The 57671-nt window shown below is 59.2% G+C and carries 56 protein-coding genes (2 of these 56 only partly in view); 16 read left to right on the forward strand and 40 right to left on the reverse strand.

Annotation, left to right across the window (positions count from 1 at the left end):
- Positions 1-300: the final stretch of a ribokinase gene (locus AGR1_RS11575; protein ID WP_149146959.1), read on the forward strand. The gene continues 600 nt to the left of window position 1, outside the view; 300 of the gene's 900 nt are visible here — the last part of the coding sequence; its start codon lies off the left edge, out of view; it ends in the stop codon at positions 298-300.
- A 62-nt stretch (positions 301-362) separates the two neighbouring features.
- On the opposite strand, the gene trmB is transcribed toward AGR1_RS11575, so the two are convergent.
- The 27 genes from trmB to sppA form a co-directional block, all read right to left on the reverse strand.
- Entirely contained in the window at positions 363-1061 is a 699-nt protein-coding gene (gene trmB, locus AGR1_RS11580; RefSeq protein WP_080791479.1) for a tRNA (guanosine(46)-N7)-methyltransferase TrmB, read from the reverse strand.
- 171 nt (positions 1062-1232) lie between these two features.
- On the reverse strand, positions 1233-2495 hold the full coding sequence (gene metK / locus AGR1_RS11585; RefSeq protein WP_080791480.1) for a methionine adenosyltransferase: 1263 nt from the start codon (positions 2493-2495) through the stop codon (positions 1233-1235).
- Between the two features lie 190 nt (positions 2496-2685).
- Positions 2686-3105, reverse strand: a complete 420-nt coding sequence (locus tag AGR1_RS11590; RefSeq protein WP_080793244.1) for a helix-turn-helix domain-containing protein — start codon at positions 3103-3105, stop codon at positions 2686-2688.
- Between the two features lie 139 nt (positions 3106-3244).
- Positions 3245-4828, reverse strand: coding sequence for an apolipoprotein N-acyltransferase (gene lnt, locus AGR1_RS11595; RefSeq protein WP_149146960.1), 1584 nt, complete (start codon positions 4826-4828; stop codon positions 3245-3247).
- Between the two features lie 224 nt (positions 4829-5052).
- Positions 5053-6198, reverse strand: coding sequence for a hemolysin family protein (locus tag AGR1_RS11600; protein ID WP_149146961.1), 1146 nt, complete (start codon positions 6196-6198; stop codon positions 5053-5055).
- Positions 6199-6213: 15 nt separating this feature from the next.
- Positions 6214-6720, reverse strand: coding sequence for an rRNA maturation RNase YbeY (ybeY, locus tag AGR1_RS11605; RefSeq protein WP_149146962.1), 507 nt, complete (start codon positions 6718-6720; stop codon positions 6214-6216).
- Between the two features lie 10 nt (positions 6721-6730).
- Positions 6731-7786 carry a PhoH family protein gene (locus tag AGR1_RS11610; RefSeq protein WP_077984425.1) on the reverse strand — a complete coding sequence of 352 codons (1056 nt, stop codon included), beginning with the start codon at positions 7784-7786 and terminating at the stop codon, positions 6731-6733.
- A 40-nt stretch (positions 7787-7826) separates the two neighbouring features.
- Entirely contained in the window at positions 7827-9230 is a 1404-nt protein-coding gene (gene miaB / locus AGR1_RS11615; protein ID WP_149147340.1) for a tRNA (N6-isopentenyl adenosine(37)-C2)-methylthiotransferase MiaB, read from the reverse strand.
- Positions 9231-9331: 101 nt separating this feature from the next.
- On the reverse strand, positions 9332-10126 hold the full coding sequence (locus AGR1_RS11620; protein WP_149146963.1) for a 1-acyl-sn-glycerol-3-phosphate acyltransferase: 795 nt from the start codon (positions 10124-10126) through the stop codon (positions 9332-9334).
- Positions 10127-10156: 30 nt separating this feature from the next.
- On the reverse strand, positions 10157-10585 hold the full coding sequence (locus AGR1_RS11625) for a Fur family transcriptional regulator (protein WP_077984423.1): 429 nt from the start codon (positions 10583-10585) through the stop codon (positions 10157-10159).
- Between the two features lie 64 nt (positions 10586-10649).
- The gene (locus AGR1_RS11630; protein ID WP_077984422.1) at positions 10650-11144 is read right to left on the reverse strand and encodes an N-acetyltransferase; all 495 of its coding nucleotides are present in this window, start codon (positions 11142-11144) and stop codon (positions 10650-10652) included.
- A 52-nt stretch (positions 11145-11196) separates the two neighbouring features.
- Positions 11197-11865: a tRNA (adenosine(37)-N6)-threonylcarbamoyltransferase complex dimerization subunit type 1 TsaB gene (gene tsaB, locus AGR1_RS11635; RefSeq protein ID WP_149146964.1), complete on the reverse strand. Its 669-nt coding sequence runs from the start codon at positions 11863-11865 to the stop codon at positions 11197-11199.
- Between the two features lie 19 nt (positions 11866-11884).
- Positions 11885-12448, reverse strand: coding sequence for a NifU family protein (locus AGR1_RS11640; RefSeq protein WP_077984420.1), 564 nt, complete (start codon positions 12446-12448; stop codon positions 11885-11887).
- Positions 12449-12592: 144 nt separating this feature from the next.
- Positions 12593-13084: a universal stress protein gene (locus AGR1_RS11645; protein ID WP_003503758.1), complete on the reverse strand. Its 492-nt coding sequence runs from the start codon at positions 13082-13084 to the stop codon at positions 12593-12595.
- Positions 13085-13199: 115 nt separating this feature from the next.
- On the reverse strand, positions 13200-14264 hold the full coding sequence (gene trpS / locus AGR1_RS11650; protein ID WP_149146965.1) for a tryptophan--tRNA ligase: 1065 nt from the start codon (positions 14262-14264) through the stop codon (positions 13200-13202).
- A gap of 104 nt (positions 14265-14368) precedes the next feature.
- Positions 14369-14773: a VOC family protein gene (locus tag AGR1_RS11655; protein ID WP_149146966.1), complete on the reverse strand. Its 405-nt coding sequence runs from the start codon at positions 14771-14773 to the stop codon at positions 14369-14371.
- The gene (gene murJ / locus AGR1_RS11660) at positions 14773-16362 is read right to left on the reverse strand and encodes a murein biosynthesis integral membrane protein MurJ (protein WP_080791488.1); all 1590 of its coding nucleotides are present in this window, start codon (positions 16360-16362) and stop codon (positions 14773-14775) included. The genes AGR1_RS11655 and murJ overlap by 1 nt, the downstream gene beginning before the upstream one ends.
- A 4-nt stretch (positions 16363-16366) precedes the next feature.
- Positions 16367-19195, reverse strand: coding sequence for a [protein-PII] uridylyltransferase (locus AGR1_RS11665; RefSeq protein WP_149146967.1), 2829 nt, complete (start codon positions 19193-19195; stop codon positions 16367-16369).
- A 96-nt stretch (positions 19196-19291) separates the two neighbouring features.
- On the reverse strand, positions 19292-22006 hold the full coding sequence (mutS, locus tag AGR1_RS11670) for a DNA mismatch repair protein MutS (protein ID WP_187772122.1): 2715 nt from the start codon (positions 22004-22006) through the stop codon (positions 19292-19294).
- A 127-nt stretch (positions 22007-22133) separates the two neighbouring features.
- Positions 22134-23015: a GNAT family N-acetyltransferase gene (locus AGR1_RS11675; protein WP_149147342.1), complete on the reverse strand. Its 882-nt coding sequence runs from the start codon at positions 23013-23015 to the stop codon at positions 22134-22136.
- 94 nt (positions 23016-23109) lie between these two features.
- Positions 23110-25356, reverse strand: coding sequence for an ATP-binding protein (locus AGR1_RS11680; protein ID WP_149146968.1), 2247 nt, complete (start codon positions 25354-25356; stop codon positions 23110-23112).
- Between the two features lie 55 nt (positions 25357-25411).
- Positions 25412-25900, reverse strand: a complete 489-nt coding sequence (gene lspA / locus AGR1_RS11685) for a signal peptidase II (protein ID WP_149146969.1) — start codon at positions 25898-25900, stop codon at positions 25412-25414.
- Positions 25900-26760, reverse strand: a complete 861-nt coding sequence (locus AGR1_RS11690; protein WP_149146970.1) for an RNA methyltransferase — start codon at positions 26758-26760, stop codon at positions 25900-25902. Before AGR1_RS11690 ends, lspA begins: the two co-directional genes overlap by 1 nt.
- Positions 26757-27890, reverse strand: a complete 1134-nt coding sequence (locus AGR1_RS11695; RefSeq protein WP_149146971.1) for a class I SAM-dependent rRNA methyltransferase — start codon at positions 27888-27890, stop codon at positions 26757-26759. The genes AGR1_RS11690 and AGR1_RS11695 overlap by 4 nt, the downstream gene beginning before the upstream one ends.
- Positions 27891-27983: 93 nt before the next feature.
- Positions 27984-28325 carry a LapA family protein gene (locus AGR1_RS11700; RefSeq protein WP_187772123.1) on the reverse strand — a complete coding sequence of 114 codons (342 nt, stop codon included), beginning with the start codon at positions 28323-28325 and terminating at the stop codon, positions 27984-27986.
- 66 nt (positions 28326-28391) lie between these two features.
- Positions 28392-28718 carry an integration host factor subunit beta gene (locus tag AGR1_RS11705; protein WP_219256707.1) on the reverse strand — a complete coding sequence of 109 codons (327 nt, stop codon included), beginning with the start codon at positions 28716-28718 and terminating at the stop codon, positions 28392-28394.
- Between the two features lie 2 nt (positions 28719-28720).
- A complete protein-coding gene (gene sppA / locus AGR1_RS11710) occupies positions 28721-29674 on the reverse strand; it encodes a signal peptide peptidase SppA (RefSeq protein WP_149147343.1) in 954 nt (317 codons plus the stop codon).
- Between the two features lie 234 nt (positions 29675-29908).
- On the opposite strand from sppA, the gene lptC reads away from it, so the two are divergent.
- From lptC to ptsN, 6 genes are all read left to right on the forward strand, one after another.
- On the forward strand, positions 29909-30574 hold the full coding sequence (gene lptC / locus AGR1_RS11715) for an LPS export ABC transporter periplasmic protein LptC (RefSeq protein WP_149146973.1): 666 nt from the start codon (positions 29909-29911) through the stop codon (positions 30572-30574).
- Between the two features lie 16 nt (positions 30575-30590).
- The gene (locus tag AGR1_RS11720) at positions 30591-31151 is read left to right on the forward strand and encodes an LptA/OstA family protein (RefSeq protein WP_169538607.1); all 561 of its coding nucleotides are present in this window, start codon (positions 30591-30593) and stop codon (positions 31149-31151) included.
- Between the two features lie 9 nt (positions 31152-31160).
- Complete coding sequence (gene lptB, locus AGR1_RS11725) at positions 31161-31970, forward strand: LPS export ABC transporter ATP-binding protein (protein ID WP_080791496.1); 810 nt, start codon at positions 31161-31163, stop codon at positions 31968-31970.
- Between the two features lie 265 nt (positions 31971-32235).
- The gene (gene rpoN, locus AGR1_RS11730; RefSeq protein ID WP_149146974.1) at positions 32236-33786 is read left to right on the forward strand and encodes an RNA polymerase factor sigma-54; all 1551 of its coding nucleotides are present in this window, start codon (positions 32236-32238) and stop codon (positions 33784-33786) included.
- Between the two features lie 235 nt (positions 33787-34021).
- Complete coding sequence (gene raiA / locus AGR1_RS11735) at positions 34022-34594, forward strand: ribosome-associated translation inhibitor RaiA (protein ID WP_077984405.1); 573 nt, start codon at positions 34022-34024, stop codon at positions 34592-34594.
- Between the two features lie 83 nt (positions 34595-34677).
- Complete coding sequence (gene ptsN / locus AGR1_RS11740) at positions 34678-35139, forward strand: PTS IIA-like nitrogen regulatory protein PtsN (RefSeq protein WP_003503792.1); 462 nt, start codon at positions 34678-34680, stop codon at positions 35137-35139.
- Positions 35140-35219: 80 nt separating this feature from the next.
- On the opposite strand, the gene grpE is transcribed toward ptsN, so the two are convergent.
- Together grpE and hrcA are read right to left on the reverse strand one after the other, a co-directional pair.
- Entirely contained in the window at positions 35220-35855 is a 636-nt protein-coding gene (gene grpE, locus AGR1_RS11745) for a nucleotide exchange factor GrpE (RefSeq protein ID WP_149146975.1), read from the reverse strand.
- Positions 35856-35969: 114 nt separating this feature from the next.
- Complete coding sequence (hrcA, locus tag AGR1_RS11750; RefSeq protein ID WP_080791499.1) at positions 35970-37061, reverse strand: heat-inducible transcriptional repressor HrcA; 1092 nt, start codon at positions 37059-37061, stop codon at positions 35970-35972.
- 135 nt (positions 37062-37196) lie between these two features.
- Between hrcA and rph the strand changes: the two genes are divergently transcribed.
- Genes rph through hemW form a run of 3 tightly spaced genes read left to right on the forward strand, consistent with a single transcriptional unit; the run spans position 37197 to position 39780 of the window.
- A complete protein-coding gene (gene rph, locus AGR1_RS11755) occupies positions 37197-37913 on the forward strand; it encodes a ribonuclease PH (protein WP_003503798.1) in 717 nt (238 codons plus the stop codon).
- Positions 37914-37930: 17 nt separating this feature from the next.
- Positions 37931-38575, forward strand: coding sequence for an RdgB/HAM1 family non-canonical purine NTP pyrophosphatase (gene rdgB, locus AGR1_RS11760; RefSeq protein WP_080791501.1), 645 nt, complete (start codon positions 37931-37933; stop codon positions 38573-38575).
- Positions 38576-38580: 5 nt separating this feature from the next.
- On the forward strand, positions 38581-39780 hold the full coding sequence (gene hemW, locus AGR1_RS11765; RefSeq protein WP_149147344.1) for a radical SAM family heme chaperone HemW: 1200 nt from the start codon (positions 38581-38583) through the stop codon (positions 39778-39780).
- A gap of 72 nt (positions 39781-39852) precedes the next feature.
- On the opposite strand, the gene dnaA is transcribed toward hemW, so the two are convergent.
- The 4 genes from dnaA to mutM all read right to left on the reverse strand — a co-directional run bounded on the left by dnaA (position 39853) and on the right by mutM (position 44348).
- Complete coding sequence (gene dnaA / locus AGR1_RS11770; protein ID WP_236760836.1) at positions 39853-41316, reverse strand: chromosomal replication initiator protein DnaA; 1464 nt, start codon at positions 41314-41316, stop codon at positions 39853-39855.
- An 868-nt stretch (positions 41317-42184) separates the two neighbouring features.
- Entirely contained in the window at positions 42185-42451 is a 267-nt protein-coding gene (rpsT, locus tag AGR1_RS11775) for a 30S ribosomal protein S20 (RefSeq protein WP_006310170.1), read from the reverse strand.
- Between the two features lie 195 nt (positions 42452-42646).
- Positions 42647-43420, reverse strand: coding sequence for an enoyl-CoA hydratase (locus AGR1_RS11780; RefSeq protein ID WP_065654587.1), 774 nt, complete (start codon positions 43418-43420; stop codon positions 42647-42649).
- 31 nt (positions 43421-43451) lie between these two features.
- The gene (mutM, locus tag AGR1_RS11785; RefSeq protein WP_149146976.1) at positions 43452-44348 is read right to left on the reverse strand and encodes a bifunctional DNA-formamidopyrimidine glycosylase/DNA-(apurinic or apyrimidinic site) lyase; all 897 of its coding nucleotides are present in this window, start codon (positions 44346-44348) and stop codon (positions 43452-43454) included.
- Positions 44349-44491: 143 nt separating this feature from the next.
- Between mutM and ubiE the strand changes: the two genes are divergently transcribed.
- The 3 genes from ubiE to AGR1_RS11800 all read left to right on the forward strand — a co-directional run bounded on the left by ubiE (position 44492) and on the right by AGR1_RS11800 (position 47959).
- On the forward strand, positions 44492-45268 hold the full coding sequence (ubiE, locus tag AGR1_RS11790) for a bifunctional demethylmenaquinone methyltransferase/2-methoxy-6-polyprenyl-1,4-benzoquinol methylase UbiE (protein ID WP_080791504.1): 777 nt from the start codon (positions 44492-44494) through the stop codon (positions 45266-45268).
- Positions 45269-45304: 36 nt separating this feature from the next.
- Positions 45305-46879 (forward strand): 2-polyprenylphenol 6-hydroxylase, encoded by a 1575-nt coding sequence (gene ubiB, locus AGR1_RS11795; protein WP_080791505.1) that lies wholly within the window; start codon positions 45305-45307, stop codon positions 46877-46879.
- 165 nt (positions 46880-47044) lie between these two features.
- On the forward strand, positions 47045-47959 hold the full coding sequence (locus AGR1_RS11800) for a sterol desaturase family protein (RefSeq protein ID WP_149146977.1): 915 nt from the start codon (positions 47045-47047) through the stop codon (positions 47957-47959).
- Positions 47960-47967: 8 nt separating this feature from the next.
- Here the strand turns inward: AGR1_RS11800 and AGR1_RS11805 are convergent, their stop codons facing one another.
- The 3 genes from AGR1_RS11805 to AGR1_RS11815 all read right to left on the reverse strand — a co-directional run bounded on the left by AGR1_RS11805 (position 47968) and on the right by AGR1_RS11815 (position 51198).
- A complete protein-coding gene (locus AGR1_RS11805) occupies positions 47968-48342 on the reverse strand; it encodes an MmcQ/YjbR family DNA-binding protein (protein ID WP_149146978.1) in 375 nt (124 codons plus the stop codon).
- Complete coding sequence (gene coaBC / locus AGR1_RS11810; RefSeq protein WP_149146979.1) at positions 48339-49544, reverse strand: bifunctional phosphopantothenoylcysteine decarboxylase/phosphopantothenate--cysteine ligase CoaBC; 1206 nt, start codon at positions 49542-49544, stop codon at positions 48339-48341. Before coaBC ends, AGR1_RS11805 begins: the two co-directional genes overlap by 4 nt.
- Before the next feature lie 70 nt (positions 49545-49614).
- Positions 49615-51198, reverse strand: coding sequence for a peptide chain release factor 3 (locus AGR1_RS11815; RefSeq protein ID WP_080791508.1), 1584 nt, complete (start codon positions 51196-51198; stop codon positions 49615-49617).
- A 90-nt stretch (positions 51199-51288) separates the two neighbouring features.
- On the opposite strand from AGR1_RS11815, the gene dut reads away from it, so the two are divergent.
- The 3 genes from dut (at position 51289) to cysK (ending at position 53574) form a co-directional block, all read left to right on the forward strand.
- Entirely contained in the window at positions 51289-51759 is a 471-nt protein-coding gene (gene dut / locus AGR1_RS11820; RefSeq protein ID WP_149146980.1) for a dUTP diphosphatase, read from the forward strand.
- Positions 51760-51846: 87 nt separating this feature from the next.
- Entirely contained in the window at positions 51847-52464 is a 618-nt protein-coding gene (locus tag AGR1_RS11825) for a LysE family translocator (protein WP_080791510.1), read from the forward strand.
- A gap of 141 nt (positions 52465-52605) precedes the next feature.
- Positions 52606-53574, forward strand: a complete 969-nt coding sequence (cysK, locus tag AGR1_RS11830; RefSeq protein ID WP_080791511.1) for a cysteine synthase A — start codon at positions 52606-52608, stop codon at positions 53572-53574.
- 201 nt (positions 53575-53775) lie between these two features.
- Here cysK and AGR1_RS11835 read toward each other — a convergent pair whose 3' ends face one another.
- From AGR1_RS11835 to AGR1_RS11850, 4 genes are all read right to left on the reverse strand, one after another.
- Positions 53776-55320: a YifB family Mg chelatase-like AAA ATPase gene (locus AGR1_RS11835; RefSeq protein ID WP_149146981.1), complete on the reverse strand. Its 1545-nt coding sequence runs from the start codon at positions 55318-55320 to the stop codon at positions 53776-53778.
- 181 nt (positions 55321-55501) lie between these two features.
- Entirely contained in the window at positions 55502-56461 is a 960-nt protein-coding gene (gene gshB, locus AGR1_RS11840; protein ID WP_080793258.1) for a glutathione synthase, read from the reverse strand.
- A 243-nt stretch (positions 56462-56704) separates the two neighbouring features.
- Complete coding sequence (locus AGR1_RS11845) at positions 56705-57217, reverse strand: cupin domain-containing protein (RefSeq protein WP_077983738.1); 513 nt, start codon at positions 57215-57217, stop codon at positions 56705-56707.
- 109 nt (positions 57218-57326) lie between these two features.
- Positions 57327-57671 carry the 3' end of a sn-glycerol-3-phosphate import ATP-binding protein UgpC gene (locus AGR1_RS11850; RefSeq protein ID WP_080791513.1) on the reverse strand. The gene runs 756 nt beyond the window's last position, so only the last 345 of its 1101 coding nucleotides appear in the window; the start codon falls outside the window, past its right edge; it ends in the stop codon at positions 57327-57329.

A 57671-nucleotide genomic window follows, 5' to 3' on the forward strand; every position in this document is an offset into this window, starting at 1 on the left:
AACGAACTCAAGGCCCTTCACGAGAGGACCGGCCAGACTTTGATCGTCACACTTGGCGCAGATGGCGTGATCGCCATGCGCAATGGCAAGGTTTTCAGGGCTTCTGGGCTGAAGATCGAACCGGTCGATACCGTCGGTGCGGGCGATACCTTCTGTGGATATCTGGCCGCCAGCCTCGATCAGGGGATGGATTTCGAAAAGGCGCTGAAGCGTGCCGCCGTTGCAGGCTCCCTCGCCTGCACGCGCGCCGGCGCGCAACCTTCCATTCCGCTGGCAGCCGAAGTGGATGCGGCCCTCTGAGGGATCTTACCGGTAGCGCATTTTGCGGACGTAAAACCGCTGCGTACTTTACTGGAAATGCTTTAGCGGCGAATGAAGGTGAGATAGGCCGAGCTGCGGCCTTCTCTTTTCGCCTTGTTCTCGTAACGCGTGCCCGGCCAGTTGGCGTAGGGCGTGCGCCAGTCGTCAGCGCTCATCGCCGTCCACTCAAAGCCGCCATGCCGGGCGCAATGCTGCAGCGTCCAGTTGACGTAAGTATCGATGTCAGACGCGAAGCAGAACTTGCCACCGGGTTTCAACACGCGATGGAAACGGGCGAGGTTGACGTCTGAAACGAAACGACGCTTCCAGTGCTTCTTCTTCGGCCACGGGTCAGGATAGAGAAGGTCGATATGATCGATCGATCCCTCGGGCAGCCAGTCCAGCAATTGCGTTGCATCATCGTCGTAAAGGCGGATATTCATCAACTCGCGCTCGCGCACGGCGGCGAGCAGCTTGGCCATGGAGTTGACGAAGGGCTCCACGCCGATGAAACCCGTCTCCGGGTTTTCAACCGCGCGGTGAGCGAGATGCTCGCCGCCGCCAAAGCCGATCTCCAGACGGATTGACCGCACATCCGCGGGAAAAAGAGCGGCGAGATTTTGCGGCGGGGCGCTTTCCAGATCGATTTTCAGCAAAGGCAACAGGTTCTCGATTGTATCGACCTGCTGATTGCGTAGAGGCTTGCCCTTGCGTCTGCCAAAAAACGCTTCCGTCGCGCGCGAACGCCGTTCTTCCGTCATCTCATACTCTCAACAACAAATAGATTTAACCCGCACAGCACCACGTTGGGCACTGTGCGGGTTACAAAAGTTGGTGACGGTATCCCTCAATCGCCGCCAAATAACAAGCGCGATATCCAGTTGACGCATTTTCCGGAGATAAAACCGCTACGCAATTTTACTGGAAATGCTTCAAGCGCTCAGAGCTTCCTTGAGCGGCTTCACCAGATCGAGCTTCTCCCAGGAGAAGGAGCCGTCACGGCCGGCCTTGCGGCCGAAATGGCCGTAGGAGGAGGTCTTGGCGTAGATCGGCTTGTTAAGATCGAGATGACGGCGAATGCCCGACGGCGACAGGTCCATGACCTTGCGGATCGCGGCCTCGACCTGGTCTTCGCTGACCTTGCCGGTGCCATGCAGATCGACATAGATCGACAGCGGCTGGGCGACGCCGATTGCGTAGGAAATCTGGATCGTGCAGCGCTCGGCAAGACCGGCCGCCACGACGTTTTTGGCGAGATAACGGGCGGCATAGGCGGCGGAACGGTCGACCTTGGTCGTGTCCTTGCCGGAGAATGCACCGCCACCGTGGGGCGCAGCGCCGCCATAGGTGTCGACGATGATCTTGCGGCCCGTCAGGCCGGCGTCACCATCGGGACCGCCGATGACGAACTTGCCGGTCGGGTTGATGTACCACTGGCAATCGTCAGCGATCTTCAGGTCACCCAGAGCTTCGCGGATATAGGGTTCGACAACGGCGCGAACCTTCTTCGAATCCCAGCTTGCATCGAGATGCTGTGTGGACAGAACGATGGATACGGCTTCCGCCGCCTTGCCGTCGACATAACGAACCGTGACCTGGCTCTTGGCGTCGGGGCCGAGCTTCGCCGCTTCGCCTTCGCCGCTTTTACGGGCGGCGGCGAGCAACTGCAGGATACGGTGAGAATAATAGATCGGAGCCGGCATGAGGTCCGGCGTTTCCTTGCAGGCATAACCGAACATGATGCCCTGATCGCCGGCGCCCTCGTCGCCCTGCTTGTCGGAGGCGTTGTCCACGCCCTGCGCGATGTCAGCCGACTGCGGGTGCAGGAGAACGTCGATCTTGGCGGTCTTCCAGTGGAAACCATCCTGCTCGTAGCCGATATCGCGGATCGCCTTGCGGGCGGCGGACTTGAACTTCGAAGGGTTGATGACCGGATGACCAGCGGCGTCCTTGAGAATCTTGCCGTCCTTGTCCTTCTTCAGAAGCGTATCGGGAACCCGAACTTCACCGGCGATAACGACGCGGTTCGTCGTCGCAAGCGTTTCGCATGCGATGCGCACGGTCCACGGGTCAACGCCCGTCTTGGACGCTTCACGATAGATGAGATCCACGATTTCATCGGAGATACGATCACAAACCTTGTCCGGATGACCCTCAGCCACGGACTCGCTGGTGAACAGGTAATTGGCACGCATGCGGGATTCCCCTCAAAGAACGGTCTTGGAGTTTGTTAGTCATTTCGGCCGTGAAAAACAAGGACACAACCACATAAATATATCTTTATGTGAGAATTCCTTTCTAATCGCTCACAAAAAAACGGTCCTTGCGGACCGTTGAGTGTCCGGCGTCCCCTGCCGGAAATTTTCTGCGTCGTGCGGGCTGCGCCTACTCGGCGTCACCCTCAGCGGCGAGCGCCTTGACGAGGTCCACGAGGCGACGGCGGACCTTCGGGTCGGCGATCTTCACGAAGGCGCGGTTCAGCTGCAGACCCTCAGCCGAGGACAGGAAGTCGACGACATAATTGGAGCTTGACGCCTCCGCCATGCCAGGTGTGCCGCCAGCCTGATCGCCGGGTGCATCTTCGAAGAAAAAGGAGACCGGCACATTGAGAATACCGGAAATATTCTGGAGGCGGCTGGCGCCAACGCGGTTCGTGCCTTTTTCATATTTCTGGATTTGCTGAAAGGTAATTCCGAGGCTTTCGCCCAGCTTTTCCTGACTCATGCCCAGCATGGTTCTGCGAAGGCGAATTCGGCTTCCGACATGAATGTCGATCGGGTTAGGCTTTTTCTTATTCTCGGTCATCATGCGGTCCTGACACTCGGAAAAGGTTGATATCTCGCTTCATTACTATTCGAAGAAATGAGTCGGCAATTCGACAGCGTCTAAACTTGTTTTACGACTGACGTATTCACTATGCAATTACAGGGGTTCCCGGTCAATTCTAGCGCCGAGCGAAACTCAAGGCGGGAAATACCGCAACGATCATCAAGATAGAAAAAATCAACCAGAAATACGTCCGATGTGTGTCGTAAGTGAATGCGTCGTTTGACCCACCACTCAAAGTGGCGTCAACAATTCCCACCCGACCGTAATCGAGCCCCGCAATAATGCGTCCATAAGGGTCTATGACGGCGGAAATCCCGGTATTGGCGCCGCGAATCACCGGCACGCCCGTCTCAACGGCCCGGACTCTCGCCTGCAGAAAATGCTGATAGGGGCCTGGCGTATCACCGAACCAGCCATCATTGGTCACATTCAGGATGGCGGCCGAGCCGGCCAGTCCCGGCGTCATCTCACCTGGGAAAATGATCTCGTAACAGATGAGAGGATAGAAGGTCTTGCCCGAAGGAAGCGTGAGCGGGGTGCGCGACGAGGCGGCGGAAAAGCCTCCCGGCAAAGCGATGACATTGTCGATGCCGAATTCCCGCAGGATACCTTCAAAGGGCACATACTCGCCAAAGGGCGTCAGATGCACCTTGTCGGTCGCGCCGATGATCTCGCCCTGGCTATCGATCGCATAGACCGAATTGTAATAACGCGGCGGGCGGCCTGCCCCCTGATCTTCCATTCTGACGGCACCGGTGAACAGCACCTGCCCATCCTCCAGCGTTTTGGCGATTTCCGCCAGAGCATCCGGATTCTGCGTCAGAATGAACGGCACGGAGGTTTCCGGCCAGACAATGATATCAGGGCGCTTTTTCCCTTCGCCCGGCGGCAGAGCCGAGAGCCGCAGATGCTCGCCGAAAATCTCCGCCCTGTCCGCGTTCAGCATCTTGCGTGACTGATCGATGGAAGGCTGCACGATCCGAACGGTCAGTGCGTCTGCGGGCACCTCCGCCGGCGTCTGGAGGCGGTAAAAGCCATACCCGAAATGGCCGACCAGCAGCAGGCCCGCCACGGCGAGACCGGGCCACATGCCTTTTTTCGTGCCTATCAGTGCGGTCGAGGCGAAAATGAAAACCGCAAGCGTCGTTATGCTGAAAAGGCCAAGCAGATGCACCGACTGCATCATGATCGGGACGGGCATGATGCCGTAGCCAATCGCGTTCCAGGGAAAGCCGGTGGCCAGGAAGCTGCGCAGCCATTCTGAAAAGCCGAACGCGGCAGCAAGTGCAGCGATACGGCCAAGGCCCTCCGACCAGAGGAGGTTGGCTGCGGCAACCGCAAAACCGTAAAACAACGCCAGAAAAGCGGGGAGGCCAAGAATGGCGAGCGGCAGTGCCCAGGCGAATTCATCGGCCTCCAGCAGGAGAGCATTGCCGAGCCACCATAGGCCCGCCACGAAGTAACCGAGCCCGAAACACCAGCCGATGCCGAAGGCCGGCATGATGCGGCTGAAGAGGCCGCCCCCAGGTTTGCCCGTGCAGCCGTCCACGAGCCAGACAAGCAGGGTGAAAGAGAAAAACAGCGCCGCGAAAAAGCCGAATGGAGGCAGAGCGAGCGCCCCGACCGCACCTGCAGCAATCGCCATAACTGCGCGGCTCATGCCGCCGGCCAGCATTACCCTGCCTGCAAGACGCTCCATGCCATCTCCGTTTATGCACGTCGGGAAAAGCCCGCAGCCGACAAGGCCGCGCCGCGGAATTTCCCCTCAGACCCGACGTAAAGGAAAAAAGATTCGCAGTCCACAGCAGGCATGGCGACCGAAGCGCCATGTGTTCTTTTCGACGCCGGACACAGGCATTCATAGCTGTCGGATTGAGAGATGTCGAAAGAAGGGCGCGACGGGGAAAACCCCGTCGACCTTTCTCAATCGGCATTATGCTGATGCGTGATGAGGCGAACAGCCGGCGCAGGTAGCGCAATCACCTCATTGGCGTCCGCTTCGCCCGGAGCGCGATCATCCTCACCTTCGGAGCCGTGATCCCGGACGATACGAACGCCCTTGATGCGCCTGCTATCCGCATCGAGTATCTGGAACTCGAAACCTGGAACGGCCCGGACCACCTCGCCCTTGGCCGGAATGCGGCCGAGCGCGAAGAAGATGAGACCGCCGAGCGTATCGATTTCCTCCAGGTGTTCACGAACATCGAATGCCGGACCAATCGCCTCGGCAAGTTCGGTGAGTTCCGCACGTGCATCCGCGACAAGCACATCGGCGGAAAGACGCGAAAACATCGCCTCGTCCTTGTCGTGCTCGTCATCGATGTCGCCGATGACCATTTCGACGATATCCTCGTGGCTGACGAGACCGTCGGTGCCGCCATATTCATCGATCACCAGCGCAAGCTGGGTTCTCTGGGCCTGCATCGTCTTCAAAAGGTCGGAAGCCAGCATGGAGGGCGGCGCAAAAAGAATTTTGCGAACCAGTCCGGCATCGGCGACTGTCTGCTCCAGATCGACACGTCCCAGGTCGAAATTCGGCCGCGGTGAACGCGGCGCCTTCACCTCACCGTAAGCAACGCTTCGCGAACCGGCCCGGCGTTTGTTGCGGGCCTGCTTGGCGACATAGGCCAGCAGATCGCGAATGTGGATCATGCCCTTCGGGTTATCCAGCGTCTCGTCATAGACAGGCATACGGGAACGCCCGGTTTCCTCAAAGAGGATCAGCGCCTCGCCGATCGTCATATTCTCATCGAGGCCATCAATATCCACGCGAGGGATCATGATGTCTTCGACCCGAACCTCGCGGAAACGCAGGATATTGTTGAGCATAGCCCGTTCTTCGGGCGAAAAGGCCGCACCGATTTCGGTGTCGTCCATCAGCGCGTCGGTCAAATCCTCGCGCAAGCGCTCGCCCTGAGATGGTTTCAGCAACCGTGCAATGCGTGACCAGATGGTCGATTTCGGTTTGGCATTGTAGTCCTGACGTAAGTGACTACTGCCCTCCTCCGAAGAGGACTGCTCGCCGTTTTCTCTGCCCTCATTGGCAGGTCGTGCAGAATGTTCGTTCATGGCTCCAGACAATATTTAAAGCGGTTCCTGACCCGCGTAAGGATCAGATAGGCCAAGCACCGCCAAAATGCGAGTCTCAAGCGACTCCATTTCTTCCGCTTCTTCCCCGTCCATGTGGTCATAACCGAACAAATGCAGGAACCCATGAACGAGCAGATGGGTCAGATGATCCTCGAAACTCTTCTCAAGTTCAAGGGCCTCGCGTTCAACCGTCTCGCGTGCGATAACGATATCGCCCAGCATGGGGCCTGGCATTCCGCCCGGCTCCAGCGGAAAAGCCGGGAAAGACAGGACATTGGTCGCCTTGTCCTTGTCGCGCCATTCGGCGTTGATTTCCCGGATATTTTCGTCGTCGGTGAAGACCAGCGACAGTTCCACCGGCATTTTCGGGAAGGGTTGGTCCTCTTCCCGCTTCAGAAAATCGACCGCCGCATCCAGCACCCTGATGGCAAAGGCAGCCAAGTCCTCTTCCGAAGACCAGCCTTCGGCCTCGACGCTGATTTGAATATCCAGAACTGCCATCGTCTTTATGTCAGTCGCCCTTCAGGAGGCTCTCATCCGGCACCGCCGTATGGGACTCATAGGCCCGGACGATACGCGCCACCATCGGATGACGAACGACATCGACATCCTTGAAGCGCACGACGGACACGCCTTCCACATCGCCAAGGATTTGCAGGGCCTCGACAAGACCGGATTTCACGCCGCGCGGCAAATCCACCTGGCTCGGGTCGCCGGTCACGATCATGCGGCCGTTCTCGCCAAGGCGGGTGAGGAACATCTTCATCTGCATGGTCGTGGTATTCTGGGCTTCGTCCAGAATAACGGCGGCATTGGCCAGCGTGCGACCGCGCATGAAGGCGAGCGGCGCGATTTCGATGACGCCCGCCTGAATGGCGCGCTCCACCTTGTCGCCCGGCATCATGTCATAAAGCGCGTCGTAAAGCGGGCGCAGATACGGATCGACCTTTTCCTTCATGTCGCCCGGCAGAAAGCCAAGACGCTCACCCGCTTCGACGGCAGGGCGTGAGAGGATGATGCGGTCAACCGCGCCGCGCTCCAGAAGCTGCGCCGCATGAGCGACGGCAAGATAGGTCTTGCCGGTGCCGGCGGGACCGACACCGAAAACCAGTTCGGATTGCTCCAGCGCCCGCATATAGACGTCCTGCGTCGGCGTGCGGGCAGCGATGGTCTTCTTGCGTGTGGAAATCTGCGCCATGGAAATCTTCGCCTTGCGTTCCATCGTCGGCAAGGTCAACTGGTCGTCCGCGGCCACAGCCATGCGGATCGCGCCTTCGACATCGGAAACCTCGGCGGTTCCGCCCTTGAGCAGCCGTTCATAAAGGAAATCCAGCGCCCGACGAGCCTGATTGGTGGCAACGACATCGCCGGTGATGGCGACGGAATTGCCGCGCGGTCGAGCGTCGATATTGAGGCGCTGCTCCAGGAGCTTCAGGTTCTGATCGAACTGACCGAATAGCTCTCCCGCTATCCTGTTATTCTCGAACGTGAGGACGAAGTGATTGGCGTCGGTCGCGGCTTGGCGTGGCTGGCGCGATGAATTTGATACCAATTCGTGTGCGTTCAAGCGGTCAGGCTCCTGTCCCAATCAGTGTCGGCTCCTCACTCTAACTGCCTGCCACCTCGGCAAACAAGCTGTTTGGACCCGTTGCGGTGATTCGTACATTAACAATGTCACCGATTTTCAACGTCTTTGCATCAAGATTCACGGATTGCAGCCAAGGAGAGCGACCTATCAACTGCTCAGGCATGCGACCGGGCTTTTCCAGCAACACATCCATGGTTTTTCCGACCAGCGATTCAGCAAATTCCTTCTGCTGCCGCAGCAACAGGGCCTGCAATCTTTCCAGTCGTTCGGCCTTCACCTCTTCCGCAACCTGATCGGTGAGATCGGCTCCCGGCGTGCCGGGGCGGGTGGAGTATTTGAACGAGAAGGCCTGCGCATATTTCACGGCCTCGACCATCGCCATCGTATCTTCGAAGTCGCGATCCGTCTCACCGGGGAAACCGACAATAAAGTCCCCCGACATGGCAATATCAGGGCGGGCGGCGCGGATTTTTTCGATAAGCTGGATATATTCCTCACTCGTATGGCGACGGTTCATCGCTTTCAGAATGCGATCCGAGCCGGACTGAACAGGCAGGTGCAGATAGGGCATCAGGATGCGCAGATCGCGATGCGCGCCGATCAGGCGCTCGTCCATGTCGCGCGGATGGCTGGTGGTGTAGCGAAGCCGCGCAAGGCCGGGAATTTCCGCCAGCCGGTAAAGCAGTTCGGCAAGGCCCCATTTCTCGGCCTTCGGACCTTCGCCCTGCCAGGCATTGACGTTTTGGCCCAGCAGCGTGATCTCGCGCACGCCAGCATCGACGAGCTTCATCGCCTCATCGACGATCTGGCGCACGGGTCGGGAGACTTCCGAACCGCGCGTATAGGGCACGACACAGAAGGTACAGAACTTGTCGCAGCCTTCCTGCACGGTCAGGAATGCCGTGACGCCGCGTGTCCGCAGTGTCGCTTTCTCCGCGACCGGCAGGTGCTCGAACTTGTCCTCAACCGCATATTCGGTCTCGATGACGCGCTCACCGCCGCGCACCCGCTTCAGGGCGTCGGGCAGGCGGTGATAGGTCTGCGGGCCGATGACAACATCGACGGCGGGCGCACGGCGCAGGATTTCCTCGCCTTCCGCCTGCGCCACGCAGCCGGCAACGCCGATCATGAATTCCCTGCCCTGCTCTTCGCGAGACTTTTTCATGTCACGCAGACGGCCAAGCGCGGAATAAACCTTTTCCGCCGCCTTTTCGCGGATGTGACAGGTGTTCAGTAGAACCAGATCCGCCTCGCCCATATCCTCCGTCTGAACGTAACCATCCTTCGCCAGCGCATCGCTCATGCGGACGGAATCGTAGACGTTCATCTGACAGCCATAGGTCTTGATGAAGACCTTACGGCTGCTTGCCCCATCGCGCGCGATGGATGCGGGCTGGCTGTTCGAACCCTCGCGGGCGATCATGGGTGCGGCGTCAAGGCCGAGCGTTTCCTGGGTCATGGCGGCTATCTAGTGTTTTTCCCGGCCAGATTAAACAGAAAAATGCCGGAAAAGCTACGATCTCGCTAATTCCGCCAGCCGCCGCGCAGGCTGAAGGCCAGCATGGAGCGGATGGCGGCGGCAATGTCGGTCGCCAGTCGTTTGCGGTTGTCGGTGCTGTGAAACGGAACGCTGTCACCGAACGTCACGTCGACATCGATGGCGCCGGCCCTGATGATGCCGAGCAGATGCGGCACGAGCGTGATGCTGCCCGGCCAGGCGGCGATGACGCGATGGTAACGCCCCATGGCCATGCCGTGCACCCTTGTATAGGCGATGGCGACCGGCTGGACATAAACCAGCTTGCCCGGCACCTGTTCAGCGGCGGTGGAGGCCGCGCCGAATAATGAGGATTTGACGGCGAGCATGCGGTTGCCGTCCGAGGTGGTGCCTTCGGGGAACAGGACGACAATTTCGCCATCCGCCATGCGACTGGCGATCTCGCTCACCTGCGCGCCGGTGCTGCGCTTCTGCTCACGCTGAACGAAGATGCTTTTCTGCAAGCGGGCGAGCCAGCCGAACACCGGCCAGTCCCGCACTTCGGTCTTGGCGATGAATACCACATCGGCAATGCTGCCCAAAACGAGGATATCCTTCCACGAGGCATGATTGACCGCCAGCATCAACGGTTTCGCCCGCTCCACATCGCCGTGCACATGAACGCGGATGCCCAGAACGTGGCAGGCGATGCGGTGCCAGAGGCGCGGAATGCGACGGCGAAGCCGCCAGTCGAAGGCAAGGCCCAGCAGTTGAAGCGGCAGCAAGACGAGCGTGACGATCAGGAGAACGACCGCAATATAGGCTGTCCGTAGCCAGATCATGGGAAAAACGCCCGCTCGTTCACCGGGGTCTCAACGTTCGCCTGGCTTCAACGGCACGCCGTAAAGTTCCAGCCGGTGATCCACGAGCTTGAAGCCGTGCTCACGGGCGATCTTTTCCTGAAGGGCCTCGATCTCGGCCGAATGAAATTCGATGACCACGCCGTTCTTCAGATCGATCAGGTGATCGTGATGTTCTTCGGGCACGGTCTCGTAGCGCGAACGGCCGTCGCGAAAATCGTGACGCTCGATGATGCCGGCATCCTCGAACAGCTTCACCGTTCTGTAGACGGTGGAAATCGAGATGCGGGGGTCCACGGCGGAGGAACGGCGGTAAAGCTCTTCGACATCGGGATGGTCGGCTGACTCCTGAAGGACGCGGGCGATAACACGGCGTTGATCCGTCATCCGCATGCCGCGTTCGGCACAAAGCTCCTCCAGCGTTTTCGAAAGGTCTGTCACGTCTTCTGGCCTTTTGAGACTTCCGGTTTGCGGCTTTCGCCGAAAAAATGCCTGTCGCAGGGAACTAGCGAAGATCGCGGCGCATGACAAGCGCCGTCGACTTCGTTCCATCCTTGGCGGTGTAATAGGCCTTGCGTTCCGCGACGGTTTTGAAGCCGAGCTTCTTGTAGAGCCCGACGGCGGAGGCGTTATTATTATCCACCTCGAGAAACATGGTTTCCGCGCCGCGCATCATCGCCTCGCGGATAGCCGACTGCATCAGACGCCAGCCGAGACCCGCGCGTGCGAACTTGTCGGCCACGGCAACGGTCAGGATTTCCGCCTCGCCCGCCACTTCCCGCGCCAGCACGAAACCACCGAGCGGCTTGCTGAAAAAGGCGTTGGTCTGGCGTGCGACAGCACCGAAAACAGCCCCTTGCGTGAGCAGGCCGGAAAACTCCCCGTCGTTCCACGGGCGCGGAAAGCGCAGCGCATGCAACTCCGCCACCGCGGCGCAATCCTCATGCTGCATCGGCACGATCTCGAAATAGGGTTTCCAGGTCAGATAGTCGTCAAACATAACAGGAATCGGGCATCACGGGAATCATTCGCACAGGCTGACGAATGCCCTATCAGGCAACGCCCTGACGTGCCAGCGCAAAACCGGTCTGCGGCCGGGCGTCCGGCCCGCGCAGATAAAGCGGCGAAGGTTTCGGCTGGCCAGCCGGCTTACGCGCAGCAGCACGCGCGACCGAAGCGACCGGGAAGTGATCCGGCCCCGAACCCGCCTCCAACCCCGCCAAAAGCGGCGCGGCTGAACCGATGACGACGCCGTCGAAACAGCTAGTGCCCGTTATGGCGTCGTCCAGAGACAGAAGCGCGGCATCGCGCAGCGGCGACCCATCTGCAGCGAATGTTTGGAGATAGGCTTCGCCGCGTTTGGCATCCAGCCCGACGGCCACGGGCCGGTCGGGATTTTCGAGCAGATGATGAAGCGCCAGCGTTTCAAGCGTGGTGACGCCCACGGCCTCGACGCCGAGTGACAGGGCAAAGCCGCGTGCGGCGGCGACCCCGACGCGGATACCGGTGAAAGACCCCGGCCCGATCGTCACGGCAATGCGTTCTACATTCTGGAGCGACAGTTGCGCCTGCTCCAGAGCGCCGTCGATCACGGCCATCAGCCTTTCGGCATGGCCCTTGCCGATCGTTTCGCAGACCTCTCCGAGCACCCTGTCAGAGGTGCTGTCATAAACGCAGGCGGAACAATCCACACCTGAGGTGTCGAGTGCAAGAACAATCATGATGGCCTGGCTTGCGCTTTTATACCGCTTCGACTTCGCGCACTTCCGGCACGAAATGGCGAAGCAGATTCTGAACGCCGTGTTTCAGCGTGGCAGTGGAGGACGGGCAACCCGAGCAGGCGCCCTTCATGTTCAGGAACACCGTACCATCGCGGAAACCGCGGAAAGTGATATCGCCGCCATCCTGCGCCACAGCCGGGCGAACGCGTGTATCCAGCAGTTCCTTGATGGTGGCGACGATGGTTTCGTCGCCCTCTTCGAAGAACTCGCCTTCCTCATCCGAGACTTCGGCCGCAATCGCGGTGCCCATGATCGGCCGGCCGGACATGAAATGTTCCATGATCGAGCCGAGGATGGCAGGCTTAAGATGCTGCCATTCCGCATCGTCCTTGGTGACGGTGATGAAATCAAAACCGAAATAGACCCCGGTCACACCCGGAATGGTGAAGAGGCGTTCCGCCAGGGGCGAGGCCTGCGCCTGCGACGCATTGAGAAATTCCGCTGTGCCGCTTTCCAGCACCACCTTGCCGGGCAGGAACTTCAGCGTGGCGGGATTGGGCGTGGCTTCCGTCTGAATGAACATCGTCGTCTCCTTCGAGGTCGCGATCCACGCCCCGTAATTTAGAATTCTTCCAAAAAATACGCCCGGCGAAGCTACACTTCAAGCCCTGACATGATAATTACATTCAAGAAATCGTCAGCCCCTAAATCTTGTCCGGGACCCGGATCAGCAAAGCGCGTCGATTTCCTCGTCCGACAGCGTATCCGGCAGCACGGTGACGGGGATCGGGAAGGCTGCCCCTCGCCCGGCGATGGAGGAAACGAGCGGTCCCGGCCCTTCTTTGGTCGATCCCGCCGCCAGAACGAGAATCGCGATATCGCGGTCTTCCTCGATCAACCCGTGGATCTGCTCGGTTGCGCTGCCTTCGCGGATCACCGCTTCCGGCTCGATGCCGATGGTCTCACGAACCTTCTGGGCAATCTTCGCAAGCGTGGCTTCCGCCTCCTCCCGCGCCTCGGCCCGCATTATCTGCTCGACACCCAGCCATTGCTGGAAATCGCCTTCCGGGATCATGTAGAGCAGCACCAACCCGCCATTGGAGTTCTTGGCGCGACGACCGGCATAGTGCACGGCCCTTTCGCATTCCGGTGTGTCATCGATAACAGCGAGAAACTTGCGACGATGCCCTTCCAGACGCGACAGCCGTTTTGAAACCATTCCGCACTCCCTTAGGTCCGCCGTGATCCGAGAAACCGCCCGACGGTTCGGGCGGAGATTATATCAAATCACGGCAGGCGCAAACCGCCCGCCGCATTCGCGCAGCAGCGACCTGTCAGCGCAGGAAGCCGATGATGTCGCGCACCTCGTTCATCGTCTTTTCGGCAATGGTGCGCGCCCGCTCGCCGCCTTGGCTGAGGATGGCGTCGATATGGGTCGGGTCATCGAGAAGGCGGCGCATCTCGTTGTTGACGGGGGCCAGAACATGGACGGCAAGCTCCACGAGGGCGGGCTTGAAGGCCGAGAACTGCTGTCCGCCGAATTCGGAAAGAACATCCGCCTTGGTCCTGTCGGAAAGCGCGGCATAGATGCCGACGAGGTTTTCCGCCTCGGGGCGCCCCTTCAGGCCTTCCACTTCGCTCGGCAGCGCGTCCGGATCGGTCTTCGCCTTCTTGATCTTCTTCGAGATCGCATCGACATCATCCATCAGGTTGATGCGCGACAGATCGGAGGGATCGGACTTCGACATCTTCTTGGTGCCGTCCTTGAGCGACATCACGCGCGGCGCCGGACCACCGATCAGCGGTTCCACCATCGGGAAATAGGCGTGCACCGGCTCATCGCCGACCGTGATGTCAAGGCCAAGCCCGGCCTTGCGGATATGATCGCCGAAATCGATGTTGAATTTCTGGGCGATATCGCGGGCAAGTTCCAGATGCTGTTTCTGGTCGTCGCCGACAGGAACGTGGGTGGCGCGGTAGACGAGAATGTCGGCGGCCATCAGGCTCGGATAGGCGAGCAGGCCAAGCGAGACCTGCTCGGCGTTCTTGCCGGACTTGTCCTTGAACTGGGTCATGCGCTCCATCCAGCCGATGCGCGCCACGCAGTTGAACACCCAGGCCAGTTCCGCATGCTGCGGTACGGCTGACTGGTTGAAGACGATGTGCTTCACGGGGTCGATGCCGGCAGCGATGAAGGCGGCCGCAATCGAGCGGGTCTGCGCCTTCAGGTCGGAGTGAACGAGCTGAGCGGTGATGGCATGCATGTCGACGACGCAATAGATGCAGTCGTTATCTTCCTGCAGCGCCACGAACTTGCGGATGGCGCCGAGATAATTACCGAGATGCAGATTGCCGGTCGGCTGGACGCCCGAGAAAACCAGCGGCTTGAATGCGTTCATTGTCGTCCTCGAAAAAGGCTTGTGGAGGGCCCCGCCCCGTGATTGGAATTGCACGCGCGCTTATGCACCCGCAGCCCCCAGCAATCAAGCGGTTTCAGGGCCTGTCAGCCACGCGGCTGAAGAAGATCCCAGCGATTTCCATAGGGGTCGGTGAAGACCGCGACGGAACCATAAACCTCATGGCGGGGCTCTTCCAGAAAGCGCACACCGCGCGCAATCATCGTTTCATAGTCACGTGCAAAATCGTCGGTATGCAGGAAAAATCCGACGCGCCCGCCGGTCTGGTTGCCGATGGCAAGCGTCTGCGGCTCACCATCCGCCTCGGCAAGCAGGAGGCCGCCGCCCTCGGTTCCTTGCGGCTTCACCACCAGCCATCTTTTGCCGTCGCCAAGCGGCTGATCGGAAAGGCATTCAAATCCGAGAACGTCGCAATAAAACGCCTTCGCCCGGTCGTAATCATCCACGACAAGCGTAACAAGCGCGATACGGCGGTTCTCGGCAAAGCACATCAGCCCGCCTCCGTCTCGATGTTCTTATTGCCGCGCTTGCGGATGGCTCGTTTGACCATGCCGATATCGGCGCCGCCGGAAACGAAAGCGAGCACGAAATAAACCAGCATGGCCGTAAAGATGAGAGCCATGATGGTCCCCGCACGCACGAAAATGGACGAGGCCGACGACAGCTCGAACCTCAGCCAGGTCAACGCATAGTGCACGAAGCCGGCCATCAGGGCGGCGGCCAGCAGCAGGCGCGGAATGCGGGTGAGCAGCGGAATATCCACATGCCAATGCCCACGCCACAAAAGCATGCCGAACAGCAGGGCGGCATTCACCCAGCCGGCGGTAATTTCGGCAATAGCGATGCCCGGACCGCCAAGACGCGGGAAAAGCGTCAGCGCCAGGGAGATATTCACGACAACGGAAATCGCCGCGAAGATCATCGGTGTCCGCGTATCCTCGCGGGCGAAAAAACCCGGAATGAAGGCCTTGATCAGCACGAAAGCGGGCAGGCCCAGACCGTAAATGCCAAGGATTTGCGCGACGGTGACGGTGGCCGAAGGCGAGAAGTTGCCGCGTTCGTAAAGAAAACGAACGATAGGTTCCGCCATGACCAAAAGGGCGGCGGCAGCGGGCAATGTCAGGAACAGTACGAATTCGACCGAGCGGTTCTGCAGGCTTCCCGCCTCCACCATGTGCCCGCCGCGCAACGCCCGCGCCAGTTCCGGCAGAAGCACGGTGGCCACCGCGATGCCGACAACACCGAGCGGCAGCTGGTAAATCCGGTCGGCATAGGCAAGCGAGGAGATCACGCCTTCGCCGGCCGATGCGATATTGGTGTTGATCAAAAGATTGATCTGGGTGATGCCGCCGGTGATGGCTGCCGGCAGGGCAAGAACCAGAAGGCGCTGCACGTTCTTCGTCAGCCGCGGCCTGCGGAAACCGATGCGCATGCCGGCATTGCGCACGGCGATCCAGACGATGGCGAGTTGCACCAGACCCGCCGCCATCACGCCCCACGAGAGCGCATACCCCACCTGCAAAGGATCATAATTCTTCCACCATGCCAAGGCGAGCACGCCGATGAGGATGATGTTTAGAAAGACAGGTGCGATCGCGGCCGCGAAATAACGGTGCAGCGAGTTCAACATGCCGCCCATCATCGCCGCCAAAGACATGCAGGCGAGATAAGGAAACATGATGGTGGCGAGATGAACGGTGTTTTCGAATTTCACCGGGTCTTCCAGAAAGCCCGGCGCAATCACGGTGCGCACGATGAACGGCATCGACAATTCCATCAGAATTGTCAGGGCCAGAAGCACGGTGAACAGAACGCCGAAGACCTCTTCGGAAAAACGTCTTGCGCCCTCCATGCCGTTCGCCTCGATCTCCTTGGCGAAAAGCGGCACGAAAGCCGAGTTGAACGCACCTTCGGCAAAAAGCCGCCGAAAGGTGTTGGGAAACCGGAACGCGGCGTTGAAGGCGTCGGCCACAGGCCCCGTGCCGACGGCGGCGGCCATCAGGGTTTCGCGCAGGAAGCCGAAAATGCGGCTGCCGAGCGTAGCGGTGCCAACGGTAGCGAACTTGCCGATCAGGCTCATGATATCAAGCCTTCGCCGTGCGCGCGGCCGGCAGAGCCGCCACGTCTGGATGGGCGATGATGCCGTTCGGCATGCGGTCGCGCAATTCGTCTTCCTGCTCGCTCATCACAGCCTTCAAGCGCTGCGCAATACTGGCCTGCCGATTATCATTCGTCACCTTCTGGCCGAAGAGGTCAGTCACATAAAAGGTATCGATGACCTTTTCGCCGAAGGTGGTGATACGGGCGGAGTGAATATCGAGCGACAGATCGGCGATAACGGCCGTCATATCCGCCAGAAGCCCCGGCCGGTCGAGGCACTCGACCTCGATGACAGTGAATTTATTCGAAAGCCCGTTGGAAATGATGACCGACGGCGGAATGGTGAAAGCGCTCTTCTTCTTGCGGCTTTTAGTGCGCGTGGCGATCATTTCCGGGAGGCGCTGCTTGCCGGACAGGACCTCCTCGATGAGCTTGCCGATATTATTACCGCGCCGTGTCTCGTCCTCATCGATCGGAAATTCGCGATTGATGAGGATCGTATCCAGCGCCCGCCCGTCGGACGTCGTGAAGATTTGCGCATCGGCGATGTTCGCGCCCGCCGCCGCACAGGCGCCGGTGATGATGGATAGCAGGCGCGGATGGTCCGGCGCCAGTACGGTGATTTCGGTGATGGCATGGAAGGAGTGGGTGCGCACCATGGTTGACAGCGCTTTTTCCTGCTTGTCGGCCTCGCGGATGAAGCGGGTGTGTCGCACCTGATCTTCCAGCGCCACCGTCAGCAGATAGGGCTCATAGTGCAGCTTGGTGTATTTGCGCCGCGCCTTCTGCCCCCAATCCTCAAGGGCGTCGTATAGCGCCTGCCGGGCGATCTGCGCGCGCTCCTTGCGGGAGACTTCCGAGAAACCGCCTGACAGTAGCAGTTCGGTCTCGTAATAGAGCGAACGCAGCAGCTGCCCCTTCCAGCCGTTCCAGACGCCCGGGCCGACGGCGCGAATATCGCAGACCGTCAGGATGAGCAACATCTTCAGCCGCTCCATGGACTGCACCTTGTCGGCAAAATCGGTAATAGTCTTGCGGTCGTGCAGGTCGCGCGTCTGGGCGACCATGGACATCAAAAGATGCTGCTCGATCAGCCAGACAACCGTTTCGGTCTGTTTGCCGGTGAGGCGGAAACGCTGGCAGAGCTTGCGGGCGACGCGGGCACCGGCAATCGAATGATCCTCCTGCCGGCCCTTCGCCACATCGTGCAGCAGCACGGCCACATAAAGCGCCTCGCGTTCCTCGACGCTTGGCATCAACTGGTTGGCGAGCGGGTGGGCGTCGACGGCCGTTCCCTTGTCCACTTCCGACAGCACGCCGACGGAGCGGATCAAATGCTCATCCACCGTGTAATGATGATACATATTGAACTGCATCATCGCGACGATCTTGCCGAATTCGGGGATGAACTTGCCGAGAACGCCGGCCTCGTTCATGCGGCGCAGGGTCAGCGCCGGATCGCGCCGGGACGTCAGGATCGACAGGAAAAGCCGGTTTGCCTCTTCGTTTTCCCTCAACCCGTCATTGATGAGCGACAGTGAGCGCGTGACGACGCGAAGCGCATCCGGATGCAGTTCGAGATTGTTGATATCGGCAATGTGGAACAGCCGGATCAGATTGACCGGATCGTTCTTGAAGACATCCGGTTTGGCCAGCGCGATGCGGCCGCGATCCTCAACGAATTCCACCGAGCCGGGAATCTTGCGCACACGGTGGGCAAAGCGGCTGAGGACGCCGGAAAGACCGGGCACGTCCTTCGCCTGCCGGTCTTCAAGTGCGGCGCAGACGATACGAGTCAGGTCTCCGACGTCCTTCGCCACGAGGAAATAGTGCTTCATGAAGCGTTCGACAGCGGAAAGGCCGGGGCGCGACTGATAACCCAGCGCATCTGCGATTTCGCGCTGAATGTCGAAGGACAATCGTTCCTCGGCCTTGTTGGTGATGAAATGCATCTGGCAGCGAACCGCCCAGAGAAAATCATCGGCCTTTTCGAACAGCTTGAGTTCGGGTCTGGACAGGACGCCAAGCTTGACGAGATCGGCCGTATCACGAACGTGGTAATAATATTTGGCGATCCAGAACAGCGTGTGCAGATCACGCAACCCGCCCTTGCCTTCCTTGACGTTCGGCTCCACCAGATAACGGGTATCGCCTGCCTTGCGGTGGCGCTGGTCACGCTCGGCGAGCTTCGCGGCGATGAATTCCGGGCCGGTGCCGGTAACGACTTCCGACTCGAAGCGTTTTTCGAGATCGTCGGTCAGGGATTTTTTGCCGCAGATCGCACGCACTTCCAGAATGGCGGTGCGGATCGTCATATCTGATTTGGAGAGGCGGATGGATTCATCCACCGTGCGGGTGGCGTGTCCGACCTTGAAGCCGAGATCCCACAGCAGATAGAGCACGAACTCCACGGCTTTGTGCATATCCGGCGTATTCTTGGCCGGCAGCAGGAACAGGAGGTCGATGTCCGATCCCGGCGCCAGCGTGCCGCGACCGTAACCGCCGACCGCAGCGACGGCAATCTGTGGCGCATCTTTCGGATAGACATATTGGCAGGCGAGATCATAGAGGATTTCGATCAGCCGATCCTGAAGCCAGGAGAGACGTCTGGCGCAATCGATGCCGCTGCCATCGGCTTTCAGCAGATCTCTGGCCTTTTCCCGACCTTCCGTACTGGCCCTGCGAAAGATCGGCAGCAGATCGGAGCGAATATCGGCAATGCGTTTGCCGTCTTCCCTGAAGATGATGTCGCATTCGCGCTTGAGCGCCGATACATCGAGAATGTCGGAAAAATCCAGGTCCTTGATGGCCATCTATGCCGGTATCCATGTCCTGTGGGAAATCCCACCACTTGCGATGGGAGTGTCCTATAGCGAGTTTTAAAGGCGATGGACAGGCAATCTATCCCTTCAAGCCTTGCCAAGTTCTTTCTTCAACGCATAGAGCGCGTCCAATGCCTCACGCGGCGTCATTTCGTCAGGGTTGAACCCCTTCAGAGCTTCCTCCACCTTTGATGCGCCAGTCTTGCGGTTTTCCTCGCGGCGAACCGCGATCTGGAACAGCGGCAGATCGTCGATGAGCTGGCTAGCCGGGTTCTTGCGGTCGGCATCTTCGAGCTTCGTCAACACCTCGCGGGCGCGCTCCACAACCGATGCAGGCAGGCCCGCAAGCCGCGCCACCTGAATGCCATAGGAACGATCCGCAGCCCCCGGTCCAACCTCGTGCAGGAAGATGACGTCGCCTTCCCACTCCTTCACCCGCATCGTGGCATTGGAAAGGCGGCCGAGTTTTTCCGACAGCACCGTCAATTCGTGGAAATGGGTGGCGAAGAGACCGCGGCAACGATTGACCTCGTGCAGATGCTCCACCGCCGCCCAGGCGATGGAAAGACCGTCAAAGGTCGCCGTGCCGCGGCCGATCTCGTCCAGAATGACCAGCGAACGATCCGTCGCCTGATTGAGAATGGCGGCGGTTTCCACCATCTCCACCATGAAGGTCGAGCGGCCGCGCGCCAGATCGTCGGACGCGCCGACACGCGAGAAAAGGCGATCCACGACGCCGATATGGGCAGCTTCCGCCGGCACGAAAGACCCGATCTGCGCGAGGATGGCTATCAGGGCATTCTGGCGCAGGAAGGTCGATTTACCGCCCATATTGGGACCGGTGAGCAGCCAGATGGCACCGTTTTTGCCATTATTGACGGCCGACAGATCGCAATTATTGGCGATAAACGGTCCGGCGGATTGGCGCCGCAAGGCCTGCTCCACCACGGGATGCCGCCCGCCCTTGATGGAAAAGGTCATGGAGGCATCGACGATCGGGCGGCAATAGGCCTGTTCGGTGGCGAGATAGGCAAGACTCGAGGCGACATCGATCACCGCAAGCGCCAACGCACCGGCCTTGATCGCTTCCGCCTGTTGCACAACAGCCTTGACCATGCGCTCGAAGGCTTCCAGTTCCATGGTCAAAGCCTGCGCAGCGGCGTTGGCGATGCGGCTTTCGAGATCGGCCAGCTCGGTGGTGGTGAAACGCATGGCGCCGGCCATGGTCTGGCGGTGGATAAAGCGCGCCTTGGCCTCATCCGTCGTCGTCATCACATCGGCATTGCCCGCCGTGACCTCAATGAAATAACCCAGCACATTGTTATGCTTGATCTTGAGCGACTTAATGCCGGTCTCATCGGCGTATTTCAGCTGCAGCCCGGCGACCACACGACGTGACTGGTCTCGTAGCGCCCGCACCTCATCGAGTTCGGGATTAGCGCCTTCGCGCAGAAATCCGCCATCACGCTTCAGAAGCGGAAGTTCATCGGCCAGCATCGAGCCGAGCATGGCTTCCAGACCACCCGGAAGGGCTTTCAAATCCGCGAGCGCTGCGGCAAGCTCATCCGGCAACAATCCCTGATCGAGAATGGCCGCTATCTTTTCTGCCGAAGCAAGGCCTTGCCTGATGGCGCCGAGATCGCGCGGGCCGCCGCGCTCCAGCGCAAGGCGAGAGAGCGCACGCGGCATGTCCGCCACCTGTTTCAGTGCATCACGCAGGCCGTCGCTGAGCGAGACGTCATCGATGAGATAGGCGATCGCATCGAGGCGGGCATTGATCTTTTCGGGATCGGTCAAGGGCGACATCAGCCGCTCGGCCAGAAGCCGAGCACCGCCGCCCGTCACGGTGCGGTTGAGGGCATGCAGGAGCGATCCGTCCCTTTCGCCTGACAGCGTCTTCACAAGTTCCAGATTGGCGCGGGTGGCGGGGTCGATGAAAAGCGTGGAGGCAGCGCTTTCGCGCTCCGGCGCGCCGAGCGGCGGGCGTTCGGCGATCTGGGTTTTTTCGACATAAGCGACGGCAGCGGCGGCGGCCGCCAGTTCCACGCGCGAAAAAGTGCCGAAACCATCAAGCGTCGAGACATTGAAATAGCGCGCAATGCGCCCTTCCGCCGTGGCGCTGTCAAAGAGGATCGCCGGCTGCGGCACCGCGACCCGGCCCAGCACATCGAAAACTGGCCGCAGCTCTTCGTCATGGAACAGGCTTTCGGCGACGATCAGCTCGCGCGGATCGATGCGCCAGATATCGGCCAGAAGCCGGGTCAGCGTGGTTTCCGCCAGACGGAAGACGCCGGTGGAAATATCGATCCAGGCGAGCGCGAACTGCGCCTCCGCACTACCCCGAATACGGGCCAGCGCCATCAGATAGTTGGATTCCGTCGGCGACAACAGTTTTTCTTCGGTCAGTGTGCCGGGCGTGACAAGTCGCACCACATCACGCTTGACCACCGATTTCGAGCCGCGCTTCTTCGCTTCCGCCGGGTCTTCCACCTGTTCGCACACGGCGACACGATAACCGCGCAGGATGAGTTTCTGGAGATAGTCATCCGCCGCGTGGACGGGGACGCCGCACATCGGGATATCATGACCCATATGCTGGCCGCGTTTCGTCAGCGTGATGCCGAGAGCGCGGGAAGCCTCCACCGCATCGTCGAAGAACAATTCGTAAAAATCGCCCATGCGGTAGAACAGCAGCGAACCGGGATTGTTCGCCTTGATCTCGATATATTGCTCCATCATCGGAGTGGCCGTCGCGCGGCTCTCTTCCGAGATCAGGGAAGCGGTTGTCAGAACGTCCGTCAATGGCCTGCCGATGTCATATCGTGTTGCGGAAAAGGAGCGCCGACACTAGCGGCTTTGCCCGCACCAACACAACACACACCGCACCGCTGCCCACAGGAACATCCCGAAGGTCTCGATCAAAACCCGGTCAGCCGTTGATGCGTTCGGCCTCGCCGCCATAATAGCTGATATAGCGGCCAGCGATGGACGAAACCGGCAGGACCACGAGCACATCCGTGGTGTTGAAGGCATGGTCCACGACCGCGCCGGAGCCGAACATGGCGCCGAGGCGCATATAGCCCTTGATCAGCGGCGGCATGGCGTTCAGCGCCTTGCGCGCGTTCAGCGCCTCTGCCGGCACAAGGTCCATCTCATGATAAAGCTCGGGAAGGGCGAAAGCTTCCCACTCGCCTTTGGCCAGACAATTATGGTGCAGGAAAGACAAAGCAAGCGCATGGGCTTCCGGCTGCACGCCGGGAAAGGAGGCGCAGCCGATCATGGCATCCATGCGGTGTTTGACGGCATAAGCCCAGTTGCCCTGCCACAGAAGTTCCACGGTGCGCTTGGTGCGATATTCCGGCAGCACGCAGGAACGGCCAAGCTCCATGAAGCGCTTGCCGGGGTGGCGCGCAACGAGACCGGCAATATCGAATTCGCTGGCGGAATAAAAACCGTTATTGGCAAGCGCGATTTCCTGCCGCAGCAGGCGATAGGTGCCGACGATCTGGTCTTCGCTGTCGCCTTCAATCGACTTGTCGAGCACGAGCAGATGGTCGCAGACGCTGTCCCACGCATCGATGTCGCGCTTGCGGCGCATCGCTTCCGCGGGAAGCCGCGCCTTCATTTCCTCGACGAAAACCCGATAACGCACGGATTGCGCGGCATCGATTTCGCGTTCATTTCTGGCGAGCCGCGTTTCCAGCGTGCCTATGCGGCCGAAAAGACCCTCATTGTCCTGAGCTGTCTCGGGACGGGGACTAATGACAACATTGTTTTCACAAATGTCGTGATTGAGGATTTCGGCAACCATGGGGAATCGCTCCGCCACCAAACAATTTTCCTGTCATAAATCACTAATTGACGACAGAATAGTGACAAAACGCCGCCAGTGCCAGTCTGTCAAGTTATGACAGCGACAGGCGTTTCGCCCCCACCAGGCGGCGAATTTCCTCAATCAGCCGTCGCGGGTCGGCAGGCTTGGCCAAAACCGCGCCGACACCAGCCTTTAGAAGGATTTCGGCGGTTGCGTCACTCGTATCTGCGCTGAGCACGATGACGGGAATATTTCTTTCGCCCTTCAGCGTATGGAGAAGCTCGGGAAGAACATTGAGCCCCTCGCCGCCCGGCATGTTGAGGTCGGAGACGATGAGATCAGGGAGGCGGGATGCCCCCGGCTCCACAGATTGCCGCAACGCTTCAAAGTCCTCGACAGCGCGGACGATGTAGCCGCTTTTTTCCAGAACGACGCGAATGATGCGCTGATTGACGGCATCGTCTTCGGCAACAAGTATCTCGATACCGCTCCCCCCTTCCGTCACCCGCGAGGAAAAACCCACATCCGGGTGGTTGTCGTTTATGGCGTCGCGCCGCTCAATGCCGCGCAGACGGCCGCACAGGACGTCGATCAGGGATTTTTCCCGCAACGGCCGAATCAACCAGGCATCGAAGGCCGCATGCATGGTCGACGGCCGCTCTTCGGGGCTGACCAACAGCGTGCGGCGAACATTCTGCGGCGGCCAATCTTTCAGGGCATCCCTGAACAGCGGCGAACTGCGCTGGTCGACGATGATATCGGTAAGCTCGACCGCTTGCGCGGCAGAACCCTTCCTCAGCTTTTCCAGACCATCGGGCTGATGGATGAGTGTGCATCGACCGCCGAAAGCCTCGATCGCCTCCATCGTCACCGCCGCCGCCACGCCCTTTGGTGCGATGAGCACGACATTTGTGTGCCGCAGGCAATGATGCCGTCCTGGATTCGCCATTTCGGCAGGGGCGCCCGCCGGGCGAAACGCCAGTTTGAAAGTACTGCCCTTGCCCTTGCGGCTCGAGACCGTGAGGCGGCCGCCGAATTCCCGCACGATACGGGCGGAAATCGCAAGTCCGAGGCCCGTACCGGCGCTTCGTTGCGACAAAGGGCCTGCCTGTTCGAATTCCCCGAAAATACGGGCCTGTTCCGCCCGGCTCATGCCCGGGCCGGTATCTTCAACGGTGATGTGCAATTCGTCGTCGGACATGCGCGCCCGGATGACGACGCCGCCTTCCTGCGTGAATTTGACGGCATTGCCGAGGAGATTGAAGAGGACCTGACGTAGCCTCGCCGGATCAAAATCGAGATGATCAGGCACATTCGGCGCGACGAAAGAGGTGATTTCTATGCCTTTTTCATGGGCGCGATGGGCCAGCATCTCGACGATGCTCTCGATCAGCCGGCGCAGGTTTTCCGCGCGCGGATTGAGCCTGAAGCGGCCGGCCTCCATGGTCGAATAATCCAGAAGATCCTCGACAAGCTGCACCAGCGACTGGCCGGATTGGCGCATGCCATCGAGATAATTTCGCTGCTCTTCGTTGAGCTTCGTCTGCGACAGAAGATGGTTCATGCCCAGCATACCGGAAAGCGGCAGGCGGATTTCATGGCTTACCGTTGCAAGCAGCCGCGCTTTTTCAGCATCGGCCTTTTCGGCGCGCAGCCTGGCGTCTTCCCTTTCGGCCAGCGCAAGGCGCTCCTCGGTCACATCCCGGGCAATGCTGCTGATGAGAAGACGGCTGCTTGCCAGATCGCGGGTCACGACATCATGCCAGGAAAAGATGCGCTGGCCGAACGGGGTCGCGATCTCCACATCATAAGCATGGACCTTGTCGCCCGGACGGAAAGCGATGCCGATTTCCTCGCAGCTGAGCCCTTCGGGCGCTGCGCAGCCGGTGATTTCCCGAAAGACCCGGTTCGCCTCGATAATGCGCCGGTTCATGTCGCGGACCACGACGACATCACCCATGAATTCCTGCATTTCGGCAATCAGCGAGCGGTTTTGCGCTTGTCTCAGCCGGAGATCGGAACCTTCGTCCAGCGCGACGGGATGCCGGGAAGGTTCGCTGAAGAGCGCGTAGAGCAGGACACCGACGAGCACGGCGCCAAACAAGGTCGCCAGCGCGACGGTAATCGCGTAAGGCATGGCAAGCGCAATCAAGGCGGCGGAAAAAGCCCCGAGCGATAACGACACGGCGACATAGAATGCGATCGATCTGGCATCGGGCGCATGTTCTTCATCCGCATGGCGCGTTATTGCCTCGACACGATCCGCCGGCTGCGCCGCCGTGGCGGCCAGGCCCAGCTCATCTGAAACTTTTTGACGAAGTCTTGCCAGTTCGCTCATAGGCAACCGCTACCACGGCAGCGGTTTTGATATGTTTGGCTGAAACCCTAAAATTTTACTTTTTAGCCGTCCGGGCGTGCAAAAACTCGTCGAGAATGACGCAGGCTGCGCCGATGGTTATGAAACTGTCAGCCAGATTGAAGACTGCGAAAGACCATGTCTGCGTATGAAACAGGATATAGTCGATGACATGGCCATAAAAAAAACGGTCGAGAAGATTGCCGGCAGCACCTGCGATGATGAAGGCGAAACCGAGATGGGCGAAGGTACGGTCTGCCGCCGTCTTGCGCCACAGCCATAAGACGAAGACCACGATGACGAGCCGCATGCTGACGATGAACCAGCCATGCATGTCCTCCAGCATCGAAAAGGCCACGCCGAGATTGTAGGTGCGATAAAGCGCCAGGAACGGGGCAACGGGAACCATCTCCTGCAGCGGCAGATAGGCTTCGACCAGCTGCTTGACGATCTGGTCCAGCACCAGCGCGGCGGCGATCAGCGCGAAAGCCGGGCCGAGTTTCGAGAACAATGCCGCTTTGGCCATTACGTCACCGGTACGAGTTCGAGGAGATGTCGCCGCGCCTCAAACAGCATGACGGCGGTTGCGATGGCGAGATTGAGGCTATCGGCGCGGCCCTGCTGGGGAATGCGCGCCAACTGGTCGGCCTTGCTGGCGAGTTCCGGCGGCAGGCCGGATTGTTCGTTGCCCATCAAGAGCACGACCGGCTTTCCGGCGTAGTCGATCTTTCGATAGTCAACCGAGCCTGCCAGATGCGTGGCCACGACGCTGACCTGCACCGATTTTTTCCAGGACAGGAACTCTTCGACCGAAGCGCGAGCGACGGGCGTGGCGAAGACCGACCCCATGGTAGCGCGCACTGTTTCCAGCGAAAACGGATCGGTGCAGTCGCCGACAAGAATGACGCCCGAAGCACCCGCCGCATCGGCAGTGCGGATGATGGTGCCCAAATTGCCGGGATCGCGAACCCGGTCGAGCGCGATATAGGTCTCGCCCTTTTCCGGGCGGATATCCTTCAACGGCTTCCATTTCTGTTCAAAAATGCCGACGACCATCTGCGGATTGTCGCGGCGGGTGATCGAGGCGATGACCTTTTCACTGACTTCGAGAACCAGTCCGCCCGACGCGACCGTCTTCACCGCCGCCTGCTCCACCAGCGGCTTGCCCTTTGCGGCCTTGGCGTAAACCAGCGTCTTGATCGTCCAGCCCAGTTCGAGCGCGTCGATGACCAGCTTCAGGCCTTCCGCCATGAAGGTGCCGGTCTCTTCCCTGCCCTTTTTCTGGGTGAGCGCCTTGATATCCTTGATGATGGGATTGGCAAGGCTGGTCACTTCCTTGACCTGGCCAACCCGGCGCGTGGTGTTTTCGCGCATCTCTTTCATCATTTCGGCTCCCAGCGGCTGAACAGCGATGTGGACAGCACACGGCCCGGTGTCTTGCCGTCAAGACCGGCTTCACGAATGACAAGTTCGCCTGACGCGACGACACCGCCGGCGCCGCGCATGGTTTCACGCATCAGCTCATGCATCGAATAGAAGCTGGCCCTGATCGAATAGGCCGTCAGCACAAGGCCGAGCGCCTTGGGCGACAGGATTTCGCGGCAGATATCCAGCATCAGCGGCAGATGGTCGAATAATTGCCAGACTTCGCCATGGGTGCCGCGGCCGAATTTCGGCGGGTCGGTGAGGATGATATCGTAGCTGTTGCCACGACGTTCTTCGCGCTGAATGAACTTCATCGCGTCTTCGCATATCCAACGGATCGGCGCATTTTCCAGTCCCGCGAGCGCCTGGTTCTCCTTCGCCCAGCCTATCGCCTTCTTGGACGCATCGACATGGGTGACTTCAGCACCAGCCGCGGCCGCAACCAGCGAGGCGACGCCGGTATAACCGAAGAGGTTCAGCACTTTCAGCGGCCGGTCGGCGGTCTCCACGGCATTTTTCAGCCATTCCCAATGCACGATCTGCTCCGGAAAGACGCCAACATGCCGGAACGCCGTAAAACGGCCGAGAAACTCAACGCCGAGCAGGGAGAGAGGCCAGGTTTCACCCAGCGCCGCCTTGGGGAACCGCCAGCGCCCCATACCGTCCTCATCCGTGTCGCCCGTGAAGACGGCATCAGCATTCTGCCACACGCGATCTGGAACAGAAGGCCGCCACAGCGCCTGCGCCTCGGGACGAACCACACGGTAATCGCCGTATTGTTCGAGCTTCAGGCCGTTGCCGCTGTCGATCAGGTGAAAATCACCCGCGCCGCTCGATTCCAGAATGACCGGAACCTGTTCTGCGGGCAGCTCACCGGTGCGCTGCATGAGCGCGCGCGCAGGAACCTGTTCGACCGCAACCGATACAACGGTTTTTTCCTTTGGCGCGGCTTTCTGTACGCTGCGCACCACATCGGGCTCGCGCTTCTTGGTTGCAGCATCCGCGCGGCGCGCCGGCTTTGCGGCATGAACCTGTTTTTTCTCGTTCCCGGCTCGCGCGCGATTGCCCGGCCGACTGTCTTTTTTCTTCAATGGAAATCTTTCCGCTTCTGCCCGCGTCTTATCGCGCCAGCAAATAGCATTCCGAACGCCGCTCGACTAGAGCCGGAGCGATCGTCCGCGCCCTCACTTTGCCGGGAGCTGTCCCGCATTCGGCAGCTGACCGGTGGCGGCCGCCTTCTGGCGGTTCGCCTCGTCGTGCCAGCGAACGGCCTCTTTCGCTTCAATACGGGCGCGTTTGCGATGTTTGCCCTGAGCGAACCAGGTGGCCGCCGATCCCAGCAGGACGCCAAAAATGACCGCCAGAAACAGGAAAACGAAAAACGGCGCCGTAAAGGACAGAACGCCGTCCTCCGGCCGGAACGGGTTGAGCGCCAGCGTCACGGACTGACGATTGGCCACGCACAGGATGACGAGGATGATCGCCAGCGGAAGCAGGATGATGAGGTTGATGATTTTTTTCGACATCCGACAATACTCCATCGCTGCGGGCGTTCCGCTGGCTCCTTTTCAGTCGCCAGTCGTCAGGGACAATCAATCGTCCTCTTCGTCGCCCATACCCGGGTTCAGGCGCTCACGCAGTTCCTTGCCCGTCTTGAAGAAGGGCACCCATTTTTCCTCGACGAAAACCGACTCACCCGTACGCGGGTTCCGACCGGAACGCGACGGACGGTTTTTAACCGAAAATGCGCCGAAACCACGAAGTTCGACACGATTTCCTGCCGCCAGGGCGTCGGTGATTTCATCCAGCACCGCATTGACGATGTTTTCCACGTCACGGTGATAAAGGTGCGGGTTTCGCGCAGCAACGATCTGCACCAGTTCAGACTTGATCACGGTTGCCCCCTGAAAGAATTGGATTTTTAACGCGGCTCAACCTGCCAAACGGAAACAAGACCGTCAAGAAACAACTTGTCTGTTCCGAGCTGGCCGGAGCCCGCGAAGGGAATTAAATCGTCATATCCCAGAAACTTCGCTATTTGCGCAACGCTGAAAAGCGCAAGGGGCGAACGGGATGACGGCGCGCGCCATTCGACGATCGGCAAATCCTTGGCAACACCGCGTGTTTCGAAATAGCTGCGAATTTCCTTTTCGCCGCCGAGCGTGTCGACGAGCTTGTTGGCAAGCGCCTGGCGGCCAGTATAGATAGATCCGTCCGCCAGTTTCAGCACGTCTTCGCGCGGCAATTTGCGGCGATTGGCCACAAGATCGACAAACCAGCCGTAGCTGTCCATCACCATGGCGCGGATCATGGTCTTTGCCTCTTCGGGCGCCTCATGGAAAGGGGAAGGCTCGGCCTTCATCGGTGACGACTTGATTTCCTGCAGCGAGACGCCGAGCTTGTCCATCAGCTGGCCGATCTGGGGGTATTGGAAAATTACCCCGATCGAGCCGGTGATCGAGGTTTCGCCGGCAATGATGACATCGCCTGCGGATGCGATCATATAACCGGCGGAAGCGGCAAGCGTGCGGACATCGGACACAACCGGCTTCTTTTCGGCCACACCTCTGATAGCCTTGAAGATGCGCTCCCCGCCATAGGTGGTGCCGCCTGGCGAGGAAATCGACACGATCAGCCCTTTGACATTCTCGCTCCTTGCGATCTTGTCGAGCCGCTCGAGCAGTTCGGTATTGTCGGTGATCAGGCCGGAAACCTCGACGCGGGCAATATGAGGCTTCGCACTTTGCTGCGGTCCATCCCATAAAAACCGGTAAAGACCGAAAGCGCCGGTGACAAGCAGCAGAACGGCGGCAATCCGCCAGAAACTCAGCTTGCGGCGCAACCGCCTGCGATCCGCTATCGCCATGTTGTCCATAAAAACCCCTGTCATCCGCTTTTGCGCTTCAGGCCATATGGTTCTTCTAACGCGAAGCCGCAAGGAAACAATAAGGAAACCAGAATTAAGATAAAATTCGCATTTCCCTTGCACCTATCCAGACAAAAACCATATTGGCAGGACAAAGCACACATGCCAAAGACATTTAGATAGAGACACAAGCTTCGATGATGCGCCACTATAGCGTCCTAGAGGCATTCCGGACCCGCTCTTATGCTCGAAAGACTCCGCGAACCCGCGCCAGCATTTTCGCTGCGCAATGACCAGAACGGCGCCTATGACACCGCGCTGCGGCATTCCACGCGCGTGAAGCGGCTGAAGATCATTCTGCCGCTCGGCGCGGCAATCATTTCGCTCGCCTTCATCGCGGTTTCGGTTATCCGAACCTGGGCCCCCGACGAGGTCTCTCTTGAGAGCGCACGAATTGAAGACGGCAAGATCGTGATGGAAAAGCCTGCTGTCGCCGGCCGCAACGAGAAGGGGATCGATTATTCCATGAACGCCGACCGTGCGTTGCAGGACATCGCCAACCCCAATCTCATGACGCTTGAAAAGGTTCTGGCGGCAGTGCCGGTAAACGACAGTGTCGCGCAGGTGATCGCCCAGGAAGGCATTTTTGACCGGGCGACCAACACGCTGAAGATGACTGCGCCTTTTGACATCAATCTCAGCAATGGCATACAAGCGAAGTTCCAGTCTGCGGATGTCGATCTGAAGGCCGGAAAAATGAGCAGCAAAGAGCCGGTTTCGATCAAAACAAACAATGGCTCGATTGTTGCGCAATCGATTGACATCGCCGATAATGGCAAAACAATTACATTTTCGGGGCAGGTACGGGCACGTATCGCTGCATCCAATATCAAGAATGAAGGCAAGTGAGAGCCCGGTCCAGATGATGCAAATTTCCCGTCCCGTTTCCCTCGGCAAATCCGCCGGCCTTGCAGCCGCAGGTCTTGTTCTTTCGTGTCTTGCAACTGTGGCTTTCGCCCAGAACACCACCAGCAACATGCAGGGCGTCAAACTCTCCGGCGACCAGCCTATCGCGATTGAAAGCGATCAGCTCGAGATTCGCGATCAGGAGCGCAAGGCCTATTTCACCGGCAATGTGAAAGTGGTGCAGGGAACGACCACCCTTCAGGCTGGCAAGATGACGGTGAATTACAAGGGCGAGGGTTCTTCGCTCACCAGCGGCGACGCCAATATCGAAAAAATCTTCGTCGACAATAATGTCTATCTGACGTCCGAGACCCAGAAAGCCACGGCCGACCACGGTGAATTCGACATGGCGGCGCAGACCTTCATTCTGACGGGCAAGCAGGTCGTGCTGTCTGAAGGTACGAATGTCTTCACCGGCTGCAAGCTGACCGTGCTGATGAATACGGGGCAGGCCAAGCTGGAAAGCTGCGGCGGCCCTGTTCGGATCATGCTTGATCCGAAATCCCAGAAAAAACAGTAGTCTTTCCTCGTGAAGATACCCTCGATCTCAAAGATATTCGGCGGCGGGCGCGGTCGATCCGCGGACGCAGCTTCGCCGGTGGACAAGACCCCCTATCAGGGCACGCTGATCGCGCATGGCCTGACGAAGACCTATAATACGCGCCGCGTCGTCAACGGGGTTTCGCTTGTCGTGCGCCGTGGCGAAGCCGTGGGTCTGCTCGGCCCGAACGGCGCCGGAAAAACCACCTGTTTTTATATGATAACGGGCCTGGTGCCCGTCGATACCGGCAAGATCGCCATCAACGGTAATGATGTCACCACCATGCCGATGTACAGGCGCGCCCGTCTCGGCGTCGGTTACCTGCCACAGGAAGCTTCAATCTTCCGGGGATTGACGGTCGAGGAAAACATCCGCGCCGTACTGGAAGTGCATGAGCCGGACGCTGCCAAGCGCAACCGCAAGCTCGATGAGCTGCTGGAAGAGTTTCATATTGCGCAACTGCGGAAATCGCCTGCCGTGGCGCTTTCGGGCGGCGAGCGGCGGCGTCTGGAGATTGCCCGCGCGCTCGCGACCGATCCGACCTTCATGCTGCTGGATGAACCCTTCGCGGGCGTCGATCCGATTTCGGTCAGCGATATCCAGAATCTGGTGCGGCACCTGACAGCGCGTGGCATCGGCGTTCTCGTGACCGACCACAATGTGCGTGAAACGCTCGGTCTCATCGACCGCGCATACATCATCCATGCCGGCGAAGTGCTGACGCATGGGCGTCCGGACGATATCGTCAACAATCCGGATGTGCGCCGCCTCTATCTCGGCAATAATTTCAGCCTTTGAGACCTGGAGCCGGACGGCGAAAGCTGTGTGCGGTTTTGCTTGAAATCCGGCTCTAATTATATGATCTAGATCATGATTTAAGATTTTAGGTCGTTTCAGCTTAAAATCATCATGATCGGCGCGCGAAAGATTCTTCATCGCGCGCCGCCCTGACGCTTGACCAAACAAGATAAAAAAGCAATTTTTGGGCCAAGTCCTATCGTCTCAGTAAAATTTCTGGAAAATCAGACGATGGAGAAGCTGTAAGGGGAGTTTCGCGTCCGCCATGGCATTGTCTGCCAGCCTTTTGCTGCGTCAAAACCAGTCTCTCGTGATGACACCACAACTGATGCAGTCCATCCAGCTGCTTCAGATGACGCATTTCGAGCTGACGCAGTTCATCGCGCAGGAGGTGGAGCGCAATCCGCTGCTGGAAATTGCGGCAAACGATGGCGATTTAAGCAGCGATGCACCTGTAGATACGGAAAGTTTTGGCGACGCCGATAGCGAAAGTTCGGAGATATCCGCCACGGTGACGTCAGACAGTGACGACTGGTACGGCGACCGCGCCGCAAATCTCGGCGAGCAACTTGACACCAGCTTTGAGAACGTCTTTCCCGACGATGCCGAGCCCAGAAAGGCCGATGCGCCCGAACTGGCCGGCCAATGGAAATCCATGCCTGGCCAGGAGTCGGGAGAAAGTTACGATCTCGACGATTTCGTTGCGGCCAGACAGAGCCTCGGCGACCATCTCAATCAGCAACTGCCGCTCGCCATATCCGCCGCCGAGGACCGGCTGATCGCCGATGCGCTGATCGGCCAGCTTGACGAAACCGGCTATATTGCGGCGGATGCCGTCGATGATGTCGCTGAACGACTGGGAGCGGCCCCGTCGGCTGTAGAGAACGTTCTGAAGACGCTTCAGGGCTTCGACCCACCGGGTGTATTTTCCCGTTCCTTAAGCGAATGCCTGTCGATCCAGCTTGCCCAGAAGGACCGGCTCGACCCGGCCATGCGGGCTTTCGTCGACAATCTGGAACTTCTGGCGAAACGTGACTTCGCCTCTTTGAAAAAAATCTGCGGCGTCGATGAGGAAGATCTCCTCGATATGCTGGCGGAAATCCGCACGCTCAATCCCCGCCCCGGCGCCGGGTACGATTCAATGGTTTCGGAGACCATCGTTCCCGATATTATCGTTCGCCCCTCCTCCACCGGCGGCTGGCTGGTGGAAATCAATCCAGAGACCCTGCCGCGCGTGCTCATCAATCAGAGTTACTTCGCCGAGGTGTCGAAACATAAGGCGCGCGCGGGCGAGGATCAGGATTTTCTGGCCGAATGCATGCAAACGGCCCATTGGCTGACCCGCAGCCTCGACCAGCGCGCCCGGACGATCATGAAGGTGGCGACGGAAATCGTTCGCCAGCAGGATGCCTTCCTCGTCAATGGTGTCGACCAGCTGCGCCCGCTGAACCTCAAGACGGTGGCCGACGCCATCAAGATGCATGAATCCACCGTCAGCCGGGTGACAACCAAAAAATACATGCTGACGCCGCGCGGGCTGTTCGAACTGAAATATTTCTTCAGCGTCTCGATCAGCGCCGTGGAAGGCGGAGACAGCCATTCGGCGGAAGCGGTGCGTCACCGCATCAAGGCCATGATCGCGCAGGAAGCCGCCGAGGCGGTTCTTTCAGACGATGATATCGTCGACAACCTGAAAAAGAGCGGCGTCGACATCGCCCGGCGCACCGTCGCCAAATATCGGGAGGCGATGAACATCCCCTCCTCCGTGCAGAGGCGTCGGGAAAAGAAGGCGCTGGCCAAGCTGGCTGTATTCTGAGCGGTAGCCACGCGCAACGTTTATGGCGGTTTTTTGCCGCACCATTGACTCTTGCCACGGCAGCGGCTAGAAGCCCGCCGCACACGTCAGCAAGGTCATTTGTAACGGATTCATCTCCACCGTCCATGGGCGTAAAATTCGAATGAGGGCTTTTTAAGGTCTTCGAAACGCTTGGATGCGCGCGCGGCTTGACGTAAGCTGGTACTCGCAAATCACTACAAAAAGGAAAATTTCCATGAGTGTGCGTGTATCTGGTAAACATATGGAGATCGGTGAATCTTTCCGCCAGCGGATCGAGGACAATATAGGTCTGGCGGTTACCAAATACTTCGATGGGGGGTATTCAGGCCAGGTGACCGTGGAGAAATCCGGATCGCGTTTTGCCGCCGATTGCAAGCTGCATCTCGATACCGGCGTTGTATTGCACGCGGCGGGTCAGGCAAATGATCCGCAGGCGAGCTTCGATGCCGCCGCAGAGCGGATCGAGAAGCGCCTGCGCCGCTACAAGCGCAAGCTTAAGGACCACCATAATGGCGCCAATGGCATGTCGCAGGAAATCGCCTATACGGTGATGGATGCTGTTCCCGATGAGGACCACGAGGTTCCTGACGATTACGCACCCACCATCGTTGCGGAGAGTTCCAAACAGATTAAGACGATGTCCGTCGCCAGCGCCGTGATGGCGCTCGACATGACGGACGAACCGGTTCTGCTGTTCCGCAGCCCGGGCAAGGAATATCTCAACATCGTTTACCGGCGTCATGACGGCAATATTGGCTGGATCGACGCGGAAACGATCAAGAGCTGAACAGTCTGACAAGACGTGGGAGGCAGGGCGCAAAAGTGCAGTCTGCCTCCTGCATCGTCTCGATGGCATGAAGGAAAAAGAGAATGGCGTTGGCAGATTTGCTGCAACAAGATGCGATTATTCCCGCCCTCAAGGTGAATTCCAAAAAGCAGTTGCTTCAGGAGCTGGCCGCAAAGGCAGCCAGAATTACCGGAGTCTCGGAACGGGAAGTTTTCGACGTCATCCTCCAGCGTGAGAAACTCGGCTCCACCGGTGTGGGCCACGGTATCGCCATTCCGCATGGCAAGCTCAACAGCATCCATCAGATCACCGGCGTCTTCGCACGTCTTGAAACACCGGTCGATTTCGAAGCGCTGGACGACCAACCGGTCGATCTGGTTTTCCTGCTGCTCGCGCCCGAGGGCGCCGGCGCGGATCACCTGAAGGCCTTGTCCAGAATCGCACGCGCCCTGCGCGACCCTGAACTGGTCGCCAAATTGCGCGCTACCGATTCCGACACCGCAATCTACGCTTTCCTCAATCAGGAGCAAGCGACAGCGGCCTGATCGTGGGTTCCACCTTAGTTTTAACGGCAATAAAAAACGCGCCCTGAAGGCGCGTTTTTTATGACGTAGGGACAGAAGCCTTACGCGTCCTTTTCATTAAGAGACGAGGTGCCCGGCTCAGACGATGCTGCAACGTCCGCCTTCGGGCCGCCCTTGGCGACGCCGACCATCGCCGGACGCAGGACGCGATCGCCTATGGTGAAACCAGCCTGAACCACCTGCAACACGGTGTTGTTTGGAACCTTAGTGTTGGGAATCTCAAACATGGCCTGATGGAAATTCGGATCGAATTTCTGGCCCTCGGCATCGATCTTCTTCACGCCGTGGCGTTCCAGCGTCGACAGCATCGAGCGTTCCGTCATCTCGACGCCTTCGATGAGGCCGTTGAGACCAGCTTCGCCATTGGTCTTTAGCTCTTCGGGAATGGCTTCCAGCGCGCGGCGAAGATTATCGGAAACGGCGAGCATGTCGCGTGCGAAACCGGCCAGGGAATAGGCCTTGGCATCCTTGACATCGCGCTCGGTGCGACGGCGAAGATTGTCCATCTCGGCTGCAAGGCGAAGGAATTTATCGCGCAGATCGGCGTTCTCAGCCTTGAGCAGCTCGACCGGATCGAGTTCTGCCGTTTCGGCCTGTTCTTCACCTGCCAGGGCAGGATCGACAAACTCTTCCGCGACGTCCGCGTCAGGTCCGGGCTTTTTTGTATCGTCGGTCATGACGTTCTCCAGATTTGAATATTGTTGGTTGCGCCCGATATCGAGCTTTGACGGGCAAAAATCAAGGCTTGCGGCGAAAAGCTTGCCGCATTCTCTGACCTTTGCGGGCCTGTCCTATCTTTGCTTGCGGGAAAGGCGCGCCATGATCTGCGCGGTATAGTCCACCATCGGCACGATGCGGGCGTAGTTCAGTCGGGTCGGGCCGATGACGCCGACCGCGCCCACGACACGATTGTCCTCGTCACGATAGGGCGCGACGATCAGCGACGAACCGGACAGCGAAAACAGCTTGTTTTCCGAGCCGATAAAAATCCTGACGCCCGAGCCGCTTTCCGCAAGGTTGAGGATTTCGATGAGATTTTCCTTACGCTCCAGATCGTCGAACAGCAGGCGCACCCGATCGATATCCTCTTCACCGGCGAGGCCTTCGAGCAGGTTGGAGCGACCGCGAACGATGAGACGGCCGAGCTTGCCCTCTTCGTTGTCTCCCGCCCACACCGCAAGACCACGTTCCACGAGGTCCTGCGCCAATATGCCGAGTTCCGATTGCAGTTCCGCCTGCTGCGTCTGAAACTGACCGCGCAATTCATGCAGCGTCTGACCGGAAAGATGAGCATTGATGAAATTCGCGGCCTCGGTCAATTGCGACGAGGAAATACCGGCCGGCAATTCGATGATGCGGTTTTCGACCTGATTGTGGTCACCCACCAGCACGGCGAGCGCCTTGGTGGGCTCCAGCCTTATGAATTCCACATGTTTGAGGATGACATCGTTCTTGGCGGTCAGCACGAGGCCGGCGCCGCGCGACATGCCGGAAAGCATGCGGCTTGCTTCCGTCAGCAACCCTTCCAGCGACTGTTCGTGACCGGCGACCGGCCCGATCTGGCGGTCGATACTAGCCCTCTCCTCGGCGGGCAGATCGCCCACCTGCATGAAAGCGTCAACAAAGAAGCGCAATCCCGTCTGCGTGGGCAAACGCCCGGCGCTGATATGCGGCGAATAGATGAGACCCAGCTCCTCGAGATCGCTCATAACATTGCGCACGGAGGCAGGCGAAAGCGACATCGGCAGAAGTCGCGACAGGCTGCGCGATCCGAGCGGTTCGCCCGTATCGAGATAACCTTCGACGATGCGCCGGAAAATTTCCCGAGACCGTTCATCCAGCAGCGATGCCTGATCTTGTGATAGCGGTGCGGAAAAACCCATTTCGTCCGTTCTTTGTCGTTCAAACCAGCTTGCATCAATATAATGCGTTGCAACGCCGCGGCAAAATGGAAATTGGCTTTGCAAAAGCCCGGACCTCGCCTTAGAAGGCAGGGACCAACATGGAGAGTGGATCATATGCGGCCTTCAGGCAGAAAAACCGACCAGATGCGCAAGGTTTCCTTCGAGCGCAATTTCTCGAAACATGCCGAAGGCTCCTGTCTCGTGAAATTCGGCGACACGCATGTGCTCGTTACCGCCAGTCTTGAAGAAAAGACACCGCCGTGGCTGCGCAACAGCGGCAAGGGCTGGGTCACCGCCGAATATGGCATGCTGCCGCGCTCCACCCATGAGCGCATGAAGCGCGAAGCCGCTTCCGGCAAGCAGGGCGGTCGCACGCAGGAAATCCAGCGTCTCATCGGCCGTTCGCTGCGCGCCGTCGTCGATCTGCAGGCGCTCGGCGAGCGCCAGATCAGCATCGACTGCGACGTCATCCAGGCCGATGGCGGCACCCGCACCGCCTCCATTACCGGCGCATGGATTGCCCTGCATGACTGCCTGAAATGGATGGAAACCCGCAACATGATCAAGGTCGAGAAAGTTCTGAAGGACCATATCGCCGCGATCTCCTGCGGCATCTTCGCCAACCAGCCGGTGATTGATCTCGACTATCTCGAAGATTCCTCGGCCGAAACCGATGCCAATTTCGTCATCACCGGCTCGGGCGGTATCGTCGAGGTTCAGGGAACGGCTGAAGGCGCGCCTTTCTCCGAAGAAGAATTCCTGACGCTGCTCGGCCTCGCCAAGGCCGGCTGCAGCGAACTGGTCGCCCTTCAGAAACAGGCGATCGCCTGAGCAGACGGGAAAGAACCATGCGCAAGCTCGATACCAGAACGATCGTTGTCGCCAGCCACAACAAGGGCAAGATCGCCGAAATCGCCGATCTGATCGGCCCTTTCGGTTTCTCCGCCAAATCGGCGGCGGAGCTGAATTTCTCAGAGCCGGATGAAACGGGCACCACCTTCGAGGAAAATGCCGCCATCAAGGCGCTTGCCTCCGCGAAGGCATCAGGCCTGCCCGCCTTGTCCGACGATTCCGGTCTTGTTATCGACGCGCTTGACGGTGCCCCCGGCGTCTATACCGCCAATTGGGCGGAGACGGCCGATGGGACGCGCGATTTCGCCATGGCGATGCAGAAGGTCGAGGATGCGCTGGCCGAGCGAGGAGCTTCGAAGCCCAAGGATCGCACCGGCCGCTTCGTCAGCGTGCTGTGTCTCGCCTGGCCGGACGGGCATGTCGAATATTTCCGTGGCGAGGTGGAAGGCACTGTTGTGTGGCCGCCGCGCGGAACGAGCGGTTTCGGTTATGATCCCATCTTTAAACCCGAGGGATATGAGACCACATTCGGCGAAATGAGCGCGGATGAGAAACACGGCTGGAAACATGGCGACGCCTTTGCATTGTCGCACCGCGCCCGCGCCTTCAAGAAATTCGTAGAAACCTGCCTGGAGGCATGAACCCGATGGTCGGGGAGCACCAACTTTCTGCCCCCGGCGCATCGCTTCTGCCGGATACGGGCGATCCCGGCTTCGGGATTTATCTGCATTGGCCCTTCTGCGCGGCCAAGTGCCCTTATTGCGACTTTAACAGCCATGTCCGCCACCGGCCGGTGGATCAGGAACGGTTTACGACTGCCTTCCTGCGGGAAATGGAACATATGCGCACGCTGAGCGGCCCGCGCGTCGTCACCAGCATTTTCATGGGCGGCGGCACGCCATCGCTGATGGAGCCGCAGACGGTTGGTGCGTTGCTGGATGGCGTGGCGCGGTTCTGGCATGTGCCTGATGGTATCGAGATCACCATGGAGGCCAATCCCTCCAGCGTCGAAGCCGAACGGTTTCGCGGTTATCGAGCGGCGGGTGTCAATCGTGTCTCTCTTGGCGTGCAGGCGCTCAACGACCGCGACCTGAAATTCCTTGGCCGCCTGCATGATGTCGCCGACGCGCTGAAGGCCATCCGGCTGGCGCGGGAGATTTTTCCGCGCATGTCCTTTGACCTCATCTATGCCCGGCCGAACCAGACGGTGGCGGAATGGGACGCCGAGCTGAAGGAGGCCGTCTCCTATGCCGTCGACCATCTGTCGCTCTATCAGCTGACGATCGAGGAAGGTACGCCCTTTTATGGCCTGCACAAGGCCGGGAAGCTCATCGTGCCTGACGGCGAGCATTCGGCTGTGCTTTATGAGGCGACGCAGGAAATCACCGAGCGTTACGGCATGCCGGCGTACGAGGTTTCCAATCATGCGCGGCCCGGCGCCGAAAGCCGCCACAACCTGACCTACTGGCGTTATGGCGATTATGCCGGCATCGGCCCCGGCGCACATGGACGCCTGACGCGAGGCGCTTCCAAGCTCGCAACCGCCACCGAGCGCCACCCGGAAAACTGGCTTGAAACCGTGGAGCGGGAAGGCCACGGCATGGTCGATCAGGAGCTGCTCGGCGTTGATGAGCAGGCCGATGAATTGCTGCTGATGGGACTTCGCCTGCGCGAAGGCATCGATCTCGCCCGCTGGAGCGACCTTTCCGGCCGCGATCTCGATCCGGAGAAGGAGGAATTCCTCCTCCAGCACGGTTTCGTGGAGAGGCTCGGCAATTCCCGCCTGCGCTGCACGCCGTCCGGCATGCTCATTCTGGATGCGGTGGTGGCCGATCTCGCCTGCTGACGCCAGCCTCCACCCCAGCTTTAGCCCAATAAACAAGACGACAATAAAAAAGCGGCCCGGAGGCCGCTTTTTTCATGCGTTGTTTTCGTTGATCAGGCGCTTCAGCAACTCGACCTCATGGCCGAGCTTGGTGTCGCCGGAGATCAGCTCCTCGATCTTGCGCACGGCGTGCAGAACCGTGGTGTGATCGCGACCGCCAAAACGGCGGCCAATCTCGGGGAAAGACCGCGGCGTCAGCATCTTGGCCAGATACATGGCGATCTGGCGCGGCTTGACGATGACGCGGGTGCGACGGTTGGACACCAGCTCCTGCCGCGACACATTATAGTGCTTGGCGACGATGCGCTGAATATCCTCGATGCGCACGCGCTTGGCCTCACCCGTCCCGACAAGATGCGACAGCAGCTCATCGACACGGTCGACCGAGAGGTTCGGCTCGAAAGAACGCCGGAACATCAGCTGGTTGAAAGCGCCTTCCAGTTCGCGTCCGCTTGCTGTCACGCTTTTGGCGACATGGGTCAGGATTTCGTCCGAAATCTCGAACGACGGATCGTCCTGGCGCGCCGAGCCGAGGCGACGGTTCAGCATTTCATAGCGCATGTCGTAATCGGGACCTTCGATCTCGATGGCCATGCCGCCTTGAAGACGGGAACGGACACGCGGATCGAGCGATTCCAGCTCCCATGGCGCACGGTCAGCCGCGACAACGACCTGCTTGGCGCTATCGAGCAGCATGTTCAGCAAGTGGCAGAATTCGTGCTGGATCATCTTGCCCTGCAGGAACTGCATGTCGTCGATGACGAGCAGGTCGATATTGCGAAGCGTATCCTTCAGCGTCAGCGCGTCATTGTCGCGGATTGCGGTCGCGAAACGCCACATGAAATATTCGGCTGTCAGATAGACCACACGCGGATTGCGCGGGCTGTCGACCGCCGCATTGGCGATGGCCTGCAGAAGATGTGTCTTGCCAAGGCCAACACCCGCATGAATGAACAGCGGATTGAAGCGCACGGCGCCGGCGCCGGCTTCGGCGATCGTCTTTGCCGCCGCAAGCGCGACGCGGTTGGAAGAGCCTTCGACAAAGGTGTCGAAAGTGAAACGTGTGTCGAGCGGCGAGCCGAACAACGGCCCGGAACCGCCCTGACGCAGGGTTGCCTGCGAAGCCGCAGGCTGCGCGGCGGGCGTCGTCGCGGGCTGCGACGGAATGAAGGACTTGTTACGTGGAGCCGCGCCGACCTCCGGAACGGGCTGCGCCCTTTCCTCGGTCTGAGCCGGACGGACCGGGCGACTGGCCGAGCGGACCAGAATCTCCACCTTCAGCACATCCGGATCCTCGCTCTGGACGAGGTTCGTGATCAGATCCATGTAACGGTTGTTGATCCAGGACTTCAGAAAAGTCGTCGGAACGGTAAAACGAACGACGCTTTTCGAAATGGAATGGAGTTTGAGCCGTGCAAACCAGCTCGCATAGACTTCCGGACCAACCTGTGCCTTGAGCCGCGCGCTAAAACGTTCAAACAGCGCATCGTGCGTCATTGCCGATTTGTCCCCTGCCGCATCTGAGCAAGCTGCATCACGCGTCTTTGGTGCGCGGTCCCCATCAGCCACAGCACCCATCGCCAAATTCAATTGCATATTGCCGCCTTTCAAATTGCCAATCATAGCCTGACGATCAAAGATCGATCGCCAGAGATCCCCCTCGTTATTTTTGCCCCCAGCGTTCCCCTCGAAAGAACGTCAAAGACGACTACTTGTTTGCGAGCCGGTTATCCCATTTCCCTCCCCCTCATGGAGAGGCCTGCGACACGCTAAAACGCTCCTTTCACTACAACCTTAAGGCGCATTCTTGAGGACAAAAAACTCCTGCCCGTTCCGGAGACCGAAACGGCGCAAAAAGCTCCATGACCTGAAAAAACGGACCCCGAAAGACCCGCCAGCAAGAAGGTGAATATCGTCGATACGATCATCGAGATAATCTGTGGACTGAGATCCGCACCCCTTGTTGAAATGCATTTAGGCAGGATCATGGGGAGAGATCAATGGCGTTTTTTCTGCAAAAACTCAGATCGGCCATTGACTCGCAAAGGCCGTTTTGCATCACCGACGAGGTGCTAAGCAGAATCGCTTATGAATCAATGAGATTCAATTTTGGCATTTTTTGAGAGCCGATTTTGGCAAAAAAATAAAAATCTTCTTGACTCAAAACTAGCTGCGACTTCCGTAGAGAAAGCCCCCGAGTTTTCCGAAGACCTCCAGCAAGCCATTGTTTTTATTGTAAATTTCCTGTCGTCCAGCTGACATGCGTTTGTCACGTTACGGCAGCAATGGTTAACGGGCAGTTAGAATCACAAAAAGCCCGGTCAAAAGACCAGGCTTTTTGAATAATTATTTGTGATTAGCCGGATTAGGCGGAAAGAGCCTTAACGCGCTGGGCAAGACGCGACACCTTGCGAGATGCGGTGTTGCCGTGCAGAACGCCGCGGGTCGCTGCGCGCTGGATCTCAGGCTGGGCTGCCTTCAGAGCTTCGGTGGCGACTGCCAGATCACCGGTAGCGATTGCTTCCTCGACCTTGCGGATGAAGCCGCGAACGCGCGAACGGCGAGCCTTGTTGACTGCGGTACGGCGAGCGATCTTGCGGGTCGCCTTTTTCGCCGAAGTTGTATTGGCCATGTATGCCTCTCTTCGAATTCAAACCAAATTCCGCAACCATAGGATCGGGTCGTTCGAAGACCTCACGTAACCCAAGAATGCGGGAGTAATTTCGGACAAGCCGGATGGCTTTCCTTAACCGTGGGCGGGCATATACCGCTAAAGCGTACGCCCGTCAACGCGCAAAACGCTTAAAAGCGCCGATATTCCGAATCCTTAGCGATTCCGGAAAGCGGGTTTGCGCTTTTCGACGAAGGCCGCCATGCCCTCCTTCTGATCCGCGGTGGCAAAGAGCGACTGGAAGGATCGTCTTTCATATCGCAGTCCTTCCGCAAGCGGGACTTCAAAGGAGCGGTTGACGCTTTCCTTGGCCATGAGAACGGAAGCACGCGACAGAGAAGCGATGCGGGTTGCCGCTTCCACCGCCTCATCCATGAGATTTGCAGCCGGCACGACACGCGATACGAGACCGGCGCGTTCGGCTTCCGCCGCATCCATCATGCGGCCGGTCAGAACCAGATCCATGGCCTTTGCCTTGCCGACCGCCCGCGTCAGCCGCTGCGAGCCCCCCATCCCGGGAATGACGCCGAGGGTGATTTCCGGTTGACCGAACTTTGCCGTATCGGAAGCGATGATGAAATCGCACATCATCGCCAGTTCGCAGCCGCCGCCGAGCGCAAAGCCGGATACGGCGGCGATGACCGGCTTGCGGGTGGCCGCAACCTCGTCCCAGCCGCCGAGAAAATCGCCGACATAGGCATCGACGAAATCCAGCCCCTGCATTTCCTTGATGTCAGCGCCCGCCGCAAATGCCTTTTCCGAACCGGTGATAATGATCGCGCCGATGGAATCGTCAGCGGAGAAGGAAGACAGAATGTGCCGCAGCTCTTTCAGAAGCACCGAATTGAGAGCGTTGAGCGCCTTGGGGCGGTTGAGGGTGATGACACCCACCTCATCGCGTTTCTCGACCAGTATCGTTTCATAGTCCACGGCAATCTCCTCTTCCAGCGCTCCGGCTCCGTTACTTCTGGCAGGCGGCGCAATAAAAGGTCGAACGACCGGCCTGCACCACCCTTTCAACCGTACCCCCGCAGCCGGGTGTCCGGCAAGGCTGGCCTTCCTGGTCGTAGACCGAAAAGGAATGCTGGAAATAACCGAGCGTTCCGTCCGTCTGTATATGGTCTCGCAATGAGGAGCCGCCAGCGGCGATCGCATCCGCGATCACGTCGCGGATTTTCTCCGTCAGATCGATGAGCTGCGCTTTGGGCTTGCCGCCTTTCGTCACCAGCGTTCCCGCTGCCCGCAGAGGCGAAAGATGCGCGCGCCACAGGGCCTCGCAGACATAGATATTGCCGAGGCCGGCAATGACCTTCTGATCCAGCAACGTGCTTTTGAGAGGCTGGCTCTTGCCCTCAAACCGGCTTGCGAGATAATCGGCGCTCAGCGCATTGCCAGTCGGCTCCGGGCCAAGCCCGGCAAAGGCCGGGTAAAGGTCGAGCTTGTTGCGCTCCACCAGATGCATGAAGCCGAAGCGACGCGGATCATTATAGATGACGCAGACGCGCTCCTCTCCTTTATCCAGATGAAAGACTACATGGTCATGCTTACCGTCTTTCGAGCGGGCATAATGAAACGTGCCGGGCGCTTCACCGCCCTCACCCTTTTCCGCCTCAATGCGGAACGAGCCGGACATGCCGAGATGGGACACGATCGTCAGCCCACCCTCCAGCTCGATGAGGAGATATTTCGCCCTGCGACCAAGCGAGATGATCGTCTTTCCCTCAATAAGCTCCGCGAAATCCTCTGGAAACGGAAACCGCAAATCGGGGCGCCCGAGATGAAGCTTGCGGACCTTTGCACCTTCCATGGCGGGCGCAAGGCCGCGTCTGACCGTTTCGACTTCCGGCAATTCTGGCATCTGGCTTATCCGACAGTTTATCGTTAGGACCATGTGGTCTATACAGTGCACGCGAAATGTCGCGCCCAGGCGATGCGGCAACAGATAGCGTTGCCATGGCGTTTCCGCTATGGTCCGCCACGCAATAAATATGGAGACAGACGATGACCGACGCCCGTACCACTGCCCAAGGCGGCATGGAAACGTCCTATGGCTTCCACAAGGTGGACGAAGGCAAAAAGCAGGGGCTGGTCAACGAGGTTTTCCATAAGGTGGCCAAGCGCTACGACATCATGAACGATGTGATGTCGGCCGGCCTGCACCGGCTGTGGAAGGACGCCATGGTCTCCTCGCTTTCACCGCGCAAGGATCCTTCCTACAAGATCCTGGACGTAGCGGGCGGCACTGGCGATATCGCCTTCCGCATCATCGAAGCCTCCAACCGCCTGGCGCACGCCACGGTTCTCGACATCAACGGCTCGATGCTGGCCGTCGGCGAGGAGCGCGCGGCAAAAAAGAAACTTTCCGACAATCTGACCTTCGTTGAGGCCAATGCCGAGGAGCTGCCCTTCGAGGCGAATACATTCGACGCCTATACGATCGCATTCGGCATTCGCAACGTGCCGCGCATCGATGTCGCGCTGAAGGAGGCCCATCGCGTGCTGAAACGTGGCGGACGGCTGCTGGTGCTGGAGTTTTCCGAAGTCGAAATGCCGCTGCTTGACCGCGTTTATGACGCCTGGTCATTCAATGCCATCCCGCAATTCGGCAAGATGATCACCGGTGATGCCGAGCCCTATCAATATCTGGTCGAATCGATCCGCAAATTCCCCAATCAGGAGGATTTCGCGACGATGATCCGTACTGCCGGCTTCTCCCGCGTGGCCTATACCAATTACACCGGCGGCATCGCCGCCCTGCATTCCGGCTGGAAGCTTTAAGACCATGGCCGGCAGACGCAGGAGACAAGCATAAGCATGAGTACTTTGGGCGCATATTTCCGCCTCGCGAGGGTTGGCTGGGTTCTCGTGCGCGAAGGCGTCGTGCTGGCCCTGCCTTCCGATGACCTGCCTGCTCCCGCCCAATTGTTGAAAGCGCTACTGAAGCCATTCGCCCGCAGCAAGGCGAAAAGGGCGCAGCGCAGCGACCGTCTGGCGGTGGCTGTCGAGCGGCTTGGGCCATCTTATGTGAAGATGGGTCAGTTTCTCGCCACCCGGCCGGACGTGGTGGGCGCCGACTTCGCCGACGATCTCGCGAGCCTTCAGGACCGCATGGCCTTTTTCCCGGCGGCTGCGGCGAAGGCGAATATCGAGGGCTCGCTCGGACGGTCGGTATCCGATCTCTACAGGGAATTCGGCGATCCTATCGCCGCCGCCTCCATTGCCCAGGTTCATCCGGCCATGGTGGATACGCCGAATGGGCCGCGCAAGGTGGCCGTCAAGGTCATTCGTCCGGGTGTTCGCCAGCGTTTCCAGAACGATCTCGAGGCGATGTATCTGATCGCCGATCTGCAGCAGCGTTTCGTCCGCTCCGCGCGTCGCCTACGCCCCGTCGAGGTGACACGCACGCTGGAGCAAACCACCAAGATCGAGATGGATCTGCGGCTTGAGGCCGCCGCTCTTTCCGAACTTGCGGAGAACACCAAGGACGATCCCGGATTCCGGGTTCCCAAGGTCGATTGGGAGCGTACCGGGCGCGATGTCGTTACCATGGAGTGGATCGACGGCGTCAAGATGTCGAACATTGAAGGGTTGAAGGCCGCCGGCCATGACCTGAACAAACTCGCCGACACGCTGATCCAGTCCTTCCTGCGGCACACGTTGCGCGATGGTTTTTTCCACGCCGACATGCATCCCGGCAATCTCTTCGTCGACGCTGAGGGCGAGATCGTCGCCGTCGACATGGGCATAGCCGGACGTCTTGGCAAAAAGGAACGCCGCTTCCTTGCCGAGATCCTCTACGGCTTCATTACCCGCGACTATATGAGGGTGGCTGAGGTGCATTTCGAGGCCGGTTACGTGCCCGGCCATCACGACAAAGCCAGCTTCGCGCAGGCGATCCGCGCCATTGGCGAGCCGATCCATGGCCAGCCGGCCGAGACGATTTCCATGGGCAAGCTCCTGACCCTGCTGTTTGAAGTGACCGAACTTTTCGACATGGAGACGCGGCCGGAACTGGTGATGCTGCAAAAGACCATGGTGGTGGTCGAAGGCGTATCGCGCATGCTCAATCCGCGCTTCAACATGTGGAAGGCGGCCGATCCGGTCGTCGGCGGCTGGATCCGCGACAATCTCGGTCCAAAACGCATCGTCACCGATCTGAAGGACGGCATGAAGGCGGCCCTCAAACTCGCCGAGGCAGCGCCGGAGATCGCGGCCAAGACGGAAAAGCTGCATTCAGAACTGATGTATATGAGCGAAAACGGCCTGCGTTTAGACGCGCGGACGGCGGAAGCCATCGGCAAGGCCGAAGCGCGCCACACCAAATGGGGACGGGCAGCGCTCTGGGTCATAGCGCTGACGCTTGTTTACATCGCAATCAGGATAAGCTGAGCATTTCGGCAATGGTGAATGCCATGTTTGTGTAATGCATTCGAGCGATAAAGGCCTGATCTCCAATCGAGACAGGTGATCGATGCGGGGTAAGGGCTGCTTTGACGCCTGCGCGAAATTGCGCCGGCGGTATAGACGGATGATGCCGGACGGGATTTGATTTTGATGGCAAAAGTGCAGGTACTGAAAGAGGCTCTTTCCTATTCTTCCTGGCCGCTGGTGTTCGTCGGCGGCCTCGTGGGGTCCTATTTCGCATTTACCAGCAACCATCCGATCGCAGCCTTTTTGACTGTCTATGCGGGCGCGGTTTTGAGCCTGTTTCTTCTGGAACGCTTTATTCCCTACGAAATCCAATGGCTTGAGGGTGATGGCGAGACCGTAAACAGCATCGGCCACACGCTTTTGACGAAAGGGCTCGTCCAGCTCGCAGCCGCCGCAGCGGCAATCTTCCCGATGGTGACCGCCAATGTGCTGCAGCCGCTCGCCGCCATGCGGTTCGATCTATGGCCCTCTCATCTGCCGATGATCGTTCAGGTCGCTCTTGCGGTGACGATTGCCGAATTCGGCCTCTACTGGTCCCACCGTATTGCACATGAAACTTTATTCTTCTGGCGTTTCCACGCGCTGCATCACAGCGTCGTGCGGCTATGGGTCGTCAATACGGGACGGTTCCATGTGGCCGACTCCCTGTTCAAGATCGCGCTCAGCCAAATTCCGCTCTATTTCATGGGTGCGCCGCTCCAGGTTTTCTGGTGGCTCGGCGCCGTTACCGCATTCATCGGTATTTTGACCCATTGCAACGTCGATATGAAAACGGGACCGCTCGATTACGTGTTCAGCACTCCGCGCCTGCACCGCTGGCACCATTCAAAACAGCTTCCGGAAGGAAACACCAATTACGGCGAGAATCTCGTCTTCTTCGATTTGATCTTCGGCTCCTACCATAATCCCGACAGGCCTTCTTCCACCGATATCGGTATCAAGGGCAAGATTGCGAAAGGATTCCTGCCGCAGCTTCTACAGCCTTTCACCAAGGAAGGCGTCCGCCAGATCGTCGGCAAGGACACCAAACTCGACTGAACCGAAGACTACAGGGCGCGCGCAGTATCGATCACGATACCGAGTTCGCCCCGCAGTTTTTTGGTCAGACGGGCTGCGACAAGCTCATAGGAGCGGCGCACATAATGCTCCAGTTCTTCCTGTTCGAGCGGGGAATGATCGCCAATCGATATCCATTTGCGTTTGGCGAAATAGGGCGCCTGCCCTATGCCTTCCAACGAGGTCAATATTTCGAAGCTCTCTTCCGAGCATTTCACGACCAGCCGCCAATCCTCCCGCTCGCCAAGCACGGCAAAGACCTTGTCGCCCACCTTGGCAACATGGGAATCCCACTGATCGACAAACCGCACGCCCGGCCATTTGCCGAGTACCCTGTCGAAAGTCTTGCGATCGAACAGGCTCATGCGAGTTTCTCCGCGATCAGGGCCACCAGACGTTTTGCAACCTCGGCCTTGTCGAGATCCGGCCAAACGTCGATGCCCTCTGCGGAAATGATCTTCACGCTGTTGCGGTCTCCGCCCATGATGCCGGTTTCCGCCGAAACATCATTCGCGACGATATAATCCGCCCCTTTGCGCTCCAGCTTCGCCCGGCCGTTTTTCTCGACATCCTGCGTTTCGGCAGCGAAGCCCACAACAATCCTCGGGCGCTTTTCATGATGGCCGACGGTTTTGAGAATATCGGGATTTTCCGTCAGTTGCAGCGCCGGCGGCGCATCGCCTGGCTGCTTCTTGATCTTCTGTTCCGACGAGCCCGTCACCCGCCAGTCGGCGACGGCGGCAACCATGACGGCGATATCCGCCGGCAGTCTCGATATCACCGCATCGCGCATCTCCTCGGCGCGCTCAACATGGATCGTCGTAACCCCGGCAGGATCGGCGATGGTAACCGGGCCTGAAACCAGCACGACCTCCGCCCCCAGTTCCGCCAGAGCCGCCGCAATGGCATGGCCCTGCTTGCCCGACGAGCGATTGGCGATATACCGCACCGGATCGATCGGCTCATGTGTCGGCCCTGATGTGACGATCGCCGTTTTGCCTTTAAGTGGCTTCGGTGTGCCATCCAGCAGCGACTCGACGGCTTCTACGATCTGCAAAGGCTCCGCCATGCGGCCGAGCCCTGTCTCGCCCTTCTCCGCCATCTCGCCGGCCATGGGCCCGATGAAAAACACGCCATCCTTCTTCAGCGTTTCGATGTTGCGCGCCGTTGGCTTTGCCGACCACATTTTTGGATTCATCGCCGGCGCAGCCAGCACCTTGCGATCCGTCGCGAGAAGGATCGTGGAAGCGAGATCGTCGGCCAGACCATGTGCCATCTTCGCCATCAGATCGGCGGTGGCCGGTGCCACCAGCACGAGATCACAATCGCGCGCCAGCCTGATATGGCCGACATCCTGTTCATCCTGCCGGGAAAAGAGCTCAGTGAAGACATGCGTGGCGGAAAGTGCGCCGACGGCAAGCGGGGTGACGAATTCCTGCGCGCCCTTCGTCATGACCGGCGTCACCTTCGCGCCGCGCTCTTTCAGGCGGCGGATGAGATCAAGGCTCTTATAGGCCGCGATGCCGCCTGAGATAATAAGGAGAATATGCTTGCCTGAAAGCGTCATGATGCCGGACCAGTTTCCCATTTCATCGGGAAACTAAGCCCTTGGCATACAAAGTGCAATCACGCCTTTATCAAGCCGCCTTGGCGACGTGATATTCCTTGATCGCGACCATCTTGATCGCCGGAAAACGCTCGGACTCATAGCGGAGCGAGAAGGCGTCCTGCGCCAGAAACACCGGATCGCCATCCAGATCGCGGGCGATATCGCCGCGCTTGACGTTGAGGAACTTTTCCATTTCCGCCGGCTGATCGGAAGAAATCCAGCGGCAGACCGAAAAGCGCGACATTTCGAAGGAGACCGGCAGGCCGTATTCGCCCATCAGACGCTCCTTCAACACGTCGAGCTGCAGCGCGCCGACGACACCGACAATGGCCGGCGAGCCGTCTTCCGGCGAAAAGAGTTGCACAACACCCTCTTCCGCCATCTGTTGCAAGGCTTCCTTCAGCTTCTTCGCCTTCATGGCGTCTTCAAGCCGCACGCGGCGCAAGATTTCCGGCGAGAAGTTCGGCACGCCCTGGAAAACCAGGTTTTCACCCTCGGTCAGCGTATCGCCGATGCGGAGCGTACCATGGTTCGGGATGCCGACCACGTCGCCCGCAAAGGCCGTATCGGCAAGCTGGCGCTGCGAGGCGAAGAAGAACTGCGGCGCAGTGAGGCCCATCTGTTTGCCGGTGCGGGCGAGCCGCGCCTTCATGCCGCGCTCCAGCTTACCAGAGCAGATGCGGGCAAAAGCGATGCGATCTCGATGATTCGGGTCCATATTGGCCTGAATTTTAAAGACAAAGGCTGTCATTTTTTCTTCAGCTGCATGGACGGTGCGGGTATCCGCCACCTGATCGCGCGGCGGCGGTGCGAAATCGCCAAGCGCATTGATGAGGTCACGGACACCGAAATTGCGCAGCGCCGAACCGAAGAATACCGGCGTCATATGACCTTCGAGAAACGCCTGACGATCGAAAGGACGGCAGGCTTCCATCGCCAGCTCCGTTTCTTCGATGAAGGCGTTGCGCTCATTTTCCGGCAGGCGATCGGCAATCGCCTGCGGACCGTTGACCGGCATGGCTTCCACCTGGGTATCGACGCCACGGAAGGTGTTGTCGGCGAGATTATAGGCGCCGCAGAAGGTCTTTGCCCGGCCGACCGGCCAGGTGATGGGCGCGGTGTCGAGCGCGAGCTTCTCTTCCACCTCATCCAGAATCTCGAAGGGGTCGCGGCTTTCGCGGTCCATCTTGTTGATGAAGGTGATGATCGGAATATCGCGCATGCGGCAGACTTCGAAGAGCTTCAGCGTGCGTGGCTCGATACCCTTGGCGGCGTCGATGACCATGATCGCCGCATCCACCGCCGTCAGCGTGCGGTAGGTATCGTCGGCGAAGTCCTCGTGGCCGGGCGTATCGAGAATGTTGAAGACACGGTCGTTATATTCGAAGGTCATAACCGAGGTGACGACCGAAATGCCGCGCTCGCGTTCGATCTTCATCCAGTCCGAACGGGTCTGGATGCGATCCTTCTTCGCCTTTACCTCACCGGCAAGCTGGATCGCTCCGCCGAACAGCAGCAGTTTTTCGGTAAGCGTGGTCTTACCCGCGTCCGGGTGCGCGATAATAGCAAAGGTGCGGCGGCGGGAGACCGCCTCGGCAAGTGTTTCGGCCATCTGACAAATCCTGTGGAATTGCGGGCTATCTAGCGTTTCAGGGCCGCATTTGCAATTGACCTTGCCGCGATCTCGGCAAACTAATGCCGCATGACCGTTCAAAACGACAATACACCCCCTCTCCGGCTCGTCCGCCTCGCCAATGGCGCCGACCTCGAATTGCCGTCCTATGAAACCCGTGGCGCCGCCGGCATGGACCTGCGCGCTGCCGTACCTGCCGGTGAACCGCTGACCCTGAAACCGGGCGAACGCGCCCTGGTCCCGACGGGTTTCATCTTCGAGGTTCCACAGGGTTATGAGGCGCAAATCCGCCCCCGCTCCGGCCTCGCCATCAAGAACGGCATCACCTGCCTCAACTCTCCCGGCACGGTGGACAGCGATTATCGCGGCGAGGTGAAAGTCATCCTCGCCAATCTTGGCCAGGACGTTTTCATCATCGAGCGCGGTATGCGCATTGCGCAGATGGTGATCGCACCGGTAACCCAGGTTATTGTGAGCGAAGTGACGGAGACCTCCCAGACGGCGCGGGGCGCCGGCGGTTTCGGCTCCACCGGCGTTTAGCGACACCACTGAGGCAGAAGCGCGGACTGATTGTCTTTACCCGGCAATTTCGTTATGGATTTAGCGGATTTTTCGGGAAACACGATCATGACGCTGACGACACTTTTTGCCTATGCCACCGCCCTCTTCATTGCCGCCGCCATTCCCGGCCCCGGCATGACGGCGATTGTGGCGCGGGCGCTGGGTTCGGGCTTTCGCGAAACCTTCTTCATGGGTCTCGGGCTGGTGCTGGGCGACATGATTTACCTGACCGCTGTGATCCTGGGCCTGGCCTTCGTCGCGCAGACCTTTCAGGAAGCCTTCATGGTGCTGAAATTCGCGGGTGCTGCCTATCTCCTTTATATTGCCTGGAAGCTTTGGACCGCCGGTCTGCTGCCGCAGGAGCTGAAAGCCAAGAAAAGCACCAGCATGCCCATGTCCTTCCTGTCCGGCCTGCTGATCACGCTCGGCAACCCGAAAACCATGCTGTTTTATGTGGCGCTGGTGCCGACACTGATCGATATCCGCGTGATCGGCCCTTCGGAATATGCGACACTTCTCGCCATCACCTTCGTCGTGCTGATGGCGGTTCTCCTGCCTTACATCCTGCTTGCGGCCAAGGCGCGTAACCTCCTGAAAAGGCCGAGTGCCTTGACGATCCTCAACCGTACGGCGGCGGGCATTCTAGCCGGAACAGCGACCATGATCGCGATCCGCAGCACATAAAACAAATTCTTGCGTTTATGCGATTTATCGTGAAATTATTCCTGCAATTTAGAGATATTCGGACGAACGTTCGCTAGCTTGCGAAAGCTATTGCTCCTATTCTGCCGCTCAAATCTTGCGGCCTTTACACAGGAGAGCATCATGCCCGAAGCCAGAAAGCCCGGACGCGGACGCGTCTATTCCTCGATTACGGAAACAATCGGCGACACACCGATCGTGCGGCTTGACAAGCTGGCGAAGGAGAAGGGCGTGAAGGCCAACCTTCTCGCCAAACTCGAATTTTTCAATCCCATCGCTTCCGTGAAGGACCGCATCGGCGTCGCCATGATCGAAGCGCTGGAAGCGCAAGGCAAGATCATCCCCGGCAAGACAACACTGGTGGAGCCGACCTCCGGCAACACGGGCATTGCGCTCGCCTTCGCCGCCGCTGCCAAGGGTTACAAGCTGATCCTGACCATGCCTGAGACCATGTCTGTGGAGCGCCGGAAAATGCTGGCCCTGCTCGGCGCCGAACTGGTGCTGACAGAAGGTCCGAAGGGCATGAAGGGCGCCATCGCCAAGGCGCAGGAACTCGCTGAAACGCTGACCGACGCCGTCATTCCGCAGCAGTTCGAAAACCCCGCCAATCCCGATATTCACCGCAAGACGACGGCGGAAGAAATCTGGAACGACACCGAAGGCACGGTCGATATTCTCGTCTCGGGTATTGGCACCGGCGGCACGATCACCGGCACGGGTCAGGTGCTGAAATCGCGCAAGCCCGAAGTGAAGGTGATTGCCGTCGAGCCTGCCGACAGTCCGGTTCTTTCCGGCGGCAACCCTGGCCCGCACAAGATACAGGGCATCGGCGCGGGTTTTGCGCCAGCCATCCTCGATACCGGCATTTATGACGAGATCGTCACCGTGACCAATGACGAGGCTTTCGAAACCGCACGTCTGGCGGCAAGGCTGGAAGGCGTGCCGGTCGGCATCTCCTCGGGAGCCGCGCTGGCGGCCGCGATAAAGGTCGGCGCGCGTGAGGAAAATGCCGGCAAGAACATCGTCGTCATCATTCCTTCCTTTGCGGAACGCTACCTTTCGACGGCGCTTTTCGAAGGCCTTGGGCTTTAAGCAACGCTTTCAAGCGCGGTACGATTGCGCGCCGATTTGCGAATTGTCTTACGTGCCGCCGGCTCCGCTGGCGGCACAATGTTTTTCAGGCAAGGCGCAAAGGGACGCCTTCTAGGGCAATTCCAGTTTAAGCGGAATCGTTGGGCGGTCCCTACCTCCTTGTTTCTACAAATTTTCCGGACGAAAAACTGCTTCATATCTCTACTGGATGCTCTGGGCCGCAGCCGTCAGCCTTTCGCCGGCGATACGATAGGACACAGCTTCCGCCACGTGGATGCGGCCGACCGTTTGTTTGCCATCCAGATCGGCCAGGGTGCGGGCAACCTTGAGAATGCGATGATAACCGCGCGCGGAGAACTTCAACCGCTCAGCCGCATCGCGCAGCAATTGCAGCCCGGACGCATCCGGCTCGGCATATTTTTCTATCAAGGTCGTCGTGCAGCGGGCATTTGTGCGAATGGCGGCAAATCCCGCCGCCGCGTAGCGTTCCTGCTGCGCAAGGCGAGCCCGGGCGACACGGCCGGTCACTGCCGCACTCGGCTCGGACGCGACGGGGCGGATGAGATCGGCGGCGGAGACCGCGGGAACGTCGATACGGATATCGATACGATCCAGCAACGGGCCGGAAATACGGGCCTGATAATCCGTCACACAACGCGGGCCTCGGGCACAGGTGAAACCCGGCTCTCCCGCCATGCCGCAGCGGCAGGGGTTCATCGCCGCAACGAGCTGGATTTCCGCGGGATAGCTGACGCGATGATTGGCCCGCGCAATGATGCATTCGCCAGTCTCCAGCGGCTGGCGCAGCGCATCCAGCACCTGGGGTGGGAATTCCGGGAACTCGTCCAGAAAAAGAACGCCGTGATGGGCGAGCGAAGCCTCACCCGGCTTGGCGCGAAGCCCCCCGCCGATTAGCGCCGCCATGGTGGCGGAATGATGCGGGGTGCGAAACGGCCTGCGGTCCGAAAGCTTGCCGCCGGACAATTGGCCGGCGATGGAATGGACCATGGACACTTCCAGCAGTTCCGCAGCCTCCAGCGGCGGCAGTATGGACGGCAGGCGGGCTGCGAGCATCGACTTACCGGAGCCGGGCGGCCCGACCATTAGCAGATTGTGGCCGCCGGCGGCCGCCACCTCCAGCGCGCGCCGGGCGCTCTCCTGTCCCTTAATGTCCGCTAAATCCGGCAGATTGACGGGGTTGGCGCGGATGGCAGGCGTCGGGCGCGAGAGAAGCTGGGCGCCACGAAAATGATTGGCCAGTGCAATCAGGCTGCGCGGGGCGAGAATATCGATACCGGCGCCGGCCCAGGCCGCTTCCGGCCCGCTTTCAGCCGGGCAGATCAGCCCCTTGCCAAGCGCATTTGCGCCGATCGCCGCCGGCAAGGCGCCCGAAACCGTGCCGATGGTGCCATCGAGATTGAGTTCGCCGAGAACCACATAACGTGCCAGCATTTCTGCCGGTATCGCGCCCAAAGCGGCCATGAGGCCAAGCGCAATGGGAAGATCAAAATGTGATCCCTCTTTGGGCAAATCCGCAGGCGCGAGATTGACGGTGACCTTTTTTGCCGGCAGCGCCAGACCCGAGGCATGCAGGGCGGCCTGCACCCGCTCGCGGCTTTCGGCCACCGCCTTGTCGGGCAGACCGACAATCTGGATGCCCACCTTTCCCGGTGCGACCATGACCTGCACCTCGACGGGCACACCCTCTATGCCCTGAAATGCAACCGTATTGACCCTTGCCACCATGGCCTGCCCCGCAAACCGGCCGCATCAGCAGAGCTGCATGCCCTATCACGGCCACCCATAAGCAACGTGCCACAGGGCAAAGAATAAAACAAGAACATCCAGCGAACAATTTCTCGCTGGCGCTGTATTTTAGTTGTGTCTAGTTGTACTCGTGGAACAAAGCTGGACCGGAACGCTTGCCTCAGAAATTCTGGGCTTCGCGCTTTTTCTCGATCGCATCCCACAAAAGGCTTGCGACATCGGCGCCGCCGAATTTCCGCACTTCGCGAATGCCGGTGGGCGAGGTAACGTTGATTTCCGTCATATAGTCGCCAATCACATCGATGCCGACGAAGAGGAAACCACGTTCCCGCAAGGCAGGGCCGATGCGGCGGCAGATTTCCTTTTCACGCGCCGTCAGCTCCGTCGGTTCAGGCCGGCCGCCGGCATGCATGTTGGAGCGGGCGTCGTTTTCCGCCGGCACACGGTTGATTGCGCCAACCGGCTCGCCGTCTACCAGGAGGATGCGTTTGTCGCCCTTGCGGACGTCAGGCAGATATTGCTGGGCGATATAAGGCTCGCGGAACATCTGGCCGAACATCTCCAGCAGAGAGGAGAAGTTGCGGTCGTCGCGCGCAGAATGGAAGACGCCTGCACCACCATTTCCGTAAAGCGGCTTGAGGATGATATCCCCCATTTCATTGCGAAAGCGGGCGATTTCCTCCACGTCCTTGGTGATCAGCGTCTTCGGCATCAGATCGGCGAATTCGGTGACGAATATCTTTTCCGGCGAGTTGCGCACCCAGGCGGGATCGTTGACCACCAGCGTTTTCGGATGAATGCGCTCCAGCAGATGGGTCGAGGTGATGTAAGCCATGTCGAATGGCGGATCCTGACGCAGATGGATGACATCCATGGTCGACAGATCGACACGCTCCGGTTCGGACAGGGAAAAATGGTCGCCCTTGATATCGCGCAGTTCCATCTGCTCGACGGTGGCGTAAATCTTGCCATCGCGCATGGAAAGGCGCTCGGGCGTATAATGGAACAACCGATATCCGCGCGCCTGCGCCTCAAGGCTCATGGCGAAGGTAGAGTCACCGGCGATATTGATGCCGGAGACATGATCCATCTGGATCGCGACGTTCTTGATCTTCGCCATGCGCATGTTCCTCTTGCAGCATGCGGACGCTTTGCCGGCCCGCCGTGCCCATTGCCTCACCATTTCCAGCTTCCCGGCAGGACCGGTATAAAGCCGGAAACGCTTCAGAAAACCCTGAAGATGTAGGGCAGCGACCCTTCAAAGGCAACGGCTGCAAGCGGTGGTTTGTGTGAGTTTTATTGAACCTTCACAATTCCGTCGGCGGAGCCTTGCAGGCCCCGCCAACCGCAATGTTTTATCGGTTCAGGCCGCCAGCTTGTAGGAACGGCCGGCAAACAGCTTATTCTTGACGCGATAGGCAAAAGCCAGCGCCTTGGGGAACGGACGGCGCATGAAAGCGACCTTGCGGACATAATCATCCACTCGCCAGGTGGCCCATGTTCCGGCCCGAAAATAGGCGACGTCGCCAACCCGCAGGATGCTAACCGAACCGTCTTCGGCCGTCACATGCACCTCGCCCTCCAGAATATAGACGGTTTCATCCCAGCCGAAGAACCATCGAAATTCACCAGCCGTACAATCCCACATGGCGGTGCTGGAAGCACGGTCGCCGCTTCTGGAATGATCTGCCGCCCGCGCCTGAGGATTGCCGGAAATGATCCAGTCCGGATTGATGGGCGCCGGTTGAAGCCGCAGATCGGTGCAGGACGCGCTGACAACAGCCTCATCTTTTGACCGGCGCAAGTAGGCCGGCAAAATCGGCACCGTGCGGATCGCCATGGTCGCCGCGGCAGCGAACATCATTTTGAAGGACATATGAGAAAACCCCCGTGAAATATTGGAGGTCTTCTATCATCGGGATCGTAACAAAGCGGTTTTGACAATCGGCGCAATTTTAGTCATCGCGCCGATTTCTGCGATGCGCTCAGGCCGTCGCCATTTGCGCGGGCTGCGCCGCCAGTTGCTCCGCTTTGCCGGCAATGCGCTTGCCGGTTTCGCTGGAGAAGAAATGCAGTTTTTCCGGCGCGATCGTGACCGAGAGCGCAGACGGAACCTCGACATCCGGCGGGAAGGCAACGGTCAGGTTCTGTTCGCCGATCATGCCGTGGATGAGACGCTGCGAGCCCAGTTCCTCGATATAATCGACCCGAAGCGGGAAGCCCTGCTCACCTGCCGCAGCGAGGCGGAGATCTTCCGCCCGCATGCCAACCGTCACCGACCCTGAGGCAGGTGCGAAACCGTTGAGCGCAAAGAGCGACGGACCGATGGC

The sequence above is a fragment of the Agrobacterium sp. B1(2019) genome, assembly GCF_008274755.1.
GTDB classification, from domain to species: Bacteria; Pseudomonadota; Alphaproteobacteria; order Rhizobiales; family Rhizobiaceae; genus Agrobacterium; species Agrobacterium salinitolerans.

What these genes read in the sequence shown, in the direction of transcription:
- trmB (WP_080791479.1), bottom strand. Translation starts at nt 1,061, where the DNA reads ATGACGGAAGAACGGCGTTCGCGCGCGACGGAAGCGTTTTTTGGCAGA.
- metK (WP_080791480.1), bottom strand. Translation starts at nt 2,495, where the DNA reads ATGCGTGCCAATTACCTGTTCACCAGCGAGTCCGTGGCTGAGGGTCAT.
- AGR1_RS11590 (WP_080793244.1), bottom strand. Translation starts at nt 3,105, where the DNA reads ATGACCGAGAATAAGAAAAAGCCTAACCCGATCGACATTCATGTCGGA.
- lnt (WP_149146960.1), bottom strand. Translation starts at nt 4,828, where the DNA reads ATGGAGCGTCTTGCAGGCAGGGTAATGCTGGCCGGCGGCATGAGCCGC.
- AGR1_RS11600 (WP_149146961.1), bottom strand. Translation starts at nt 6,198, where the DNA reads ATGAACGAACATTCTGCACGACCTGCCAATGAGGGCAGAGAAAACGGC.
- ybeY (WP_149146962.1), bottom strand. Translation starts at nt 6,720, where the DNA reads ATGGCAGTTCTGGATATTCAAATCAGCGTCGAGGCCGAAGGCTGGTCT.
- miaB (WP_149147340.1), bottom strand. Translation starts at nt 9,230, where the DNA reads ATGATCGCCCGCGAGGGTTCGAACAGCCAGCCCGCATCCATCGCGCGC.
- AGR1_RS11620 (WP_149146963.1), bottom strand. Translation starts at nt 10,126, where the DNA reads ATGATCTGGCTACGGACAGCCTATATTGCGGTCGTTCTCCTGATCGTC.
- AGR1_RS11630 (WP_077984422.1), bottom strand. Translation starts at nt 11,144, where the DNA reads ATGTTTGACGACTATCTGACCTGGAAACCCTATTTCGAGATCGTGCCG.
- tsaB (WP_149146964.1), bottom strand. Translation starts at nt 11,865, where the DNA reads ATGATTGTTCTTGCACTCGACACCTCAGGTGTGGATTGTTCCGCCTGC.
- AGR1_RS11640 (WP_077984420.1), bottom strand. Translation starts at nt 12,448, where the DNA reads ATGTTCATTCAGACGGAAGCCACGCCCAATCCCGCCACGCTGAAGTTC.
- AGR1_RS11645 (WP_003503758.1), bottom strand. Translation starts at nt 13,084, where the DNA reads ATGGTTTCAAAACGGCTGTCGCGTCTGGAAGGGCATCGTCGCAAGTTT.
- trpS (WP_149146965.1), bottom strand. Translation starts at nt 14,264, where the DNA reads ATGAACGCATTCAAGCCGCTGGTTTTCTCGGGCGTCCAGCCGACCGGC.
- AGR1_RS11655 (WP_149146966.1), bottom strand. Translation starts at nt 14,773, where the DNA reads ATGTGCTTTGCCGAGAACCGCCGTATCGCGCTTGTTACGCTTGTCGTG.
- murJ (WP_080791488.1), bottom strand. Translation starts at nt 16,362, where the DNA reads ATGAGCCTGATCGGCAAGTTCGCTACCGTTGGCACCGCTACGCTCGGC.
- AGR1_RS11665 (WP_149146967.1), bottom strand. Translation starts at nt 19,195, where the DNA reads ATGGCCATCAAGGACCTGGATTTTTCCGACATTCTCGATGTATCGGCG.
- AGR1_RS11675 (WP_149147342.1), bottom strand. Translation starts at nt 23,015, where the DNA reads ATGGTTGCCGAAATCCTCAATCACGACATTTGTGAAAACAATGTTGTC.
- AGR1_RS11680 (WP_149146968.1), bottom strand. Translation starts at nt 25,356, where the DNA reads ATGAGCGAACTGGCAAGACTTCGTCAAAAAGTTTCAGATGAGCTGGGC.
- lspA (WP_149146969.1), bottom strand. Translation starts at nt 25,900, where the DNA reads ATGGCCAAAGCGGCATTGTTCTCGAAACTCGGCCCGGCTTTCGCGCTG.
- AGR1_RS11690 (WP_149146970.1), bottom strand. Translation starts at nt 26,760, where the DNA reads ATGATGAAAGAGATGCGCGAAAACACCACGCGCCGGGTTGGCCAGGTC.
- AGR1_RS11700 (WP_187772123.1), bottom strand. Translation starts at nt 28,325, where the DNA reads ATGTCGAAAAAAATCATCAACCTCATCATCCTGCTTCCGCTGGCGATC.
- sppA (WP_149147343.1), bottom strand. Translation starts at nt 29,674, where the DNA reads ATGGACAACATGGCGATAGCGGATCGCAGGCGGTTGCGCCGCAAGCTG.
- lptC (WP_149146973.1), top strand. Translation starts at nt 29,909, where the DNA reads ATGCTCGAAAGACTCCGCGAACCCGCGCCAGCATTTTCGCTGCGCAAT.
- AGR1_RS11720 (WP_169538607.1), top strand. Translation starts at nt 30,591, where the DNA reads ATGCAAATTTCCCGTCCCGTTTCCCTCGGCAAATCCGCCGGCCTTGCA.
- rpoN (WP_149146974.1), top strand. Translation starts at nt 32,236, where the DNA reads ATGGCATTGTCTGCCAGCCTTTTGCTGCGTCAAAACCAGTCTCTCGTG.
- raiA (WP_077984405.1), top strand. Translation starts at nt 34,022, where the DNA reads ATGAGTGTGCGTGTATCTGGTAAACATATGGAGATCGGTGAATCTTTC.
- ptsN (WP_003503792.1), top strand. Translation starts at nt 34,678, where the DNA reads ATGGCGTTGGCAGATTTGCTGCAACAAGATGCGATTATTCCCGCCCTC.
- grpE (WP_149146975.1), bottom strand. Translation starts at nt 35,855, where the DNA reads ATGACCGACGATACAAAAAAGCCCGGACCTGACGCGGACGTCGCGGAA.
- hrcA (WP_080791499.1), bottom strand. Translation starts at nt 37,061, where the DNA reads ATGGGTTTTTCCGCACCGCTATCACAAGATCAGGCATCGCTGCTGGAT.
- rph (WP_003503798.1), top strand. Translation starts at nt 37,197, where the DNA reads ATGCGGCCTTCAGGCAGAAAAACCGACCAGATGCGCAAGGTTTCCTTC.
- rdgB (WP_080791501.1), top strand. Translation starts at nt 37,931, where the DNA reads ATGCGCAAGCTCGATACCAGAACGATCGTTGTCGCCAGCCACAACAAG.
- hemW (WP_149147344.1), top strand. Translation starts at nt 38,581, where the DNA reads ATGGTCGGGGAGCACCAACTTTCTGCCCCCGGCGCATCGCTTCTGCCG.
- dnaA (WP_236760836.1), bottom strand. Translation starts at nt 41,316, where the DNA reads ATGACGCACGATGCGCTGTTTGAACGTTTTAGCGCGCGGCTCAAGGCA.
- rpsT (WP_006310170.1), bottom strand. Translation starts at nt 42,451, where the DNA reads ATGGCCAATACAACTTCGGCGAAAAAGGCGACCCGCAAGATCGCTCGC.
- mutM (WP_149146976.1), bottom strand. Translation starts at nt 44,348, where the DNA reads ATGCCAGAATTGCCGGAAGTCGAAACGGTCAGACGCGGCCTTGCGCCC.
- ubiE (WP_080791504.1), top strand. Translation starts at nt 44,492, where the DNA reads ATGACCGACGCCCGTACCACTGCCCAAGGCGGCATGGAAACGTCCTAT.
- ubiB (WP_080791505.1), top strand. Translation starts at nt 45,305, where the DNA reads ATGAGTACTTTGGGCGCATATTTCCGCCTCGCGAGGGTTGGCTGGGTT.
- AGR1_RS11800 (WP_149146977.1), top strand. Translation starts at nt 47,045, where the DNA reads ATGGCAAAAGTGCAGGTACTGAAAGAGGCTCTTTCCTATTCTTCCTGG.
- AGR1_RS11805 (WP_149146978.1), bottom strand. Translation starts at nt 48,342, where the DNA reads ATGAGCCTGTTCGATCGCAAGACTTTCGACAGGGTACTCGGCAAATGG.
- coaBC (WP_149146979.1), bottom strand. Translation starts at nt 49,544, where the DNA reads ATGACGCTTTCAGGCAAGCATATTCTCCTTATTATCTCAGGCGGCATC.
- AGR1_RS11815 (WP_080791508.1), bottom strand. Translation starts at nt 51,198, where the DNA reads ATGGCCGAAACACTTGCCGAGGCGGTCTCCCGCCGCCGCACCTTTGCT.
- dut (WP_149146980.1), top strand. Translation starts at nt 51,289, where the DNA reads ATGACCGTTCAAAACGACAATACACCCCCTCTCCGGCTCGTCCGCCTC.
- AGR1_RS11825 (WP_080791510.1), top strand. Translation starts at nt 51,847, where the DNA reads ATGACGCTGACGACACTTTTTGCCTATGCCACCGCCCTCTTCATTGCC.
- cysK (WP_080791511.1), top strand. Translation starts at nt 52,606, where the DNA reads ATGCCCGAAGCCAGAAAGCCCGGACGCGGACGCGTCTATTCCTCGATT.
- AGR1_RS11835 (WP_149146981.1), bottom strand. Translation starts at nt 55,320, where the DNA reads ATGGTGGCAAGGGTCAATACGGTTGCATTTCAGGGCATAGAGGGTGTG.
- gshB (WP_080793258.1), bottom strand. Translation starts at nt 56,461, where the DNA reads ATGGCGAAGATCAAGAACGTCGCGATCCAGATGGATCATGTCTCCGGC.
- AGR1_RS11845 (WP_077983738.1), bottom strand. Translation starts at nt 57,217, where the DNA reads ATGTCCTTCAAAATGATGTTCGCTGCCGCGGCGACCATGGCGATCCGC.